Annotated in this window: 52 protein-coding genes and 1 other RNA gene (1 of these 53 cut by a window edge); 23 read left to right on the top strand and 30 right to left on the bottom strand. The window is 72.3% G+C overall.

Features of this window, described 5'->3' with window-relative positions; genetic code table 11:
• On the top strand, positions 1-791 hold the 3' portion of the coding sequence (locus tag JXZ78_RS26430) for an ABC transporter permease (protein ID WP_030019810.1). It extends 52 nt beyond the left edge of the window; the window shows 791 of its 843 coding nt (coding positions 53-843); its start codon lies off the left edge, out of view; its stop codon occupies positions 789-791.
• Positions 792-824: 33 nt separating this feature from the next.
• Here JXZ78_RS26430 and JXZ78_RS26425 read toward each other — a convergent pair whose 3' ends face one another.
• Positions 825-4,424: an AfsR/SARP family transcriptional regulator gene (locus JXZ78_RS26425; protein WP_050502413.1), complete on the bottom strand. Its 3,600-nt coding sequence runs from the start codon at positions 4,422-4,424 to the stop codon at positions 825-827.
• Between the two features lie 29 nt (positions 4,425-4,453).
• A complete protein-coding gene (locus JXZ78_RS26420) occupies positions 4,454-5,005 on the bottom strand; it encodes a DUF6578 domain-containing protein (protein ID WP_030019808.1) in 552 nt (183 codons plus the stop codon).
• Between the two features lie 156 nt (positions 5,006-5,161).
• On the opposite strand from JXZ78_RS26420, the gene JXZ78_RS26415 reads away from it, so the two are divergent.
• A complete protein-coding gene (locus JXZ78_RS26415) occupies positions 5,162-5,950 on the top strand; it encodes a site-2 protease family protein (protein WP_030019807.1) in 789 nt (262 codons plus the stop codon).
• Between the two features lie 59 nt (positions 5,951-6,009).
• Here the strand turns inward: JXZ78_RS26415 and JXZ78_RS26410 are convergent, their stop codons facing one another.
• From JXZ78_RS26410 to JXZ78_RS26400, 3 genes are all read right to left on the bottom strand, one after another.
• Positions 6,010-7,026, bottom strand: a complete 1,017-nt coding sequence (locus JXZ78_RS26410) for a methyltransferase domain-containing protein (RefSeq protein WP_308281063.1) — start codon at positions 7,024-7,026, stop codon at positions 6,010-6,012.
• A gap of 149 nt (positions 7,027-7,175) precedes the next feature.
• A complete protein-coding gene (locus tag JXZ78_RS26405; protein WP_033037592.1) occupies positions 7,176-7,490 on the bottom strand; it encodes a hypothetical protein in 315 nt (104 codons plus the stop codon).
• A gap of 94 nt (positions 7,491-7,584) precedes the next feature.
• The gene (locus tag JXZ78_RS26400; protein ID WP_030019805.1) at positions 7,585-8,826 is read right to left on the bottom strand and encodes a helix-turn-helix domain-containing protein; all 1,242 of its coding nucleotides are present in this window, start codon (positions 8,824-8,826) and stop codon (positions 7,585-7,587) included.
• A 170-nt stretch (positions 8,827-8,996) separates the two neighbouring features.
• On the opposite strand from JXZ78_RS26400, the gene JXZ78_RS26395 reads away from it, so the two are divergent.
• The gene (locus JXZ78_RS26395) at positions 8,997-9,911 is read left to right on the top strand and encodes an NsdA family TPR-like regulatory protein (protein WP_030019804.1); all 915 of its coding nucleotides are present in this window, start codon (positions 8,997-8,999) and stop codon (positions 9,909-9,911) included.
• A gap of 70 nt (positions 9,912-9,981) precedes the next feature.
• Here JXZ78_RS26395 and JXZ78_RS26390 read toward each other — a convergent pair whose 3' ends face one another.
• The 7 genes from JXZ78_RS26390 to JXZ78_RS26360 all read right to left on the bottom strand — a co-directional run bounded on the left by JXZ78_RS26390 (position 9,982) and on the right by JXZ78_RS26360 (position 16,181).
• Positions 9,982-10,179 carry a hypothetical protein gene (locus tag JXZ78_RS26390; protein ID WP_030019803.1) on the bottom strand — a complete coding sequence of 66 codons (198 nt, stop codon included), beginning with the start codon at positions 10,177-10,179 and terminating at the stop codon, positions 9,982-9,984.
• 192 nt (positions 10,180-10,371) lie between these two features.
• Positions 10,372-10,677, bottom strand: coding sequence for a hypothetical protein (locus JXZ78_RS26385; RefSeq protein ID WP_030019802.1), 306 nt, complete (start codon positions 10,675-10,677; stop codon positions 10,372-10,374).
• Positions 10,678-10,879: 202 nt separating this feature from the next.
• Positions 10,880-11,629 carry an NADPH-dependent F420 reductase gene (gene npdG, locus JXZ78_RS26380; RefSeq protein ID WP_030019801.1) on the bottom strand — a complete coding sequence of 250 codons (750 nt, stop codon included), beginning with the start codon at positions 11,627-11,629 and terminating at the stop codon, positions 10,880-10,882.
• Between the two features lie 13 nt (positions 11,630-11,642).
• Complete coding sequence (locus JXZ78_RS26375) at positions 11,643-12,620, bottom strand: carbohydrate ABC transporter permease (protein ID WP_078624206.1); 978 nt, start codon at positions 12,618-12,620, stop codon at positions 11,643-11,645.
• Positions 12,617-13,624, bottom strand: a complete 1,008-nt coding sequence (locus JXZ78_RS26370; RefSeq protein ID WP_372498445.1) for a carbohydrate ABC transporter permease — start codon at positions 13,622-13,624, stop codon at positions 12,617-12,619. The genes JXZ78_RS26375 and JXZ78_RS26370 overlap by 4 nt, the downstream gene beginning before the upstream one ends.
• Positions 13,621-15,003 (bottom strand): ABC transporter substrate-binding protein, encoded by a 1,383-nt coding sequence (locus JXZ78_RS26365; RefSeq protein WP_050502407.1) that lies wholly within the window; start codon positions 15,001-15,003, stop codon positions 13,621-13,623. The genes JXZ78_RS26370 and JXZ78_RS26365 overlap by 4 nt, the downstream gene beginning before the upstream one ends.
• On the bottom strand, positions 15,000-16,181 hold the full coding sequence (locus JXZ78_RS26360) for a sialidase family protein (protein WP_030019797.1): 1,182 nt from the start codon (positions 16,179-16,181) through the stop codon (positions 15,000-15,002). The genes JXZ78_RS26365 and JXZ78_RS26360 overlap by 4 nt, the downstream gene beginning before the upstream one ends.
• 338 nt (positions 16,182-16,519) lie before the next feature.
• Between JXZ78_RS26360 and JXZ78_RS26355 the strand changes: the two genes are divergently transcribed.
• On the top strand, positions 16,520-17,758 hold the full coding sequence (locus tag JXZ78_RS26355; RefSeq protein ID WP_238783394.1) for an MFS transporter: 1,239 nt from the start codon (positions 16,520-16,522) through the stop codon (positions 17,756-17,758).
• A 20-nt stretch (positions 17,759-17,778) separates the two neighbouring features.
• Here JXZ78_RS26355 and JXZ78_RS26350 read toward each other — a convergent pair whose 3' ends face one another.
• The gene (locus JXZ78_RS26350) at positions 17,779-18,018 is read right to left on the bottom strand and encodes a hypothetical protein (RefSeq protein WP_030019795.1); all 240 of its coding nucleotides are present in this window, start codon (positions 18,016-18,018) and stop codon (positions 17,779-17,781) included.
• 67 nt (positions 18,019-18,085) lie between these two features.
• Here JXZ78_RS26350 and map point away from each other — a divergent pair, with 67 nt between their 5' ends.
• Together map and JXZ78_RS26340 are read left to right on the top strand one after the other, a co-directional pair.
• Positions 18,086-18,943, top strand: a complete 858-nt coding sequence (gene map, locus JXZ78_RS26345) for a type I methionyl aminopeptidase (RefSeq protein WP_030019794.1) — start codon at positions 18,086-18,088, stop codon at positions 18,941-18,943.
• A 266-nt stretch (positions 18,944-19,209) separates the two neighbouring features.
• Positions 19,210-19,899, top strand: a complete 690-nt coding sequence (locus JXZ78_RS26340; RefSeq protein WP_050502406.1) for a biliverdin-producing heme oxygenase — start codon at positions 19,210-19,212, stop codon at positions 19,897-19,899.
• A 66-nt stretch (positions 19,900-19,965) separates the two neighbouring features.
• On the opposite strand, the gene JXZ78_RS26335 is transcribed toward JXZ78_RS26340, so the two are convergent.
• The 3 genes from JXZ78_RS26335 to JXZ78_RS26325 form a co-directional block, all read right to left on the bottom strand.
• Positions 19,966-20,661: a PhzF family phenazine biosynthesis protein gene (locus JXZ78_RS26335; protein ID WP_030019792.1), complete on the bottom strand. Its 696-nt coding sequence runs from the start codon at positions 20,659-20,661 to the stop codon at positions 19,966-19,968.
• 187 nt (positions 20,662-20,848) lie between these two features.
• On the bottom strand, positions 20,849-22,468 hold the full coding sequence (locus JXZ78_RS26330) for an HtaA domain-containing protein (RefSeq protein ID WP_030019791.1): 1,620 nt from the start codon (positions 22,466-22,468) through the stop codon (positions 20,849-20,851).
• Positions 22,469-22,516: 48 nt separating this feature from the next.
• Positions 22,517-23,992, bottom strand: coding sequence for an HtaA domain-containing protein (locus JXZ78_RS26325; RefSeq protein WP_030019790.1), 1,476 nt, complete (start codon positions 23,990-23,992; stop codon positions 22,517-22,519).
• A gap of 139 nt (positions 23,993-24,131) precedes the next feature.
• Here JXZ78_RS26325 and JXZ78_RS26320 point away from each other — a divergent pair, with 139 nt between their 5' ends.
• The 4 genes from JXZ78_RS26320 (at position 24,132) to JXZ78_RS26305 (ending at position 28,426) form a co-directional block, all read left to right on the top strand.
• On the top strand, positions 24,132-25,181 hold the full coding sequence (locus tag JXZ78_RS26320) for a heme/hemin ABC transporter substrate-binding protein (RefSeq protein WP_050502405.1): 1,050 nt from the start codon (positions 24,132-24,134) through the stop codon (positions 25,179-25,181).
• Between the two features lies 1 nt (position 25,182).
• Complete coding sequence (locus tag JXZ78_RS26315; protein ID WP_050502404.1) at positions 25,183-26,397, top strand: FecCD family ABC transporter permease; 1,215 nt, start codon at positions 25,183-25,185, stop codon at positions 26,395-26,397.
• Positions 26,394-27,248 carry a heme ABC transporter ATP-binding protein gene (locus JXZ78_RS26310; RefSeq protein ID WP_050502403.1) on the top strand — a complete coding sequence of 285 codons (855 nt, stop codon included), beginning with the start codon at positions 26,394-26,396 and terminating at the stop codon, positions 27,246-27,248. The genes JXZ78_RS26315 and JXZ78_RS26310 overlap by 4 nt, the downstream gene beginning before the upstream one ends.
• A 200-nt stretch (positions 27,249-27,448) precedes the next feature.
• A complete protein-coding gene (locus JXZ78_RS26305; RefSeq protein WP_238783388.1) occupies positions 27,449-28,426 on the top strand; it encodes an SCO2278 family lipoprotein in 978 nt (325 codons plus the stop codon).
• A gap of 80 nt (positions 28,427-28,506) precedes the next feature.
• On the opposite strand, the gene JXZ78_RS26300 is transcribed toward JXZ78_RS26305, so the two are convergent.
• Entirely contained in the window at positions 28,507-29,256 is a 750-nt protein-coding gene (locus JXZ78_RS26300) for a bifunctional DNA primase/polymerase (protein WP_030019785.1), read from the bottom strand.
• A gap of 207 nt (positions 29,257-29,463) precedes the next feature.
• On the bottom strand, positions 29,464-30,066 hold the full coding sequence (locus JXZ78_RS26295; protein WP_030019784.1) for a TetR/AcrR family transcriptional regulator: 603 nt from the start codon (positions 30,064-30,066) through the stop codon (positions 29,464-29,466).
• A 124-nt stretch (positions 30,067-30,190) separates the two neighbouring features.
• Here JXZ78_RS26295 and JXZ78_RS26290 point away from each other — a divergent pair, with 124 nt between their 5' ends.
• Both JXZ78_RS26290 and ddaH read left to right on the top strand, forming a co-directional pair.
• Positions 30,191-30,379 carry a DUF6243 family protein gene (locus JXZ78_RS26290; RefSeq protein WP_030019783.1) on the top strand — a complete coding sequence of 63 codons (189 nt, stop codon included), beginning with the start codon at positions 30,191-30,193 and terminating at the stop codon, positions 30,377-30,379.
• 106 nt (positions 30,380-30,485) lie between these two features.
• Positions 30,486-31,322, top strand: coding sequence for a dimethylargininase (ddaH, locus tag JXZ78_RS26285; protein ID WP_341865874.1), 837 nt, complete (start codon positions 30,486-30,488; stop codon positions 31,320-31,322).
• 28 nt (positions 31,323-31,350) lie between these two features.
• Here the strand turns inward: ddaH and JXZ78_RS26280 are convergent, their stop codons facing one another.
• From JXZ78_RS26280 to JXZ78_RS26265, 4 genes are all read right to left on the bottom strand, one after another.
• Complete coding sequence (locus JXZ78_RS26280; protein ID WP_030019781.1) at positions 31,351-32,331, bottom strand: small ribosomal subunit Rsm22 family protein; 981 nt, start codon at positions 32,329-32,331, stop codon at positions 31,351-31,353.
• Positions 32,332-32,373: 42 nt separating this feature from the next.
• Positions 32,374-33,519 carry a serine hydrolase domain-containing protein gene (locus tag JXZ78_RS26275; RefSeq protein WP_238783387.1) on the bottom strand — a complete coding sequence of 382 codons (1,146 nt, stop codon included), beginning with the start codon at positions 33,517-33,519 and terminating at the stop codon, positions 32,374-32,376.
• Positions 33,520-33,575: 56 nt separating this feature from the next.
• Positions 33,576-34,895 carry a multidrug effflux MFS transporter gene (locus tag JXZ78_RS26270; protein WP_033037590.1) on the bottom strand — a complete coding sequence of 440 codons (1,320 nt, stop codon included), beginning with the start codon at positions 34,893-34,895 and terminating at the stop codon, positions 33,576-33,578.
• Positions 34,896-35,001: 106 nt separating this feature from the next.
• A complete protein-coding gene (locus JXZ78_RS26265) occupies positions 35,002-36,606 on the bottom strand; it encodes an alkaline phosphatase D family protein (RefSeq protein WP_030019778.1) in 1,605 nt (534 codons plus the stop codon).
• Between the two features lie 332 nt (positions 36,607-36,938).
• Here JXZ78_RS26265 and JXZ78_RS26260 point away from each other — a divergent pair, with 332 nt between their 5' ends.
• The 6 genes from JXZ78_RS26260 to JXZ78_RS41155 all read left to right on the top strand — a co-directional run bounded on the left by JXZ78_RS26260 (position 36,939) and on the right by JXZ78_RS41155 (position 44,132).
• Positions 36,939-37,865 carry a DUF4429 domain-containing protein gene (locus tag JXZ78_RS26260; protein WP_030019777.1) on the top strand — a complete coding sequence of 309 codons (927 nt, stop codon included), beginning with the start codon at positions 36,939-36,941 and terminating at the stop codon, positions 37,863-37,865.
• Between the two features lie 69 nt (positions 37,866-37,934).
• Complete coding sequence (locus JXZ78_RS26255) at positions 37,935-38,738, top strand: SDR family oxidoreductase (protein WP_078624204.1); 804 nt, start codon at positions 37,935-37,937, stop codon at positions 38,736-38,738.
• A gap of 295 nt (positions 38,739-39,033) precedes the next feature.
• Complete coding sequence (locus JXZ78_RS26250) at positions 39,034-40,173, top strand: trypsin-like serine peptidase (protein ID WP_030019775.1); 1,140 nt, start codon at positions 39,034-39,036, stop codon at positions 40,171-40,173.
• 447 nt (positions 40,174-40,620) lie between these two features.
• Entirely contained in the window at positions 40,621-41,550 is a 930-nt protein-coding gene (locus JXZ78_RS26245) for an SAM-dependent methyltransferase (RefSeq protein WP_078624203.1), read from the top strand.
• Between the two features lie 57 nt (positions 41,551-41,607).
• A complete protein-coding gene (locus tag JXZ78_RS26240; RefSeq protein ID WP_238783386.1) occupies positions 41,608-43,809 on the top strand; it encodes an ArnT family glycosyltransferase in 2,202 nt (733 codons plus the stop codon).
• A gap of 245 nt (positions 43,810-44,054) precedes the next feature.
• Positions 44,055-44,132: a 50S ribosomal protein bL37 gene (locus tag JXZ78_RS41155; protein WP_370443954.1), complete on the top strand. Its 78-nt coding sequence runs from the start codon at positions 44,055-44,057 to the stop codon at positions 44,130-44,132.
• Between the two features lie 87 nt (positions 44,133-44,219).
• On the opposite strand, the gene JXZ78_RS26235 is transcribed toward JXZ78_RS41155, so the two are convergent.
• The 4 genes from JXZ78_RS26235 to JXZ78_RS26220 all read right to left on the bottom strand — a co-directional run bounded on the left by JXZ78_RS26235 (position 44,220) and on the right by JXZ78_RS26220 (position 46,257).
• The gene (locus JXZ78_RS26235) at positions 44,220-44,720 is read right to left on the bottom strand and encodes a peptidylprolyl isomerase (RefSeq protein ID WP_030022799.1); all 501 of its coding nucleotides are present in this window, start codon (positions 44,718-44,720) and stop codon (positions 44,220-44,222) included.
• A gap of 143 nt (positions 44,721-44,863) precedes the next feature.
• Positions 44,864-45,064 carry a DUF397 domain-containing protein gene (locus tag JXZ78_RS26230; protein WP_030022798.1) on the bottom strand — a complete coding sequence of 67 codons (201 nt, stop codon included), beginning with the start codon at positions 45,062-45,064 and terminating at the stop codon, positions 44,864-44,866.
• Positions 45,065-45,205: 141 nt separating this feature from the next.
• Positions 45,206-45,421: a DUF397 domain-containing protein gene (locus JXZ78_RS26225; RefSeq protein WP_030022797.1), complete on the bottom strand. Its 216-nt coding sequence runs from the start codon at positions 45,419-45,421 to the stop codon at positions 45,206-45,208.
• Positions 45,418-46,257 (bottom strand): helix-turn-helix domain-containing protein, encoded by an 840-nt coding sequence (locus JXZ78_RS26220; RefSeq protein ID WP_030022796.1) that lies wholly within the window; start codon positions 46,255-46,257, stop codon positions 45,418-45,420. Before JXZ78_RS26220 ends, JXZ78_RS26225 begins: the two co-directional genes overlap by 4 nt.
• A gap of 337 nt (positions 46,258-46,594) precedes the next feature.
• Here JXZ78_RS26220 and JXZ78_RS26215 point away from each other — a divergent pair, with 337 nt between their 5' ends.
• Both JXZ78_RS26215 and JXZ78_RS26210 read left to right on the top strand, forming a co-directional pair.
• The gene (locus JXZ78_RS26215; RefSeq protein WP_078624533.1) at positions 46,595-46,843 is read left to right on the top strand and encodes a hypothetical protein; all 249 of its coding nucleotides are present in this window, start codon (positions 46,595-46,597) and stop codon (positions 46,841-46,843) included.
• 300 nt (positions 46,844-47,143) lie between these two features.
• Positions 47,144-47,464 carry a hypothetical protein gene (locus JXZ78_RS26210; protein ID WP_030022793.1) on the top strand — a complete coding sequence of 107 codons (321 nt, stop codon included), beginning with the start codon at positions 47,144-47,146 and terminating at the stop codon, positions 47,462-47,464.
• Positions 47,465-47,528: 64 nt separating this feature from the next.
• Here the strand turns inward: JXZ78_RS26210 and rnpB are convergent.
• Positions 47,529-47,929: RNase P RNA component class A (gene rnpB, locus JXZ78_RS26205), an RNA gene on the bottom strand.
• 163 nt (positions 47,930-48,092) lie between these two features.
• Here rnpB and JXZ78_RS26200 point away from each other — a divergent pair.
• Positions 48,093-48,701 carry a hypothetical protein gene (locus JXZ78_RS26200; protein WP_050502816.1) on the top strand — a complete coding sequence of 203 codons (609 nt, stop codon included), beginning with the start codon at positions 48,093-48,095 and terminating at the stop codon, positions 48,699-48,701.
• Here JXZ78_RS26200 and JXZ78_RS26195 read toward each other — a convergent pair whose 3' ends face one another.
• Positions 48,702-50,165: an RNB domain-containing ribonuclease gene (locus JXZ78_RS26195; protein ID WP_030022790.1), complete on the bottom strand. Its 1,464-nt coding sequence runs from the start codon at positions 50,163-50,165 to the stop codon at positions 48,702-48,704.
• A gap of 215 nt (positions 50,166-50,380) precedes the next feature.
• On the opposite strand from JXZ78_RS26195, the gene yaaA reads away from it, so the two are divergent.
• Both yaaA and eda read left to right on the top strand, forming a co-directional pair.
• Positions 50,381-51,178, top strand: a complete 798-nt coding sequence (gene yaaA, locus JXZ78_RS26190; protein ID WP_238783385.1) for a peroxide stress protein YaaA — start codon at positions 50,381-50,383, stop codon at positions 51,176-51,178.
• A gap of 81 nt (positions 51,179-51,259) precedes the next feature.
• Positions 51,260-51,904, top strand: coding sequence for a bifunctional 4-hydroxy-2-oxoglutarate aldolase/2-dehydro-3-deoxy-phosphogluconate aldolase (gene eda, locus JXZ78_RS26185; RefSeq protein WP_030022786.1), 645 nt, complete (start codon positions 51,260-51,262; stop codon positions 51,902-51,904).
• A 33-nt stretch (positions 51,905-51,937) separates the two neighbouring features.
• On the opposite strand, the gene JXZ78_RS26180 is transcribed toward eda, so the two are convergent.
• Positions 51,938-53,989, bottom strand: a complete 2,052-nt coding sequence (locus tag JXZ78_RS26180; protein ID WP_030022785.1) for an alkyl/aryl-sulfatase — start codon at positions 53,987-53,989, stop codon at positions 51,938-51,940.
• Between the two features lie 316 nt (positions 53,990-54,305).
• On the bottom strand, positions 54,306-55,000 hold a 695-nt coding region (locus JXZ78_RS26175; protein WP_238783384.1), incomplete at its 5' end, for a bifunctional RNase H/acid phosphatase.

Raw genomic sequence — 55,000 nt, 5'->3', positions numbered from 1 at the left:
ACGAGGGCCGGATCGGCCCGCGGGCCCATCTGCGTCACACGGGCGCCCTGGTGCGCCGCAACGCGATGCAGATCAAGAACGACCCGGAGTCGATGTTCGACGCCCTGTTGATGCCGATCGTCTTCACGCTGCTGTTCGTGTACGTCTTCGGCGGCGCGATGGGCGGCAGCCTGGGCGGCGACCGTTCCGCGTACGTGAACTACATCATCCCCGGTCTGCTGGCGATGGGCGGTCTGAACATCGCCATGTCGGTCGGTTCCGGTGTCAACGACGACTTCAACAAGGGGGTGATGGACCGCTTCCGCACGATGCCGATCGCCCGCTCCTCGGTGCTGACGGCGAAGATGCTCGTGGAGTCGGGGCGGATGCTGGTCTCCACCGTCATCCTGCTGTCGCTGGCGTTCCTGATCGGTTTCGACCTGCGGACCGGCCCGCTGGAGCTGCTGGCGGCCGTCGCCCTGGCGCTGCTCTTCGGCTCCTCGCTGACCTGGATCTTCATGCTGCTCGGGCTGACCATGAAGACGCCGCAGGCGGTGCAGGGAGTGGGCTTCATGGTGCTGATGCCGCTGCAGTTCGGCTCCTCCATATTCGCCCCGCCCACGACGATGCCGGGCTGGATGGAGGCGTTCACCAAGATCAACCCGCTGTCGAACCTGGCGGACGCGGCCCGGGCCCTGATGAACGGCCAGGGCGCGGTCGCCCACCCCGTACTGATCACCCTGGCCTGGACCGCCGGCATCACCCTGGTCTTCGCGCCCCTCGCGGTGAACAAGTTCCGCAAGAAGACCTGAGAATCCTGACGCGTCACCTTCGCCCGGCTCGCGTCAGATGAGGGCGGTGGCCTCTTCGAGAGAGAGGCCGCCGCCTTCGGCGTACGCCCGTTCGTAGGCGGCGTCGTCGCCGAGCGCCGCGCGCGCCTCCGCCTCGGCCGCCGCCCGGTCCTTCCGGATGATCCGCTGCGGCCGGTGCGAGCGGGAGCGGAGCGCGTCGTACGCGCCGATCAGCCGGGCCGCGTCCGGGCCGCCGGCCGCCGCGCCCCGTACGCCCAGCAGCGCCCGCGCCCCGGTCAGGAGTTGGATCACCGGCAGGTCGGGCGCGACGATCTGCGTCAGTTCGTCCTGGAACAGCTCCATGGCCGACCGGATCCGGGGCAGCATGTCGGCGGCGTACTTCCCCTCCTCGATGTCCAGGGAGACCAGGGACATGGCCAGCACGCCCTTGAACATCTCCGGCCCGCGCTGGCCGAACGCCTTGCGCACCTCCTCCAGATGACCGCGCGCTTCCTGGAGCCGGCCCGCGCACGTGAGGTGCATCGCGAGCGTCAGATGGGCGAACGACACCGCGTCCCGGCCGCTGTTTCGCTCCTTCGCCCGCTCCAGCACCTCGTACAGCAGCCGCTCGCCGGCCGCTTCGTCGTCGTCCTCGATCAGCACGCTGCCCAGCCGGGTCTGGAGCAGCAGCACCTGGCTGCGCGCCCCGAGCTCCTCGGCGTAGCGGATGGCCGCCCGGTAGTCCTCGGCGGCGAGCGCGTACTCGCCGCGCCCCTCACGCGACTCGCCGCGCCCCGCGATGGCCTCCGCCGCGCCCCACGCGTCCCCGAGCCGCACGAAGATCTCCAGGGATTCGTCGGCGTCCCTGCGGGCCTGGGACAGGCCGTCCGGCCGGTCGTTGAAGATCTTGGAACGCAGCTGGAGGACGAAGGCCAGCTCCCACGCGTAGCCGTACTCCCGGCAGGCGCGTACCGCGTCCTCCGTCATCTGCGCCAGCTCGTCGAACCGGCCCGTCAGCAGCACCGCGTAGTACCACATCACGCCCGGCAGCTTGCAGGTCTGCGGCAGACCGCTGCGGTAGGCGGCCAGGATGCCGGTCAGCTCGTCCCGCAGCTCCCGCTTGCGCAGCACCTCGATGTCGCTCTCGACGCTGGCCAGCCCGACCAGCCGGGCCTCGCGGCGCGCCTCCTTCAGCTGTTCGGGGTCCATCGGCGGCGGCGCGTCGATGGGCCGGGCGTGCAGCACGGGCGCCGGTTCGACGGGCAGCGCGAAGGGGTCGGGGCCGAGGGCCGCCACGGCGGTCGACCAGGCGCGGGCGTCGGCGCGGTGGTCGCGCAACGTCCAGAACCACTGGAGCGAGAGCAGCAGGCACAGAGCCTCGTGCTCGTCGTGGGCGGCGACGGCCCGGCGCAGCGCGGTGCGCAGGTTGTCGTGTTCCAGCTCCAGCCGGTCCAGCCAGGCGCGCTGCTCGGGGCCGCGCAGCAACGGGTCCGCGTTACGGGCGAGTTCGCGGTAGGCGACCAGGTGACGCCGTTCGGTCGCGGGCCGCTCCCCCGCCTCGTCCAGGCGCTCACCGGCGTACTCCGAGACGGTCTCCAGCAGCCGGTAGCGCATCCGCCCGTCGCCGTCCTGGGCCGCGACCACCAGCGACTTGTCGATCAGCGAGCCGAGCAGGACGGCCACGTCGCGGGGCGCCACCCGGGTCCGGGAGCCCGCCATGCCACCCCGCCTGTCCGCCCCTTCCAGCCCGTCCGCCCCGTCCGGCCCGTCCGGCCCGTCCGCCCCTTCCAACCCCTTCGGCCCGTCCCCGCAGACCTCCTCCGCGATGTCCAGATCACAGCCGCCGGAGAAGACCGACAGCCGGCGCAGCACGGCTCGTTCGGTGGCGTCGAGCAGGTCCCAGGACCAGTCCACCACCGCACGCAGCGTCTGCTGCCTGGGCAGTACGGTGCGGCTCCCGCTGGTCAGCAGCCGGAACCGGTCGTCCAGCCGGTCGGCCAACTGGCGCGGGCCGAGCAACCGCAGCCGGGCGGCGGCCAGTTCGATGGCGAGCGGCAGCCCGTCGAGCCGCCGGCAGATCTCGGCACAGGCGACCGGGTCGTCCTCGACACGGAACCCGGGCCGCGCGGCGGCCCCCCGGTCGGCCAGCAGCCGCAGCGCGACCGGGTCGGGCAGCGGTTCCACCGGCCGCACCGCCTCCCCCGGCACGGCCAGCGGCTCCCGGCTGGTGGCCAGCACCGTGACGCCGGGGCACTCGGTCAGCAGCCGGTCGGCCAGGTCGGCGGCGGCGCCGATCACATGCTCGCAGTTGTCGAGGACCAGGAGCATCCGCCGGTGCTCGCAGAACTCGGCGAGCTGGGCCATCGGGTCGTGCGCCGACCGGTCGGAGGCGGCGCGCAGTTCCTCGGCGGTGGTGCCGCGCAGCACGGTCTCGCGCGCCCCGAGAGCGGTGAGCACCGCCTCCGGAACGGTCTGCGGGTCGTCCACGGGCGCCAGCTCCGCGAACCACACCCCGTCCGTCCAGGCGTCCGGCGCCGCGGCCGCAGCCGTCTCGGCGCTCTCCTGCGAGAGCCGCGTCTTACCCGCGCCGCCGGGGCCCAGCAGGGTCACCAGGCGGTGGGCGGCCAGGTCGGCGCGGATCGCGGCCAGGTCGTCCTCCCGGCCCACGAAGGAGGTCGGCCGCGACCGCAGGTTGCCAGGCCGGGCGCCGACCCCATTACGGGCTCCGGCCCCCGCTGACGGGCTCACGGCCGTCTCCATGCCCCGCCGACCGGCACGTCCACCACCGGAACCCGAAGCCGCCATGCCTGAAGCCGGTACGCCCGAAGCCGGCACGTCCAAAGCCGACGCACCCGAAGCCGGCCCGCCCGCTTCCGCCGCCTCCGCTTCCGCCACCCCTGCTCCCGCCACCTCCGCCCGCCCCGCGGAAGCACCCTCCCCCCGCAGCAACTCCCCATGCAGGCCCCGCAGTTCGAGGCCGGGCTCGACACCCAGTCGATCGACGAGGGCAGCCCGCACCGAGGCGTACGCGTCGAGCGCCTCCGCCGTGCGGCCAGCGGCTCGCAGGGCGCGCAGGCGCAGGGCCTGGAGCGGCTCGTCCAGCGGATGGTCCGCGCACAGGGACGCCAGCGCGGGCAGCGCCTGGCCGGGACGCCCGAGGGCGACCTCCGCGGCGAGCCGGTTGCGGCGGGCGTCCAGGTGGCCGCGCTCGGCGCGCGCCGCCTCGCCCGCCGCCTCCGGGAGGTCGGCCAGCGCCGGGCCGCGCCAGAGCGCGAGGGCGTCGTCGAGCAGCACGGCGGCCTTGACCGGATCGGCGCCGTCCAGGGCCTGCGCCCCTTCGGCGGCCAGCTCCTCGAAACGGTGCAGGTCCACGTCGGACGGGTCGGCGCACAGCCGGTACCCGCCGTGTACGGAGGCGATCGCGTCCCGGCCCACGGACCGGCGCAGCCGCGCGATCAGGGCCTGCAACGCGCCGTTCGCGTCGGCGGGCGGCTCCGGGCCCCAGACGTCCGCGATCAGCAGGTCGGCGGTGAGCGCGCGCCCGGGCCGCAGCGCGAGCGCCGTGAGCAGTGCGCGCAGACGCGAGCCACCGAGGGCGACGGGCGTGCCGTCGCTCCGGTGGGCCTGGGTGGTGCCGAGGATTCCGTAGCGCACCGGCCCATTGTCCTGTACGGGCGGCCGCTTCACGCGCCACGCTCCGCACACGCCACGTCGATCTCGACGACGACGCCGCGCTCGACCCGCCGATAAGCCCCCTCGCTCCGGCTCTCCCCGCCACCACCCGGCCCCGTACGCGCCCTCCCGCCGTCCAGTCCCGTATGCGCCCTCCCAGCGCCCGGCCCCGTACGCGCCCTCCCGCCCCGATCTCCCACACCATCCGGGACACGGTCGGAGAACCGCTTCGGGCACCGCTCGACCGGCCGCAGCCACCGCTCACCGGGCACCGGCTCAGCCCCCCGGTATCCCACGATCGCCACGTGGATCGACCGGACCCGCCCCGTGATCCGGGGCGCGCCGTACCTCTTGTCCGCCGCGTCGCCGTGCAACGTGACCGTCCGCAGCAGTCCCCGCTCGTCCAGGCAGTCCGCCCAGACCGCCGCGTCCGCCTCCGGAACGCTCTCGAAGACCAGCGGCCACGCGACCTCGTCCCCCACCGAGAACGCCGTGCCACAGCACTCCATCTCCCAGTCGCGGTGGAACACCCGCACCGTCCGTACCGCGTCCGTATCCGTCATGGGCCCAGACTGCCCGGAACCTCCCGCCCGCCGCCTATCGTTTTCCGTGCACGGCCGCCCCGCCCGCGGATACGGTCATGGCTGCCCGTAACGGCATCACACACCGACACGCACACCGACACCGAGCCCCACGGCAACACCCAGGAGCCCCGCACCATGACCACATCAGCCCAGCGCACCGACCGCCGCGTCAGCCCGGTCTTCCTCGCGCTCGTCGCCGTCATGGCGGTGTCGGGATGGGCCGTCTGGACGGGACGCCTCGCGGCGAGCCCCGGCTTCGCCGTCTTCCTCTTCGTGGTCTCCGGCTGGATCGTCTCGCTCTGCCTGCACGAGTACGCACACGCCCGCACGGCGCTGCACAGCGGCGACATCTCCATCGGCGCCAAGGGGTACCTCACCCTCAACCCCCTCAAGTACACCCACGCGCTGCTCAGCATCGTGCTGCCGGTGATCTTCGTGATCATGGGCGGCATCGGCCTGCCGGGCGGCGCGGTCTTCATCGAACGCGGCCGCATCCGGGGCCGCTGGCGGCACAGCCTGATCTCGGCGGCCGGTCCCCTCACGAACATCCTCTTCGCGGCCGTCGTCTCCGCCCCCTTCTGGCTGGGCGCGATGGACGGCGTCCCGCAGCAGTTCCGCTTCGCCCTCGCGTTCCTGGCCCTCCTCCAGGTCACGGCCGCCATCCTCAACTTCGTCCCGGTCCCCGGCCTGGACGGCTACGGCGTCATCGAACCCTGGCTCTCGTACAAGATCCGCCGCCAGGTCGAGCCCATCGCCCCGTTCGGCCTGCTCGCCGTCTTCGGCCTCCTGTGGATCCCCGGCGTCAACGCCGTCTTCTTCGACGCGGTCGACGCCATCCTGCGCGCCCTGGGCATCACCAACTGGGACACGTACTTCGGCCAGCAGCTGTTCCGCTTCTGGCAGGGGGAGCCGCAGGTGCCGTAGAGGGGCGGAGCCGGGTGCGGCGTGACCGTACGGGGCACGCCGCACCGGTCCGTACGCGGTCAGCCGGACACCGGCCGCTCCGGCGAGTCCAGCCACACCCGCTCGCCGTCACCGTCCACGGTCAGCCCGAAGCGCTCGAATCCCGGCCGCCCCTGCCGCTCCCACCAGCGGTACGCGACGACCACCTCGTCCCACAGTTTCCGGGGCCCGTACTGGTACACCTCGAATTCCCGGCGCCCCGGTACGTGGTCGACCGTCGCCCATGAGGTGACTGCCGTGTCCCGGAGCCACAGCGTGCAGGAACCGTCCGCGTACGGCTCTTTCCACGGAAAGGCGTCCGGCACCTGCACTCCGATGGCGAACATGACATGCCAGTCCCCGACTTCCTCCGGAGAAAGGGAAGTCGTACTGCGCGTTCCGTCCGCCGGCCACGCGCGGCCCCCGAGATATTCCCGTACGTGTTCGCGTCCGACGCGTTGGGCGCGGAGCCGCATGAACGCCGACGACCCCACGAACCGGCCCGCCGCCGTACCGTCCCCGGACACCGTGAGGCGGACCACCGCCTCACCTCCGTAAACCGGCCCCCAGGGAGCGACGATGACGCCACCCGACTTCGTCTGCGCGACCCACGGGCGGGGCACGCTGCCGATGGAGCACGTGGCGATCACCCGGTCGTACGGGCCGCTCCCGGCGCATCCCTCGGCCCCGTCCCCGACCACCGTGACCGGCTCGAACCCCGCCGCCTCCAGGCGCCGCCGCGCGTCCCGGGCGCTGCCTTCGTCCACCTCCACGGTCACGACATTCCCTGCCCCGACCCGGTGCGACAGCAGAGCCGCGTTCCAGCCCGTACCCGTGCCGATCTCCAACACCCGGTGGCCCTTTTCCACGCCCAACGCGTCCAGCATCGAAAAGACCATCGTCGGCATGGAATTGGAGCTGGACGGAACCCTGCCCTTCCCGGCGCCGGTATACGCCCCGTCATCCCACTGCGTGGTGATCGGCGCATCCCGATAAACGGCCGCCCACCACGTAACGGGCTCCTCGTCGCGGACCACCCTCTCGTCCTGCCGATTCATGCCACCCCGCCCGGGCCAGATCACCCCGGGCACGAACAGATGACGCGGCGCGGCCTCGTACGCGGGCAGCCAGTCACTCGTCAGCGTGCCCTTTTCCATGAGTACAGCGGCGAGCCTTTCCGGGCCCGCCGCCATGTCGTCGTGCACGGTCACCGGCCCTCCGCCGGGCCCTGGCCGTCATTCGTGTTGCCGCCCTCGTCGGAGCCGCCGCCACCGTGCTTGTTGCCGCTGTCGCTGTCGTCCTGCGGGTTGCCGCTCATCGCGGGCCAGTGGCGGGGGTGCCGCCGGATCTCGTGACTCGCTTCCACGGCCACGAAGACGAGCCCCGCGGCCCGCGCCCCGGTACGACGCTCACCCTCCGCGACGCAGCGGGCGCAGCCTTCCCTGGGGGCGGGGTCGATGTCCCCGGCGAAGGGGTCGAGCAGGTGGACGGGGCGGTCGAGGGTTCCTCGGTGTTCGTTCATGGGGACACCATGACGCGTGCGCACAGGCGCGGCCCAGACACTCCACGTAGCAGTCCGGCGCGGACGCTCACGCAGCCACCACGGGACGTGGTAGTCAGCCGTTGACCCCCAGGTGGGAGGCGAGAGTTCGCATGTCTGCGGTGAGTGTGCGCATCCGAGTCCTCAGCACCTTCTCGACCACGCGACGCGCCATCGGCTGATGCCGCATCCACTCCGGGTGTGACCGGTAGATGCCCATGAGTATCTCGGTGGCGTCATGGTGAGCACCGCTCCGGCTGTGGGCCTGGGCGACGTCCAGCCGGTAGCGGCCCCACACATTGCTGGTGGGAGTGCCGTGTGCCTTGAGGCTGTCGGGGTGGAGGGGCCCGGTGTCCGCTCGCCGCAGGACGCCCCGCGCGTCCCCCTTCAGTGACAGGTCTTCGATGACCTTGATCTCCGCCGTGGCCGGTCCGAACGGTCCCCAGTGGGTCCGGAAGTCGATATGTTCGCGGCCGATGGCCTGTGCGGCGGTGGCGGCCATTCTGCGGGCGTCCTTCGCCTCCGCCTTCCGGTTGTTGCGTACGGCAGCGGCGGCGACGCGGAGCAGCAGTTCGCCCCAGACGGCCAGCTCCTCCGGCGTCGCCTTCGAGATCCTGGGCTCCACCGCGTCGGCGGTGTCCGACGCCAGGTCTGCGCATTCGGCGAAGCGGTCCTGTCGCAGCAGGAGCCAGCACATGCCGATGACGCCGACGGCGGCTGTGGGCGTCGCTCCGATCTCCCGGGCGTCCCGGATGCCTGCGACCAGCGCTTGGTACGCCAGGTCGTACTGCCGGACCTGGGTCAAGTACTTGCCCGTAAGGAACAAGGCGCGGGCACGGGTCACCAGTGCCTGGCGCCGCTGATCATCTCCGTCGGCCGCGCGCACACTCCCTCCGGCAACGGAGAGGATGCCGGGCAGCCGGCGCGCGACCGAGTCGTAGCGGTCGGCTTGGTAGAGGGCGTGTGCTTCGTCGATGTCCTGGAGCAGCACGCCGCGGGCCACGCCTTCTTCGGGCGGCCCGGTCGCGTCGAAGAGCCCGACGGGCGGCATCAAGTGGCGGCGGAGATCCAGCAGCTGCTGGCGGCTGGGGCCGTCGTCACGTATGGGTTCGGGGCTGGCAGGCGGGGCGAACAGTGCCGCTGTGTCGACGTTCAGGGCTTCCGCGAGCTGCGCCAGCGTTTCGACGCGGGCCACGCCGCCCTGCTCCAGCTTGCGTACGGTGCCCGGGGAGACTCCGGCCGCCTCGGCCAGCCGCTCCTGGCTCCACCCCAGGCGACGGCGGTGTTTGCGGAGGTTGGACGAGATCTCCGGAGACATGGCATCACCTACCTCTGGCACCAGGGTAGGGGCTCTTGCCCGTGGTGGAGGACGGGTGGACCGAGGGCGCCTCGGTGTTCGTGCATGGGACAACCTGTCGCCGCCGCGCCACGCACAACGCCCGCCCCGTGTCGGCCTCTTGCCGGCCGCGTGTCGGCCACTATGGAGTCATGCCGGAAAACACCGGGGCTCGCGTCCGCCGCTTCCGGGGTGAGCATGCACAGGAACGTGAGGACGTTCCCGACCCCTTGCCGCTGCTGCGCCTGGACGCGACACGCGGGGCCGAGTACGTCCAGGCCATCCGTGAGGCGTCCCAGCGGCTGATCTTTCTGGACAACGAGTTGACGGGCATGCCCGTCGCCGAGGTGGCGGCGCGCACCTTCAAGAGCGTGCACAAGCGGCTGGGGCACGGCGACTACGACAGTACGTACGAGCGAGACATCAGGTCGGCGGCGAGCGAGCTGGCCGAGGTCGCCGGCTGGGTCCTCTTCGACGCCGAGCAGCACGACGCCGCTCGCCGCTTCAACCGTGAGGCGCTGTTCCTGGCCAGGCTGTCGGGTGGCCGGTCGATCAAGTTGCTCATTCTGCAGAACATGGCGATGCACGCAGGCTGGCTCGGAAGGCACCGCGAGGAGCTGGCCCAGGCGAGCCGGACGTTCGAGAAGGCGCACTCGCTGCTGGAGTGCGACGGCACGTCGGACGACCCCGCCTGGTCATGGTGGATCATGCCGAACGAGATCGACGGGCATCACGGGCACGCCCTCCAGACAGCGGGCGACCACGCGGGCGCCGTGCACTTCCTCCAGCTCTCCACGGAGCAGCGAGGCGGGCCCGTGGTCGGCCACCGGGGCATGGCCCCTGCCCGGCTGCTGGACTGCCTGCTGCACCTGCACGCATGGCGGGACGCCGAAGAGCTGGCACTCGGGACAGTGTCTACCGTCGGCGAGACCGCGTCCGCACGCACCCTGCGCCTCTTGGACGAAGCCGTACAGAACGGGCTCACCTCAGCGAAAGCCCCCTCGCGACTCCGCGACACCCTCAAGCATCTGAACGACGCCGTGCACGCGGACCCGTATGCGCTCTGATCCCTGTGCGCGTGTACGGCACATCGCTGCGCCGAGGGGGATCACCACCTGACGCGGCTACGGCAAACCCTCAGCCCGCCGCCGGTGCCCCTTCCCGCCGCTCCCGGTCCATCTTCGCCTTGCGTACGTAGAACCACGCCATGTTGCTGGAGATGCCCGCCATCAGGATCCACACGATGCCGAGCCAGCTGCCCTGGACGAAGGAGACGACGGCCGCGGCGACGGCGAGGGCGCAGACGACGAGGGCGAAGACGGCGAGGCGGGGCATGAGGTCGGCTCCTGTGCGAGGGGTATGGGGGTTTTCCTCCAGTGTCCAGTGTCCACCATGGGGGCGGAGGCGTGGCCTCAGGCCCCGGTGGCCGGGACGTACGGGCGGGGGCTCAAGGCCAGCGGGCCCAGGTGGGGAGGGCCTGGGGGGGTCCCGGGTGGGGCGGGGGCGGCCCGGCGGCCGCCCCCATGATCAGTCGGTCAGCTCTCCCGTGACGTAACGCCGCGCCTCGCGGCGTCCCGTGTAGCGGGTCCTGCGGTTGCCGGCCTTGACGTACTCCTGCCACTCCTTGCCGCAGCCGCGGCGATGGCAGCCCGCGCAGCAGGTGGAGCCGGACAGGATCATGCCGGAGTCCTCCCACCGGCAGCGGGTGTCCGCGGGCCTCCGCGCCGGGTGCGGCGGCAGGTCGCAGGGGCCGTGGCGGTGGTCGTGGACGGGGCGGGGGCCATGTTCCGCGTGGCGTATCCACAGGGGTTTCGTCTTGTCCGTACGGGACATCGCGTTCCTTCCGGAACCCGCCGCCCGTGCCCCCGGGCTGTCCGGGCGGGCGGCCGGGACAACCACCGCATGGATCACGCTCCTTCCCTCGCCCGCCGTACCGGGCGCACAGCCCTCCACGGAAGTGGACAGCCTTGCAGGATATCGAAGAGCGCTGAATACGGGCAAGGGAGGAGCGCCGGCAGGCCGGCCCGGCCCGTGGCTACACGTCCGTGAGCCGCAGCCCCGCGTGCGCCTTGTAGCGCCGGTTGGTGGAGATCAGGTTGGCGACCAGGGACTCCACCTGGTGCGCGTTGCGCAGGCGGCCGGCGAAGACGCCGCGCATGCCGGGGATGCGGGCGGCCAGGGCCTGGACCTGGTCGGTGTCGGCGCGGGACTCGCCCAGCACCATCACGTCGGTGTCGATCTCCTCGGTCTCCGGGTCCTGGAGGAGGACGGCGGAGAGGTGGTGGAAGGCGGCGGTGACCCGGGAGTCGGGGAGCAGGGCCGCGGCCTGTTCGGCGGCGCTGCCCTCCTCCGGCTTGAGCGCGTAGGCGCCCTTCTTGTCGAAGCCGAGCGGGTTGACGCAGTCGATGACGAGTTTGCCGGTCAGCTCTTCGCGGAGGAATTGGAGGGTCTTGGCGTGGCCTTCCCACGGGACCGCGACGATGACGATGTCGCTGCGCCGCGCGCATTCGGCGTTGTCCGCGCCCTCGACGCCGTGGCCCAGTTCGCCGGCGGCGGCCTGGGCGCGCTCCGCCGCGCGCGAGCCGATGATCACCTTCTGGCCGGCCCGGGCGAGCCGGTAGGCCAGGCCGCGCCCCTGGTCGCCGGTGCCGCCGAGGACGCCGACGACGAGGCCGGACACGTCGGGGAGGTCCCAGGGGTCCCTCTTGAGCGCCTTCTTGGCTTCGGTGGCGACATTCACGGGCTGCGCGCCGTTGCCGGTCGTCGCGTCGTCAGGAGTAGTCATGACAGCGATACTGTCACGCCTTCACGCTGCCCTCGGTGAGCCCCGTACGCCAGTACCGCTGCAGGACGGTCATCAGCACCATCAGCGGCAGTACGGACAGGAACGCGCCGCCCACCGTGTACTGGTACAGCTCCGGCCGGCGGTCCGCGTACCCGGTCCAGGAGGTCAGGCCGAGCTGGATCGGATACAGGTCGGAGTCGGCGAGCATGACCAGCGGCAGGAAGTAGTTGTTCCAGATGTGGACGAACTGGAAGAGGAAGACGGTGACCAGGGCCGGGGTCATCAGGCGCAGGCCCAGGCCGGCGAAGATACGGGCCTCGCCCGCGCCGTCGATGCGGGCCGCTTCCAGGAGCGCGTCGGGTACGGCGGCCGCCGCGTAGATCCGGCAGAGGTAGACGCCGAAGGGGCTCACGATGCTGGGGAGGAGCACGGCCCAGTAGGTGTTGGCGAGGCCCATGGTGCTGAAGAGGAAGTAGAGGGGGAGGGCGAGGGCCGTACCGGGGATCAGGACGCCTGCGAGGACGAGGTTGAAGACGGCCTCGCGGCCCGGGAACGGGAACTTGGCGAGCGCGTAGCCGGCCGCCGCGGAGAGCAGGGTGGCGGCGAGGGCGCCGACGCCCGCGTACAGGAGCGAGTTGGTGAACCAGCGTACGTAGATGCCGTGGTCGTAGGTGAGGACGTCCCGCAGGTGTTCCAGGGGGCGCGGGTGGGCGAACCAGAAGCCGAAGGTGCCGAAGAGGTCGGCGCTGTTCTTGGTGGCGGAGACGGTGAGCCAGTAGACGGGGGTGAGGAAGTAGAGCGCGGCGACGGTGAGGAGTGAGGCGGTGATGATGCGGTAGCGGAGGGGTGGGCGGGTGGCGGCGGCCCGGGTGGAGCGGCGTGCGGGGCGGGCAGGACTTCCGGACGGCCGTACGGAGGCGTCGCGAGCCGCGGAGGCGTCATGGCCGGAGGCGTCGTGGCCGGAGGCGTCGCGCCCGGCGGCCCGGCTCATCGGCCGCTCCCGTCGCCGCGCTGCCCGACCAGCCGCAGGAAGCCGAACGACAGCACGCAGGCGACCAGCGCCAGCAGCACCGCCTCGGCCGCCGCGATGTGCTGGTTGTTGCTGACGAACGCCTCGCTGTAGGCGTGCAGGTTGGGGGTGAAGCCGGAGTCGATGGTGGCGGCGAGGGGCCGTAGCACCATCGGTTCGGCGAACAGCTGGAGCGTGCCGATGATGCTGAACACGGTGGTCAGCACGAGCGCGGGCCGGATCAGCGGGATCTTGATGTGCCGGGCGAGGTGCCAGGCGTTCGCGCCGTCGATGCGCGCCGCCTCGTACAGCTCGTCCGGTACGGCTTTGAGCTGGGAGATCAGTACGAGCATGTTGTAGCCGGTGAACTGCCAGGTGACGATGTTGGCGATGGACCACAGGACGGTGTCGCGGGCGAGGAAGTCCACGTGCAGGCCGAGCGATCCGGCGATCTCCACGAGCGGGCTGATGCCCGGTACGTACAGGAAGCCCCACAGGATGGAGGCGATGACGCCGGGGACGCCGTACGGCAGGAAGAACGCGCTGCGGAAGAACGGGATGCCGCGCGCGCTCGCGCTCTCCAGGAGGAGGGCGAGAGCGGTCGCCAGGGCGATCATCAGCGGTATCTGTACGACACCGAAGAGCAGGACCCGGCCGAAGCCGGTCAGGAAACGGTCGTCGGCGAGCGCGTGCGCATAGTTGGCGAGGCCCGCGAAGACCTCGCGCTCCTGGCCGCCGAGGCCGAGCGGGCCGGTGCGCTCGGTGCGGTGCAGGCTCTGGTGGACGGCGTAGCCGATCGGGGCGACGAAGCAGAGGAGGAAGAGGGCGAGAAAGGGCAGGACGAAGGCGGCTGCGGCGCGGGCGTTGCGGGCTTCGGTACGGGTGAGCCGGGGGTTACGGGAGTTACGGAAGTTACGAGAGTTATGAGGGTGACGCGTGCGCTGTACGCGCCCGGTGGCGGGCCGGCCCCGGTCCGTTCCGCTCACCCGCCGCTCTCCACCTTCAGGCCCTTGCCCCGCAGGTCGGAGACGGTCTGCGCCTGTACGGCGCGGAGCACGGAGCGGAACGATCCGCCGCTGCCGAGCGCCTCGGTGAACGCGTCGCCGAGCCGCTGGTAGAGGGTGTCCACGCCCGGCCCCCACTGCCAGCTGGTGTCGACGTGCGCGCCCGCGTCCGCGAAGACCCTGCTGTACGCCTGCCCGCCGAAGAAGTCCTGGTGCACGTCGAGGTCGGCGGTGGCGTAGCCCTTCTTCGCACTCGGGAAGCCGTAGCCGCCGTCGATCAGCAGCGCGATGGACTTCGGGTCGCTGTTGAGCCACAGGGCGAAGTCCAGCGCGTCCTTGGGGTAGGAGGTTTTCGCGAAGATCGCGGTGGTCGAACCGCCCCAGTTGGCGTGCGCGTCGGCGCCCTTCCGCCACTGCGGGAGGGGCGCGGCCCGCCATTTCCCCTTGGTGCCGGGCGCGTTGCCCGCCAGCAGCGCGTCGCCCCAGCTGGCGCCGATCCAGGCCGGGATGGCGCCGGTCTGGATGTCCTTGTACCAGGCGTTCTGCCGGTCCGGGATCGTCTTGACGAGCTTGCGCCGGACCAGCGACTCCCAGTAGTCGGCGACCTTGCGGGTGGGTTCGTCGTCGATGTGCACGGTCCAGGTGTCGCCCTGGGCGGCGTACCACTTGGCGCCCGCCTGCCAGGCCAGCCCGGCGAAACGGTTGCCGTTGGCGGGAGCGAACGTCTCGATCCAGGCACCCTGCCGACGAACCGCCTTCGCCGCCTCCTCGTACTCGTCCCAGGTCTGCGGGAACTGGATGCTCCACCGGTCGAAGAGGTCCTGGCGCAGGAAGAGCCCCATCGGGCCGGACGCCTGCGGAACGGCGTAGACGCCCGTGCCGAACACCGACTGCTGCCACTGCCAGCCCACGAACCGGTCCTTGTAGCGGGCGACGCCGAGCGCGGACAGGTCCATCAGGGCGTTGTCGAGCAGGAAGCCGGGGACGACGGGGAACTCGATCTGGGCGAGGTCCGGCGGGTTCCCGGCTTTGACGGCGGCGTGCATCTTGGCGTACTGGCGGCCGTCCACGGCGGACACCGTCTCCACCTCGACCTGCACCTCGGGGTGCCCGCTGTTCCACAGGTCCACCGGCTTGTCGATGCCCGGCACCCAGGACCAGAACGACAGCGTGATCTTCTGGCCCTTCTTGCGCTCCTGCGGAGCCGCGTCGCCGTCGGCGCCGTCGCCGCACCCGGCCAGCGTGAACCCGGCGGCGGCCGCGGCGGCCCCGCCGAGCAGGGCCCGGCGGCGGAGGCGACCGGGCCCCCGGCCCTGTCCCCGGCCACTCTCCCGGCCGCTGTCGTACGTCCCGGTGCTCATACCAGCTCCTCCACGGGGATGCGGCGGAAGGTGATCGTCGAATAGGCGCTGAAGTCGCCCGTCTCGTAGAGCAGTCCGACGGTCGCCGCGTCGATCCGTACGAGGTCGGAGTAGGCGGCCGGGAGTCCGTCGACGGTGTGCGCGGGATGCCAGGTCAGACCGCGGTCACGGCTGGCCCGTACGGTCATCAGGGCGCGGGCGTCCGGGTCGGCGGGGCCGGAGAAGAGCAGCACGTCGGGCTCCCCCAGGTGCAGCACGCTGCCTTCGACGACGGGCCCGACCAGGCCGGCCTGCGGACGGAACGGCCTGATCAGGCGCTCGCCGGCGTCCGCGGGGGCGGAGTGGGCGTCGGCGCGGTTGCCGGGGGCCGGGGAGTCGTTGCGGGTGGTGAAGTAGAGGGTGCCGTCGGGGAGTTCGGCGGCGGTCGTCTCGTTGGCGTTGATGTAGCCGTTGGGGTTGCTGTCCGTGTAGCCGATGCGCCAGTTCGCGCCGCCGTCGTCGCTGAGCAGGACGTGGCCGCCGTTGTAGCGGCCCTCGGTGCCGTTGTCGCCGGAGACGGTGGGGGCGATGGAGTGGTTGGCCGGGACGACCAGGCGCCCGGCGTGCGGGCCGCGCCGGAGCTGGAGGGCGTGTCCGGGGGTGGTGGCGTACCAGCGCCAGTTGGCGCGCTTGACCTGCGCGGTGATCTCACGCGGCGGGCTCCAGGCGGCGCCGGTGTCGTCACTGTGCTGCACCCAGACGCGCCGCCCGTCGGCGGCGGACACCAGGCCGCGGCGGATGCGGTCCTCGGTGGCCGTGGCGGCGCTGCGTACGTGCACCAGCAGGACCCGGCCGCCGTCCAGCACGACCGGGGCCGGGTTGCCCACGGTGCCCGTGCCGTTGCGGGCGACGGTCTGGAGCGGGCCCCAGGTGCGGCCGCCGTCGGTGGAGCGTTTCAGCACGATGTCGATGTCACCGTGGTCGGCGGCGCTGTGCACCCGGCCCTCGGCGAAGGCGAGCAGGACGCCGGGGTCGGTGGCGGTGCCGGGACCGGGATCGGTGGCGGTGCCGGAACCGGATCCGGGACCGGTGGCGGTGTCGTCGAAAGCCGCGGGGCCGGTGCTGACCACGGCCGGGATGCGGAAGCTCGCGTAACCCTCGGACCCGGCACGGAACGGAACGGAAGTCTGGTGAGCCATGGGTCCTCCCCCGGCAGACCGGACGTAGGACGTCCTCTGTCAGCGTGACCATAGGGAGCCCCCAACTGGCCGTCAAGGCACGGCACACGGATGGCGCGGGCCGCCACCCGACTGCGTCGCCACGGCACGCACGGCACCGGAAAGCCGCCTTCCGGACACCTGGCGTCCACCCCGTCCGGCCGCTGTCCGCCCGGAATTCCGTTGCCCGCCGCCCCGGCGCCGCCGCACGATGGTGCGTTGTGACCGAAGAAGATTCTTCCCCTCCGCAGCGTTCCCGCCGGGCCGCCGCCCTGCTCCCCGACCTGGCGCCGTGGCGCTCCTCCGCCGACTTCCGCCGGATGTGGTGCGCGGGCGCGGTGACCGTGTTCGGGTCGTTCCTCACCCTCGTCGCCGTGCCGTTCCAGCTCAAGGAGCTGACGGGTTCGACGCTCGCGGTCGGCGCGGTGGGCGCGGTGGAGATCGTGCCGCTGATCGTCTTCGGCCTGTACGGCGGTGCGCTCGCCGACGCCATGGACCGCCGCAAGCTCATCCTGTGGACCGAGGCGGCCCTCGGGCTGCTGTCGGTGCTGCTGCTGGTCAACAGCCTGTTGCCGGACCCGCTGATCTGGCCGCTGTACGTGATCGTGGCGGCGACCAGCGCGCTGACCGGGCTCCAGCGCCCGGCCCTCGACTCGATCGTGCCGCGCATCGTCCCGCACGAGCAGCTGCCCGCCGCGTCCGCGCTGAACGCTTTGCGCTGGCAGATCGGCGCCATCGCCGGGCCGGCGCTGGCCGGTGTGCTGCTGGCGTACGCGGGGCTGCGATGGGCGTACGCGATCGACGCCGTCACATACGCGATATCCGTGCTGCTCGCGGTCGGGCTGGCGGCCTCCCCCGCCTCGCACGACGCCGAGAAGCCGTCGCTGCGCGGCATCTGGGAGGGCGCGCGCTACGCCTGGAACCGCAAGGAACTGCTCGGTACGTACGCCGTCGACCTGACCGCCATGCTCTTCGCGTTCCCGATGGCGATCTTCCCGTTCCTGGCGGACGACCTGGGCGCGCCGTGGGCGCTCGGCCTGATGTATGCGGCGCTGCCTGCTGGATCCTGCCTGGTCAGCCTGACCAGCGGCTGGACCTCACGGGTGCACCGGCACGGTCGGGCGGTGCTGTACGCGGCGGCGGCCTGGGGGCTGGCGATGACCGCGGCGGGCTGGGCGTCGAACGTCTGGCTGGTGCTGCTGAGCCTGGCCGCGGCCGGGGCGTGCGACATGGTCAGCGGCATCTTCCGGTCCGCCATGTGGAACCAGACCATCCCCGACGAGCTGCGCGGCCGGCTGGCCGGCATCGAGCTGCTGTCGTACTCGGTCGGGCCGCAGCTCGGCCAGGTCCGCTCGGGCGGTATGGCGGCCGTCACGTCCGTACGGACGTCGGTGTGGGCGGGCGGCGTGCTGTGCGTGGCCGGGGTGGTGGGGCTGGCCGCGGCGCTCCCGAAGCTGCTGGCGTACGACGCGCGGACGAACGAGCACGCGGTGCGGATGCGTGAGATCCGTACGGCGCGAGCGGAGGCGGAGCGGACGGAGCCGACCCCGGCGGCGTGACCGGGGCCGGGGCCCCGCCCCTACTCCTGGCTCTTCCCCTGCCCCGGGCCCTGCCCTTTCTCGTGCCAGCGGGGGTCCGTCTCCCACTCCACATTGCGTTCGCGGGCGGTCTCCATCGCGTGGGCCGCCTCCTCGCGCGTCGCGTACGGGCCGAAGCGGTCGGCGGCGCGGCACTCGGGGCCCTCTTCGACCGTTCCGTGCTTGAGGCAGTAGTACCACTCGCCGGCCTTGCCGGCCGTCCGCCTCTTGAACAGCGCCATCACGGCCTCCTGTCTGCGACACCTGTGCCGCCATCCTGCCCGATGGGCCACGGATACACTCGCTGGCATGTCTGGCCAGTCGCTTCTTGTCCCGGGGACGATCTCCCCCACCCGCCCCGTCCCCGCCTCCGTCCCGCGCCCCGAGTACGTGGGCAAGTCCGCGCCCACCCCCTATACGGGCCCCGAGGTGCAGGACGCGGAAACGATCGAGCGGATGCGCATCGCGGGGCGGATCGCCGCCCAGGCGATGGAGGAGGCCGCCAAGCTGATCGCTCCGGGTGTGACCACCGACGAACTGGACCGGGTCGCCCATGAGTTCATGTGCGACCACGGCGCCTACCCCTCCACCCTCGGCTACCGCGGCTTCCCGAAGTCCCTGTGCTCCTCGGTCAACGAGGTCATCTGCCACGGCATCCCGGACTCGACCGTCCTGAAGGACGGCGACATCGTGAACCTGGACGTGACCGCGTACATCAACGGCGTGCACGGCGACAACAACGCCACGTACCTGTGCGGCGACGTGGACGAGGAGTCCAAGCTCCTGGTGGAGCGGACCCGCGAGTCCCTGAACCGCGCGATCAAGGCGGTCAAGCCGGGTCGCCAGATCAACATCATCGGCCGGGTCATCGAGTCGTACGCCAAGCGCTTCGGCTACGGGGTGGTCCGTGACTTCACCGGCCACGGGATCAACTCGTCCTTCCACTCCGGACTGATCGTGCCGCACTACGACAGCCCGCACCACACCACCGACATCAAGCCCGGCATGACCTTCACCATCGAGCCGATGCTGACGCTGGGCACCCACGAGTACGACATGTGGGAGGACGGCTGGACGGTGGTGACGAAGGACCGCAGGCGCACCGCGCAGTTCGAGCACACCCTCGTCGTCACGGAGACCGGCGCGGAGATCCTCACTCTCCCGTAGCGCTCGGCGCCCGTAGCACTCGCCGCCCAGGCCCCCGCGGACCCCGCTTCCGTGCCGCGGGGGCTTTCGTCGCGGGGTTTTTACCGACATGATGTCGGGTAGGTTGCCGACAGCCCGTCGGAAACATGAGCGACGCAATGTCGGCATGTTGCCGACAGCACGTCGGAAACGTTACCGACACACCGTCGGGAACGGGTTGACTTAGGTAAGCCTAACCAACCACAATCTGTTCCCGTACGCACCCCATCGGTCCCCGGAGGTCCGCCTTGGCCGCGCCCAGCTCGACCCCGTCCGCGCACGCCGCCGCATCGGTGCCGTTCTCCACCCTGATCCGCACCGCGTCGCACGAGCAGCACACGGAGGCCGAGAACTCGTCCTTCATGGGCGACCTGCTCGGCGGCAAACTCGGCGTCACGGCCTACCGGCGCTACACCGAGCAGCTGTGGTTCGTCTACCGCGCGCTGGAAGGCGCCGCCGAGGCCCTCGCCGGGGACCCGGTCGCCGGACCGTTCCTCCGGCCGGAGCTGGCCCGTACGGCAGAGCTGGAGCGGGACCTCGCCCACCTCGGCGGCCCGTCCTGGCGTACGGGCCTGGAGCCGCTGCCGGCCACCGCCGCGTACGCCGACCGCGTCACCGAATGCGCCGTCCGCTGGCCCGCCGGTTATGTCGCGCACCACTACACCCGATACCTGGGCGACCTCTCCGGCGGCCAGATCATCCGCGGCACGGCCGAGAAGACCTGGGGCTTCGCCCGCAAGGGGGACGGCGTGCGCTTCTACGTCTTCGAAGGGATAGGCAACCCCGCCGCCTTCAAGCGGGAGTACCGCGAGCTGCTGGACGCGCTGCCGGTGGACGACCTGGAGAAGCAGCGGGTGATCGACGAGTGCAAGCGCGCCTTCGCGCTGAACACGGCGGTCTTCCGCGAGCTGGGGGCCGCGTTCCCGCTGAGCGCGTGAACGGCCGGGCGTGAGCGGGCGGGCGTGAGCGGGCGGGCGTGACCGGCTTCCCCGCTCCGGCTCCCGTCAGGGCGCCGTCCTTACGGGCAGCACCCGGCCGCCCAGCGCGATCGTGCCGTCCGCGTGCGGGCGCGTCAGGATGCGGGAGCCGGTGCCCTGGCGGACGTCCAGGGCACGCCCGAGTTCGTGGGTGAGAGTGAGCGCCGCGGCCCCCGTGGCCTCGTCCTCCACGATGCCGTCACCGCGGCGGGGGAAGTAGCGGGCGCGTACCGTCCCCGCGCCGCGGTCCCGCCACGCCCAGACGTAGAGCGGGCCGTCTCCTGGCGGCGGTCCGGGCAGCGCCTCCACGTCCGCCACCGTCGCGCACTCCCGCGTACGGCGCCCCGTGGACCACTCCGGGCGCCCGCGCACCCAGACGGCCTCCCCTTCGTACGCGACCGGCACCTCGCCGGCCGGCGGGTGCAGCGCGGCCACCGGCTGCCCGAGGTGCCGCAGCAGCCACGCCGTACCGACCAAGGGGTGTCCGGCGAAGGGCAGCCGCACGCTGGGGGTGCGGATGTCGAGCGTGCCGGACCGGCCACCGCCCGCACCGTCGAGGAAGACGGTCTCGCTGAAGCCGAGGTCGGCGGCGAGCGCCTGGCGCGCGGCACTGTCCGGTACGGCTGCTCCGTTCCGGACGACGCCCAAGGGGTTGCCGCCCCGGCCGTCCGTGCCGCAGAAGACGCGTACGACGTGCAGTTCGGGGGCCTCTGGCGCTGTCATGACCGTATTCCATCGCGCGTGCGGCGGCAGCGGATCACCGGGGGCGCGGGAACGCCGAAGTACCCGCCGCGCGGAGGCGTGCGCGGCGGGTACGGCCGGCCCCTGGGCCCGGGGCGCGCCTGTGTGGGGTGTGGGGAGGCGGCCCCTGGGGTGCGGAGCCCGGGGATGCGGGGGTCCGGAGGGCGGGTTACAGAGCGGTGCGGCGGCGTACGGCGTAGGTGGCCGCGCCGCCCGCGACGATCAGCGCACCGGCCACGCCCGCCAGCGCGCCGTTGGGCACGGTGGCGCCGGTGGCCGCGAGCGAGCCGCTGCCGGCGGCGCCGCTGCTGAAGCTCGCGGTGCCGCCGCCGGTGCTCCCGGATCCGCCGGTGACGACCGAGGAGCCGGACACGCCGCCCCCGGCGGGAAGTTGGGCCTCGGGGTCGACCGTCACGGCGGCCGTCACCGGGTCGAGGGCCTGGCCGGGCTGGTACATGGAGTCGAACGCCTTGGACCCGGCGGCGGTCAGCGTCGCGGGCACGTTCTTGAGGGTGACGACACCGTTCTTGGCGGTGAGGGCCCCGGCCGGGATCTTGAGGTCGGCCACGGCCATGCCCGGCGTGTCGGTGACCTTGCCGGTGGCGCGCGCCTTGGCCGATACGTCCGCGACCAGCGTGCCCTTGGTGCCGCTCGCCGTGACCTTGAGGTTGCTGAACTTCAGGTCCAGGACGCCGCCGTGGCCGGTGAAGCGGACCGAGCCGTTGAACTGCGCGGCGAGGGTGGTCTTGGCGGCGTCGTACGTGCCGTGGCCCTTGGGGAAGCGGTAACCGGCCGCGGAGGTGACGGCGCCGCCCGCGAGTTCGGCCTTGCCGTGCGCGATGGGGCCGGTGATGTACTCGCGGAAGGACTGCTTGACACCCCAGTCGAGGGTGCCGTCGAGCACCTTGCCGGAGGCGGGGGCGGGCGCGGCGGCACCGGAGGCGCGGCCGGCGGCCGACTTATGATCCGAGGAGCCGGAACCGGTACCGGAGCCCGAAGCCGAGTCCGGCCCCGAGCCCGCGTGCACGCCCTGCTTACCGCCGGGCTCACCGCCCGCCTGCTCCCCCTCCTTGCCGCCCTTGCCGCCCTTGCCGGTCTCGCTGCCCTTGCCGTCCTCGCCACCCTGACCGTTCCCGCCCGGCGCGGGCTGCGCCGGCTTCCCTGGCGTGCTCGCCGGGGTCACCGTCAGCGTGGCCGGGTCGAGTTCCTGGCCCTCCTTGTACATGCCGTTGAACGCCTCGGCGCCCTTGGCGGTCAGTTTCACCGGGATCTTCGCGAACGTCATCGCGCCGCCCGTACCGCTCCCCGGCCGTACCGCCGAGAGGTCGAGCGAAGCCAGGGCCACGTCGTCCTGCGTCGTGCCCGCCGCCGTGACGTCCGCGGTGATGGCACCCGACGTGCCCTGCGTGGCGACCTTCAGGTCCGCCAGCCGGATGTCGAAGCCGTGCATCTTCGAGGTGAAGCGGACGCTGCCCTGGAAGGTGGTGGCGACGGCGTGGGTGCTCAGGTCGTACGTGCCGGTGCCGTTGGTGAAGGTGAACGGGCCGTTGTCCGGGGCCTGCCGTGCGCCGTCGGCGGTGGTGATCTCGCCGTGCGCCATGCCCTTGACGTACGTGCGGAAGGATTCCTTGACGCCCCAGTCGAGCGTGCCGTTCTTCAGCTGGATCTTCGGCGCTGCCGTGCCGTTGGCGGGGGCGGCCGTGGCGACGGACGGCAGGCACAGGGCCGCGGTGGTGGCGGCGGTGGCGATGGCTGCCGCGAGGGCGAGCGGGCGGCGTATGGCGGCCATGGTCGGTGGCTCTCCTTGGGTGGGGGTGCGGTGGGGGTGTGCGGTGGGTCAGTCCTGCGGGGGCGCCGAGGGGGCCGTACGGCGGCGGCGGGCGCGCAGGACGGGGAAAGCGGCGACGGCGACGAGCAGCACGCCGGCCGCGACGAGGAGGACGACGGTGCGGGTGGAACCGGTCGAAGCGGGCGCGGTGGGCGCGGCCTGCTCGGCGGCGGCCTGCTCCACCTGCTTCCCGTCCGCCTTCCCGTCCGCGGCGGCGGCCCCGGGGTCGGTGCCGAGGTCGGGGAGGGCGGGCAGCGTGGCCTTCTTGTCGACGGCGACCGCGAGCGAGACGGGGTCCATGTCCGTGCCCTCCCGGTACAGGCCACCGAACGCCTTCGCGCCGTCGGCGGTGAGCCGTGCCGGTACTTCGGTGAGCTTGATCAGGCCTTTCTCCGGCGTGAGCCGCTTCGCCTCGAAGGTGGCCAGCGGGGTGCGCCCGGCGGTCGTACCGTCGTGGGTGACGTCGGCGGCGAGGGTGCCACGGCCGTCCCGCACCGTGACCGAGACGGCGGTGAGGGTCAGGTCCAGGTTCTCGCCGGTGAAGTGCAGCTTTCCCGTGAAATCGGCGTCGAGGGTGCCCTTTTCGGCGTCGTACGTGCCCTTGCCGCGCGGGAAGCGGAAGAGTGCGCCGCCGTCCTGGGCGCCGTCGGACAGCTGCCACCTGCCGTGGGCGATGGCGCCGGTGACGTACTCGCGGAAGGTACGGCGGACGCCCCAGTCGACGGCGGCCTCGGTGAAGGTGCCGCGCCGGGCGTCGCCGCCCTCGGCGCTGTCGCCATCGCCGGAAGGGGTGGCTTCCGGGCTGGGCTCCGGGCTCTGCCCGCGGTCCGCGCGTACGTCGGCGGACAGGCTCACCGGGTCGAGCCGCGTCCCTGCCGTGTAGTACCCGGCGAAGGCGCGCGCGCCCTGCGCGGTCAGCTTCGCCGGGACGTTCGTCAGCGCGATGGGCGTGCCGCCGCCCCGGGTGTCGACGCCGCCGAGGTCCAGGGTGGCGAGCGGCACCCGGGCAGCCGTGGTGACACGGCCGGTGCCCTTCTCCTTGCTGGTCATGTCGGCGAAGAGGGTGCCGCGGCCGTCGGCGACGGTGACCTGGGGACGGCTGATGGTCAGGTCCATCTCGTACGAGCCGTCCGGCTTGCGGTGGCCGGTGAAGTGGACGCCGCCGGAGAAGCCGGCCGTCAGGGCGCCGCTGTCCGGGTCGTAGCCGCCGGTGGCGGAGTGGAAGCGGAACCGGCTGTCGCCGACCGTGGCGGCGCCGCCGTTCACGGTCCAACTGCCCTGCGCGATGGGCCCGGTGACGTACGACTGGAAGGAGGATTTGATGCCCCAGTCCAGCCGGCCTCCCGCGACCGTGCGGGCCGCCGCCTGGGCGGGGGCCGCGGGCAGCGCGGGGAGCAGCGTGCCCAGCAGTGCCACCAGGAAGGCGGCGGCGAGCACGCGGGCGCGGCCGTGTGTACGGCCGCCGGCCGGTCTGAACGGCAGCATGGAGGACCCCTCCAAGGGCTAGCGATTAAGGTAAGGCTAACCTAAGCTAACCGCGACCGGAGCGGAACCCCGGGAGTCGACCTGACTCCCGCCCGCACCACCGGTCCCGGTCAACTCACGCACACAGAAAGGCGGGACAGTGACAGCAACCTTCCGGGAGCCGGTCCGCCGGCGCCTGTCACGCCCCGCCGCGGCCCTCGCTGCCACCCTGGCGCTGGCCCTCGCGCTCGTCGGCTGCGGCGGCGGTACGGACGCCGCCGCTCCCCCGGCGAAACCCGCCGCCCGGACCGCCGCCGACCGCGTCGAGCCGCTGTCCGGTCCCGCGCCCCGGCCCGCGCTGCCCGCGACCGTACGGTCCGCCGACGGCCACGACGTGACGGTGCGCAAGGCCGACCGGATCGTGCCGCTCACCGGCTCCCTCTCGGAGATCGTCTTCTCCCTCGGGCTCGGTGACCGGGTCGTCGCGCGTGACATCACCGCCACTTTCGAGCAGGCGGCGAAGCTGCCCGTGGTGACCCGCGCGCACGACGTCTCGGCGGAAGGCGTGCTGTCGCTCAAGCCCGACGTGGTCCTCGCCGACACCACCACCGGACCGGCGGAGGCCGTCGGCCAGATACGCGACGCCGGTGTCCCGGTCGTCACGTTCACGCCCGCGACGCAGCTCGCCGACGTGGACACCCGGATCGACGCGGTCGCGGCGGCCCTCGGTGCCCGTACGGCGGGCGACGCCCTCAAGACCCGGACCGACCAGCGGATCGAGGCCGTCCGCAAGAGCGCCCCGCACGGCGGCACGGAGGCGGCCGACCGCCCCCGGGTGGCCTTCCTCTACCTGCGCGGCTCCGCCTCCGTCTACCTCATCGGGGGCGCCCGCTCCGGTGCCGGCTCACTGATCGAAGCGGCCGGCGGCATCGACGCGGGCAAGGAGTCGGGCCTGGAGAAGGACTTCACCCCGATCACGAGCGAGGCGCTCGCCAAGGCCGCGCCGGACGTCATCCTGGTGATGACCAAGGGTCTGGAGTCCGTCGGCGGCGTCGACGGGCTGGTGAAGATCCCCGGCGTGGCGCAGACACCGGCCGGGATGGACCGGCGGGTGGCCGCCGTCGACGACGGCGTGCTGCTCAACTACGGGCCGCGCACGGACGCCGTACTGCGCTCCCTGGTCCAGCAGTTCCACGCCAAGGGGAAGTGAGATGACGGCACTCCCTCGGACGGACACGGGTACGGGCGCGGGCATCAGTACGGGCGCGGGCACCGGCACGGACGCGGGCGCGCACTCCGGCACGGACTCGCGCCCCGACGCGGGCGCGCACTCCGGCGCGGACGCACACTCCGCCACGGACCCGGCCGCTGCCGCGAGCCCCCCGCCACCCCCGCACCGCTTCCCCCGCACCACCCTCCTGACCGCCGGCCTCACCCTCGCCCTGCTGGCCGGCTGTCTGCTCTCCGCCGGGCTCGGCGCGTACCGCATCCCGCTCGGCGACGTCCTCGGCTCGCTGCTGCACCATCTGCACCTCGGCGGCGCCGAGCTGGACCGGGTGGGCGAGAGCGTGCTGTGGAACGTGCGGCTGCCGCGCGTCGTGCTGGCCCTGCTCGTCGGCTCGTCGCTCGGCTGCGCGGGCGCCCTGATGCAGGGCGTGTTCGGCAATCCGCTCGCCGAACCGGGTGTCATCGGCATCTCGTCGGGCGCCGCGGTCGGCGCCGTCGGCGCGATCGCGCTGGGCCTCGGCTTCCTGGGCATGTGGACGGTCCCGGCCTGCGCGTTCGCCACCGGCCTGCTGACCGTCCTGGTCGTCTACACGCTCTCCCGCTCGGGCGGCCGTACCGAGGTCGTCACGCTGATCCTCACCGGCATCGCGGTGAACGCCTTCGCGGGCGCGCTGATCGGCCTGTTCCTCTTCTTCGCGGACAACGCGCAGGTCTCGCAGATCACTTTCTGGCAGCTCGGTTCACTGTCCGGGGCCGTCTGGCCCAAGGTGCTGGCCGTCCTGCCGTGCGCCGTCGCCGGGCTGGCCGTCGCCCCCTGCTACGCCCGCAAGCTGGACCTCCTGGCGCTCGGCGAACGCCCCGCCCGGCACCTCGGCGTCGACGTGGAACGGCTGCGCGTCGTCCTGATCCTGGTCGTCGCGCTGCTCACCGCGGCGGCCGTGGCGGTGGCCGGTGTCATCTCCTTCGTCGGCCTGCTCGTACCGCACCTGCTGCGGATGGCGGCCGGGCCCGGGCACCGCTTCCTGATTCCGGGCAGCGCCCTGGGCGGCGCGCTGGTGCTGGTCGTCGCCGACCTCGCCGCCCGCACCGTCGCCCAGCCCGCGGAACTGCCGCTGGGTGTCCTGACCGCCCTGTTCGGCAGCCCGTTCTTCTTCTGGCTGCTGCGCAGGACCCGCCGCAAGCAAGGGGGCTGGGCATGAGCCGGGGACGGATTCCGGCGCTCGGTACGTGGTTCGCGAAGCGCGCCCGTACATTGCCCGCGCCCGTCGCCGTCGGCACGGCCTACGCGCGGGCCGACGGTCTCGGCGTACGGCTGGGCGGCCGTACGGTGCTGGACGGCATCGATCTGGAGGTGACCGCGGGCCAGGTGCTGGCGCTCGTCGGGCCGAACGGCGCGGGCAAGTCCACGCTGCTCGCCGCGCTCGCCGCCGACCTGCCCGCCACCACCGGCGGGGTACGGATCGACGGCCGCCCGGCCACCGCCTGGACCGCGCCCGAACTCGCGCTGCGCCGGGCCGTCCTGCCGCAGTCCGCCGCGCTGTCCTTCCCGTTCACGGTGGCGGACGTCGTACGGATGGGCCGCGCGCCCTGGGCGGGCACTCCGGGCGAGGACGAGGACGAGGCGGCCGTCGCGGAGGCGATGGCGGCGACCGAGGTGACCGGCTTCGCGGGCCGGCCGTTCTCCGCGCTGTCCGGCGGCGAACGGGCCCGCGTCGCACTCGCCCGTGTCCTGTCCCAGCGCGCCCCGCTGCTGCTGCTCGACGAGCCGACCGCCGCGCTGGACCTGCGCCACCAGGAACTGGTGCTGCGGCTCTGCCGGGAGCGGGCGGCGGCGGGGGCCGCGGTGGCGGTGGTCCTGCACGACCTGGGGCTGGCCGCCGCGTACGCGGACCGGGCGGCCCTGCTGCACGGCGGGCGGATCGCCGCGCAGGGCCCGCCCGGCGAGGTCTTCGGCGCGGAACTGCTGAGCCGGGTCTACCGGCAGCCGGTCGAGGTGATCGGGCACCCGCGCACCGGCGTTCCCCTGGTCATGCCTTTGCGTGAAACCTGACCGGTTCGTGTCCGGGCGCGGCCGTTGCGTCCCGTAATGGCCGGTGGGGCCGGCCGTCCGCCAGGTCACGGTGCGGGCGCTGTTGCCGGTCCCCGCGCCCGCCCGCCTCCCCTCCCCCGGTAGGGTTGCGCCGAATCTCGCCACCCCGGCGGCCGCCCAGGCCGCCCCGGCCCCGGTCGCCCCGAAGGAGCCCGAGCCCCATGACACGCAGGTCGCCGTTCCGGGTGCCCGTAGCGCTGACCGCCGCGAGCGCGGCGCTGCTGACGCTGAGCGGATGCATGACCGTGCACGGTGAACGGGAGATGCTGCCGGCGGTGTCGAAGGATGAGGCCGCCACGGCGCTCCAGCAGTTCGTCGACGGCTTCAACACGTCCAACAGCAAGCTGGACCCGAAGGTGAACCCGACCTACGAGACGGACTCGCTGCTCGCCGTCGACCAGGCGCTCACCAAGGCGGGGCACGCGGTCAGCCCGCAGGGCAACCCCGAGTTCCCGCCGCTGAAGCTGACCAACCCGACGTTCACCGTGCCCAAGCAGGCGGGCTGGCCGAAGGTGTTCCTGGCGGACGCGGTCAGCAACCGCAGCAACGCGCGGTGGTTCCTGGTGTTCACCCGGAACGCGGTGGGCGCGCAGTGGAAGGCCAGCTACCTGTCCTCGCTGACCGACGACGAGATCCCGCAGTTCAAGACGGACCAGGACGGCTTCGCCGAGGTGGTGCCGGCCGACGCGAAGGGCTCCGGGCTGAAGGTCGCGCCCGGCGAGCTGGGCGAGGCGTACGCGGCGTACCTGAACACCGGCAAGGGCGACACCTTCGCCCCGGGGCCGCACACCGACCGGTGGCGGGCGCTGCGCGAGCGGCAGGGGCGGCAGCCGGGCTCCCGTATCCAGTACGAGGACCAGGCGTCCACGTACGCGCCGGTCGCGCTGCGCACCAAGGACGGCGGCGCGCTGGTCTTCTTCTCGACCTACTACCACCAGCAGAAGACGGTCTCCGAGGGGTCGCGGATCAGCATCGGCCCGGAGCTCAAGGGGATCATGGACGGTCCGGCGAAACCGTCCAGCCGGATGACGTTCACGACCCTGTCGGAGCAGGTGGTGAAGGTTCCGGCGGCGGGCGCCGACGGGAAGGTCGGCGTCCTGCACCGGCTGGAGGCGAAGACGTCCGCGAAGTCGCTGTAGGCGGGGCGCACGGGGCCCGGGCCCGGGACGCTGGGCGCGGGTCCGGCGGTCGTACCGCGGACCCGGTCACGGTACGGGCGTCAGCGGCCGATCGGCCAGGCAGCCGCTTCGTGGTCGTGGTCGGGCTGCTGGTCCGCGTACGCGGCGCAGGCGTCGGTGAGCGATTCCAGTAGCGTCAGCGGGTCCGGCACCGGCCGCTCGGGGCCGCGCAGCCAGGACACCGCGGGCTGGTCGCCCGGCAGCCGGGAGGGCGGCAGGAGGACGTAGCTGCCGCGGCAGTGCCAGCGCAGGCCCGGATGCTCGTCCATGGTCTCCGGATGGCAGTCCAGCTCGCAGGGCCACCACTCGTCCTCGTCGTCCGGGGTGCCGCGGGTGGCGGTGAAGAACAGCATCCGGCCCTGGCCGAGCGCCGCGCCGCTCAGCGCGACCGGGCCGACCTCGATGCCGGCCGCCTCCAGCCGCTCCAGGGCGCTGCGGCCCGCCTCGACGGGGACGTCCAGCACGTCGTGGGCGATGCCGGTGGCGGTGATGAAATTGGCCTGCGGATAAGCGCGCGCCCAGCCGGCGACCTTCTCGCGGTCGGTGCTGGCGACGGTCTGCCAGCCGAAGGAGACGGGGTGCCGGCCGGGCGTGGGACAGCCGATGCGCTCGCAGGAACAGCCGTAGCCGGAGGGGTGGGCGGCCGGGGCGAGCGGGAAACCGGCGTCGGCGACCGCCAGCAGCAGGTCCTCGCGGCCTTGCGCGGCCGCCGATCCCGTGTCCGTATCGCCGCCGTCCGAACCGCTCCTCGGCCGGCGAAGCCACTGGGAGAACCTGCTCTTGCGTTCCATCTATCCCCTCACTTCGAGCGGTGGTCTGGGATCAATGCTGCCACCATCCTCCTCTTCGGGTGACCGGAGTACGGATCCGGGGTGACCAGAGAACGGGCGAATCCCACCAATACGGTCGGTTTCCACCCCACTTCGTTCACTTTCCTTTACCTTTCACGCCCCCTGGGCGATCCCGGCACCTCACCCGGGAGTGCCCCCGGGTGCCGGTCAGCCGGAGGTACGCGGCCGCAGACCGGCGAGCACCATGTCGACCAGCGTGTCCACGAACGCGTACGTCAGCTCGCCGGTGCGCATCAGCCAGCGCTGGGAGAACGGGCTCAGCACCATCTCGGCCGCCACCCGTACATCCACCTCGGGCCCGATCTCCCCCGCCTCCTGGGCGGCCCGCATCCGGTTCACGTAGACCGCGATCCCGGGCTCCAGCAGCCGCTCGACGAAGCGCGCCGACAGCTCCGCGTCGTTCGCGCCGGCCGCCGCGAGCGCGCGGTAGGGGGCCTGCCACTTCTCGTCGTTGAATTCGTCGGCGGTGGCCCGCAGGACCCACTTGAGGTCGGCGGCGAGGTCGCCGGTGTCCGGCAGCCCGGCCTCGTACCCCTCGACGTCCTGGGTGAAGGCGTCCAGCAGGACGGCGGCCTTGGAGGGCCACCAGCGGTAGATCGTCTGCTTGCCGACACCGGCACGGGCGGCGATGCCCTCGATCGTGAGCTTGTCGTAGCCGACCTCGCCGACGAGGGAGAGGGCCGCGTCGAAGATGGCGCGGCGGGAGCGTTCGCTGCGGCGGGAGGCGTCGGGCGCCGTCTTGTTGGCCATGCCCGGAGTCTACCGACAGGTGAGGCGAGACGTATCGTCTTGACAAGACGGAGCGTCTCGCCCAGACTCGGCATCGAGCGAGACGAACCGTCTCGTCCTTTCGACGGACGAAGGAGACGACCCCATGAGCAAGGGAAGCGCGGGCAACATGCTCGGCGTCGGCGGCACCCGCAGCAAGCTCTCCCGCGGCGCGCTGCGCGGCGGCCGGGGCGGCAACGGCGTGGGCGGCGGCACCGACCCGATGGCGCAGCGGCGCGCGCTGCTGCGCAGGCTCCAGGAGCAGCGCGGCGCCGGAGAAACCCGCCAGGGGTGAAAACCACCCGAACGGATCACTGCGCAACGGGCTCCTCACGGTGGACCATTTGAGCGCGTACGCACCTCGTACGCCTCCGCGTCCCACCCACCGTGAGGAGCCTTCCTTGCGTACACCTCCGCGCGTCGCCCGTCCCCGGCGCTACCTGATGTGCCCGCCGGCCCACTTCAAGGTCAGCTACTCCATCAACCCCTGGATGGACCCGGACAAACCCGTCGATCTGCCGCTGGCGCTGGCCCAGTGGGAGGTGCTGCGCGACCGCTACCGCGCGCTCGGCCACACCGTCGAGGAGCTGCGGCCGCACCCCGGCCTGCCGGACATGGTCTACACCGCGAACGGCGCCACCGTCGTGGACGGCCGGGTGCTCGGCGCGCGGTTCGCCTTCGAGGAGCGCCGCGGCGAGGCCGCCGTCCATGCCGCGTGGTACCGCGACCACGGCTTCACCGAGGTGCGCGAGCCGGAGAACGTCAACGAGGCGGAGGGCGACTTCGCGGTCACCGCGTCGTGGCTGCTGGCCGGGCGCGGCTTCCGCAGCAGTCCGCTCTCGCACGCCGAGGCGCAGGAGTACTTCGGCCGTCCGGTGATCGGCCTGGACCTGGTCGACCCGCGCTACTACCACCTCGACACGGCGCTGTGCGTGCTGGACGACGCGACGGACTCGGAGGTCATGTACTACCCGGGCGCCTTCTCGGCGGGCAGCCGGGCCGTGCTGGCCCGGCTCTTCCCCGACGCCCTGATCGCCTCGCGCGCGGACGCGGAGGCGTTCGGGCTGAACGCGGTCAGCGACGGGCGGCACGTGCTGCTGCCGCAGGCCGCGGTGGGGCTCTTCGCGCCGCTCCGCGAGCGCGGGTACGAGCCCGTCGGCATGGACCTGGCCGAACTGCTCAAGGGCGGCGGCAGCGTCAAGTGCTGCACGCAGGAGCTACGCCCGGCCCTCCCGTAGCGGGAGCGGTCAGCCCTTCGGCCGCCGGTCAGCCCGCCGGCCGCTCCCAGGCGTCGCCCCATTCGGCGTCGCGGGCGGCCTTGTAGCGGTCGCCGTGCCGTTTGGTGACCGTGTCGCGCCGCAGCCCCTCCTCCGTGCACAGGTCCAGCAGGACCTGTCCCTTACGGAGCTGGGGCTTGCGGACGATGCGCGCCGGTGCGGCCGCCGCACCGTCCGCGCCGCCCACCACGTCCGGCCGCACCGCCGCGACATAGCTGAACTTCTCGTCCTCGTACGGCAGCGAGCCGCCCTTGACCTGGCGGTGCAGCGAGGAGCGGGTCACCCGGGCGGCCATGTGGCACCAGTCCTCGCCCGGCACGATCGGGCACACACCGCTGTGCGGGCACGGCGCGACGACGCGCAGACCGGCGTCGGTCAGCTGCTCGCGGGCCTCGCGGATGCGCAGATAGCCGTCCGGGGTGCCGGGCTCGATCAGGACGACGGCCGACGCCCCGGCCGCCGCGCCGACGACCGCGCGGCGGTCCTCGGGGCGCAGCTCGCCGAGCACGTACGAGACGGTGACCAGGTCCGTGCCCTCCGGGATCGCCATGCCCGCGCCGATGACCCGGCGCTGCCAGTCCGTGTCCGGCAGCACGCCGTCGGCCAGCTCGCGGCCCAGCTCCAGCGCCGGTTCGGCCCAGTCGTACACGGTCGTGCGGTGACCGTCCCAGGTGGCCGCGACCGCCCAGGTCGCGGCGCCGGTGCCGCCGCCGATGTCCACGTGGGAGGCGGGCGCCCAGCCGGGCAGCCGCGCCGCGAAGGCGTCCAGCGCGTGCCGTACGGCCTCGAAGGTCGCGGGCATCCGGTAGGCGGCGTACGCGGCGACGTCCGCGCGGTCCCTGAGGACCGGGGCGTCGGTCGGGGTCCGGCCCCGGTAGTTGGCGATCAGACGGTTGACGGCCCGCGCGGCCTGCGTGGGCGGCAGGCCGTCGAGCAGGCCGGCCAGTGCGGCGCGCAGTTCGTCGTGCATTCCCGCCATTTTACGGGGCCGGGGCGGGCCCCCGGACCCGTCTCACGGCGGGCCGGGACGCCCGGGCCCGGCCGGCCGCCGCCCCGGCCCTCCCGTTCCGTACGCCTGCGGTCCGCCGCCGGCCCGTACCGCCCGTGCCAGCCGGGTCGCGGCCGCCGCCCGGGGCCCGCTGCCCGCCTCGCGCCGCCGCGGGTGGACGGTGTTGGCCAGCAGCACCAGGAACGTGTCGGTCGCCCGGTCCAGCACCAGGCTCGTCCCGGTGAACCCGGTGTGCCCGGCCGCGCCGCGCCCCGCCAGCTCCCCCATGAAGTACGGCTGGTCCACGCCGAAACCGAGGCCCGGCGGGTCCAGCAGCAGCGCCACCGACTCCGCGCCGAGGATGCGCTCCCGGCCGTACGCGCCGCCTCCGAGCAGCGTCCGGCACAGCACCGCCAGGTCCTGCGCCGTCGAGAACAGGCCCGCGTGCCCGGCGACGCCGCCCAGCGCCCACGCGTTCTCGTCGTGCACCGCGCCGCGCACCATGCCCCGGTCGGCCTTGGCCCACGGCCGCCGCTGGTCCTCGGTCGCGGCCACGCCCGCCGGGGCCAGCGGTCCGAACGCCGTACTGGTCATGCCCAGCGGGCCGGTGATCCCGCGCGCCACGAGGGCGTCCAGCCGCAGGCCGGTGAGGCGTTCCAGGATCAGCTGGAGGGCGATGAGGTTGAGGTCGGAGTAGCGGTACGTGCTGCCGGGCGGCGCAGCGGGCGCCGCCGCTTCCGCCCACAGCAGCTCCAGTTGGGCCGTGCGCCCGTGGCGCTCGTAGAACGGCAGCTCCGGGCGCAGTCCCGAGGTGTGGGTGAGCAGGCCGCGGACGGTGATGCCGTCGGCGAAGCCGGGCAGCCAGCGGCCGGCTTCGGCGTCCAGGTCCAGCAGGCCCCGCTCGGCCTGCTGGACCGCCACGATCGCGGTGCACAGCTTGGTCAGCGAGGCCAGGTCGAAGACGGTGCCGACGCGCATCGGCTCCCGGTGCTCCCGGGGCAGCTCCACACCGCGGTCGCACTCGGGGTCGTACCCCGCGTAGCGCAGCGCCCAGCCCGCCGCCTCCTCGGCGGCGACCACCGGGCCGCGCCCGGCGAGCACCACGGCGCCCGCGCACCAGGGCGCGGGTCCCTCGGTCGCCTCCCGCACCCCGTGGACCAGGCGCCGCATCCAGGCGGGGTCCAGCCCCGCGGCGGCGGGGGTGCCGTGTCGCAGTCCCGTTGCGTTCAGAGCCTGGTCCTCTCGCCGGTCCCGGTGGCGGTCTCCTCCCTACGCTGCCACGGGCGGCACATTCCCAGGAAGCTCAGCAGCGCCAGTACGCCGCAGGAGAGCTGGACCACGGCCATCGGTACGGCGGTGTGCTCGCCCGCGATGCCGACCAGCGGCGAGGCCACGGAGCCCAGGAGGAAGGTGGAGGTGCCCAGCAGCGCCGAGGCGGAGCCCGCCGCGTGCCCCGAGCGCAGCAGCGCCTTGGTGTTGGCCGACGCCATGACCAGGCCCATCGCGGACATCAGGACGAACAGCCCGGCGGCCATTGGCCACAGCCCGACCTCGCCGAAGACGCCGCCGGCCATCAGCAGCAGCGCCGCCGCGGCGGCGGTGACCAGGCCCAGGCCGATGCCCAGCACCATGTCCAGGCTGACCCGGCCGACCAGCACCTTGCCGTTGATCTGGCCGACCAGGACCAGGCCCACGGAGTTGACGCCGAACAGCAGGCTGAAGGTCTGCGGAGAGGCGCCGTAGATCTCCTGGATCACGAACGGCGAGGCGGAGATGTAGGCGAACAGCGCGGCGAAGGCGAACGCGCCGACGATCAGGTAGCCGGAGAAGGCGCGGTCGGCGAGCAGGGTGCGCATGGTGTGCAGGGCCTCGCCGAGGCCCCCGGAGTGCCGCCGCTCGGGCGGCAGCGTCTCGTGCAGGCGGCGCCAGACCAGCAGGGTGAGCAGCACACCGACGACGGTGAGCACGACGAAGACGCCGCGCCAGTCGGTGACCTGGAGGATCTGCCCGCCGATCAGCGGCGCGACGACGGGGGCGACACCGGAGATCAGCATCAGGGTGGAGAAGAAGCGGGCCATCGCCACGCCGTCGTACAGGTCGCGCACCACCGCCCGGGCGATGACGATGCCGGCCGCGCCCGCCAGGCCCTGGAGCAGGCGGAAGGCGATGAGCAGCTCGGCGTTGGTGGCCAGGGCGCACAGCGCGGTGGCGATGACGTAGATCACCATGCCGGCGAGCAGCGGCCGGCGGCGGCCCCACTTGTCGCTCATCGGACCGACGACCATCTGCCCCAGGGCCATGCCCGCGAGGCAGGTGGTCAGGGTGAGCTGGACGGTGGCGGCCGGGCTGTGCAGCGCGTCGGTGACCTCCGGCAGGGCCGGGAGGTACATGTCCATGGAGAGCGGCGGCACCGCGGTCAGGCCGCCGAGAATCAGGGTGACGAGCAGGCTGGTGCGGCGGGACGCGGCAGGCGCCGCCGCCACGTCCCGCTCGGCTATCGGAACGCTGTCCTGGGGCTCCGTCGTTCCGGTGCCGGGGTCCGTCATGAGTGTCTCCATGGATGATTGATGGCTTGACCATGGTGTCATGCACGGAGAGACCCCCGGCGCGCTTTCGGCCAGGGCCCCAGGGCCCGACTTCCGCCCTCGTGTGTCAGGCCGGTTCGAGCCCCGGGCTGCCCGCCTCGGACACGAACGACCCGGCCGTGATCACCGGGGCCCCCGGCTTCGTCACCTTCGCCACCGTACGGAAGTCGGCCCGCGCCTTCTCCCGGTCCAGCGTGACGGTCACATATCCGCGCCGGGCGTTGTAGAACTTCAGGTGCGGGTTGGCCGCCATGTAGGTGCCCCAGTTGGCCGGCTTGTCCGCCCCGTCCTCGCCGCTGGCGATCGAGGTGGTCACGAACTCCACGCCCGCGGTACGCGACTTCTCGTCCCGGAAGTCCCGCTTGATGTCGAACGCGTAGTGCACGTGCACGTCGCCGGTCAGTACGACGAGGTTGTCCACGCCCGCCGCCTCGGCGCCCTTCAGCACTCGCTCCCGGGAGGCCGGGTAGCCGTCCCAGGAGTCCATGCTGAGCTTGTAGCCGGGGCCGGTGGCGTTGCGCCGCTCGGCGAAGGTGACCTGCTGCGGCAGCACGTTCCACAGCGCCGAGGAGGAGCGCCACCCGTCGACGAGCCAGCGCTCCTGCTTGCTGCCGGTCAGGGTGCGGGCGGCGTTCGTGGACTCCGGGCCCGGCGCGTGCCAGCCGTCACCGTACGCCTGGTCGGAGCGGTACTGGCGGGTGTCCAGCACGTCGAACTGGGCGAGCTGCCCGAAGTGCACGCGACGGTAGAGCTGGGCGTCCGGGCCGTTCGGGCGCTGCGGGCGGCGCAGCGGCTGGTTCTCCCAGTACGCACGGTAGGCGGCGGCCCGGCGCAGCAGGAACTCGCCCTTGGGGGCGTTGTTCTCGCTGACGTCGTCCGCGTAGTTGTTCTCCACCTCGTGGTCGTCCCAGGCGACGATGAACGGATGGGCGGCGTGCGCGGCCTGGAGGTCGGGGTCGGACTTGTAGAGCGCGTACCGCAGCCGGTAGTCCTCCAGCGTCACCGTCTCGCGGTTGAAGCGCGCGGGGAGCTTGCGGTCGGTGTACTTGCGGGCGCCGCCGACGGCGTTCACCGGGTACTCGTACAGGTAGTCGCCGAGGTGGAAGACCACGTCCAGGTCCTCTGCGGCCAGGTGCCGGTGGGCGGTGTAGTAGCCGTCGTGGTACGCCTGGCAGGAGACGAGACCCAGGCGCAGCTCCTTGTTCTGCGCCCCGCGCGCGGGCGCGGTGCGGGTGCGGCCGACCGGGCTGATCCAGTTGCCGGCGCGGAAGCGGTAGTAGTAGACGCGGTCCGGCGCGAGGCCGGTGGCTTCGATGTGCACCGCGTGGTTGAACTCCGGGTGCGCCTCACCCCGTCCGCGCCCTGCCGGCCGCCGGAACTTCTCGTCGTACGCGACCTCCCAGCGCACCGTCACCCGGGCCTTGGGCATGCCGCTGCCCGGCTCGTACGGCTTCGGGGCGAGCCGGGTCCACAGCACGACGGAGCCGGGCAGCGGGTCGCCGGAGGCCACCCCGAGCGTGAAGGGGTTCTCGGTGATCTTGCGGGCGTCGGCCTCGGCGGCGGCGTACGCGACGCCGGTGCCCGGCAGGTTGGCCGCGAAGGCCAGCGCCGCGGCGGCCCCGGTGCCGGTGAGGAAGCGGCGCCGGGCGAGGTGCGCGGCGGCGGCCCGCATCTCCTGGGTGTACGGGGCGCCCTGGGCACCCTGTGCGGGCCGCGCGTCCTGCTCGTACTGACCTTGACGGGCCATCTGCCCCTCCCTGGGCTGGTGTTGTCACCAGCGATTGGAGGGGCGGACGACGGCGATCCGCTGTCCCGGGTTCGACGCACACATGACAACCGGATGAGGACTGCGCCCGTATCGGACGGTCCCGGACAATCGCGGCGGACGGGCCGGCGGGCGGCCCGGAGCGCCGACAGGGCCGACAGCGCCGACAGGGCCGACAGCGCCTGAAGTGTCGGGCTCGCCCTCCGCCGCCGGATCGGCGTTTCCGTAGGATTCGGGACATGGCTGAACTGATGGTGCGCGACGGCACGTGGTCCTTCGACGGTGACCGGGTGTGGATCGTGCCGGGGCAGGAACGGGGCGTGCACCGGCTGCGGCAGGACCTCGGCGAGACCTCCGTACCGCTGGAGGCGCTGGCGGGCATCGCGTACGAACCGGCCCGCAAGGGCGGACGGTTGCGCCTGCGGCTGCGGGACGGCGCCGACCCGCTGCTGTACGTCACCGGCGGCAGTCTGCCGGACGACGCCAACCCCTACCAGGTGAGCGTGGACGCGGACCGTACCGGCGTCGCCGAGTACTTCGCCGACGAGGTGCGCCAGTCCCTGCTCCTCGACCAGGTGGTGACCGGGCCCACCGACCGCTACCTGCTGCCGGGCCCCGCCGTGCCGCTGTCCGCCGCGGGCGTGGACGGCGTGGCGACCTTCGACGGGGAGCAGGTGCACATCGACTGGCGCTGGTCCACCAGCGAGAGCAAGAAGCACGCGGGCGCGCGGGACTTCGCCCTCGCCGACCTGGCCGGGGTCGACTGGCGCCCCGCCTCCGGGCTGGAGTCCGGCTACCTGCGCTTCCGCCCGAAGGGCGTCACCGCGAAGCTCAGGCCGGAGCACGACCCGAACGCCATCGAGCTGTGGGGCTTCAAGAAGGAGAGCGGCCGCACCGCGCTGCTCGCGGCCGCGGTCGCGGCACGGCTGCCGCACCCGTCCGGCGGATCCGCGCCGACGGCGGCTGCCCCGGTGGCCGCGGCGCAGCCCGTACCGACCCTGGAGGCGGCGGCGGAACGGGGCTCCCAGGGCGGCGGCCAGGACCCCGACGTCCTGCTCCGCCGACTGCGTGAACTCGGCGAACTGCACCGGGACGGCATCCTGACCGCCGAGGAGTTCGCCGCGGCCAAGGCGGCGGTGCTCAAGGGGTTTCACGGGGCGGGGTGAACGGTTCGTCCACAGCGGCTCCGCGAGCCCGCCCCCGCGGGCGTGCGGGCCGCGCCTTACTCTGCCGCCATGACGTCACCCGAGACCCGCCCCGGCACCACTCCCCCGCCCGCGCCGACCGCCCTGATCACCGGTGCCGGTTCCGGCATCGGCCGGGCCGTCGCCCTGGCCCTCGCCGGGGCCGGCTGGTCGCTGGTGCTCGCCGGGCGGCGCGCCGACGCCCTTGCGGAGACCGCCCGCCAGGCGGAGCGGAACGCCGACGGCCCCGAGAGCCCCGCCGTGCTGTGCGTCCCGGCCGACGTGACCCGCCCCGACCAGGTGGACGCCCTCTTCGCCGCCGCTCGCGACCGGTTCGGCCGGCTGGACCTGCTGTTCAACAACGCCGGAACGTTCGGCCCGCCCGTACCGCTGGAGGAACTGGCGTACGACGACTGGCGCGCGGTCGTCGACACCAACCTCACCGGCGCCTTCCTCTGCGCCCAGGCCGCCTTCCGCGCCATGAAGGACCAGGACCCGCGCGGCGGCCGCATCATCAACAACGGCTCGGTCTCCGCGCACGCACCGCGCCCGCATTCCGTCGCGTACACCGCCACCAAGCACGCCATGACCGGCCTGACCAAGTCGCTCTCGCTGGACGGGCGTCCGTACGGCATCGCCTGCGGGCAGCTCGACATCGGCAACGCGGCCACCGAGATGACCGGGCGGATGCGGACCGGCATCCTTCAGGCCGACGGCCGTACGGCGGTCGAGCCGGTGATGGACGCGGCGGACGTGGCCCGTACAGTCCTGCACATGGCGCAGCTGCCGCTGGGCGCGAACGTGCAGTTCGCGACGGTGATGGCGACGGCCATGCCGTACATCGGCCGCGGCTGACCGGCACCCGGCCGCCGTCACCAACTCCCCACCCGCCGCCGCCAACCCCCCGACCGCCGCCGCCAACTCCCCACCCGCCGTCGCCAACCCCCCGCCCGCCGTAGCCAACTTTCCTCCCGCCGCCCAGTAGTTCCCGACTTCGGCGCGACGCGCTCCTGACAGACGGCGCGTCCGGTGGGACTCTTCCTGACGCACGTCCATCCGCACCGCTCATCTGCCGGGCCGCGGGACCCGCGGCCACGTAGTCGACGGCCGCGCGGTTCGCCATCGTGCGGCCTTGCAGAAGGAGTCACGCGTGAGACGAAACGTCAGCACCTCCCCCGGCACCCGTCGGCGCGGCGCGTCCCGTGCCGTCGCCTGCGCCCTGGCCGCCGCCGGCGCCCTGCTCGTCTCGGCTCTGCAGACCGGTGCGGCGGGCGCGGCCGGTCCGACGGGCGCGGCCGGTCCGGTCGGCGCGGACGCGACCTCGGCCCGTACGGGTACGGATACGGGTACGGGTACACCCTCCTCCGTGGCCGACTTCTGGACGGCGGAGCGGATGCGCAAGGCCACCCCGCTGGACCTGCTGTCGGCCGGGAACGACGGTCCGGCGCAACGGTCCGCCGCTGAGAAGAATCGATCCGCCGCAGCGGAGAAACGATCCGGCAGCACAGCGCACCCGACCGCCCCACCCGTCCAGCGCGGCACCGAGCGCACCGTACGCCCCACCCTCCCCGCCACCACCACGTCCACCCCCTCCCAGGCCCCCAAGGCCTTCCCGCAGGCGGGCGCCCCGTGGACCGGTGACGGCGCCGTGACCAACACCGCGGGACGGGTGTTCTTCACATACCAGGGCCGTACCGCCTCCTGCTCCGGCAACGCCGTCACCAGCGCGAACAAGAGCACGGTGCTCACCGCCGGGCACTGCGTGAAGCTCAACGGCACCTGGCACGGCGACTGGGTCTTCGTGCCCGGTTACCACGACGGCCAGGCCCCGTACGGCAAGTGGGCCGCCTCGAAGACCCTCAGCACGCCGCAGTGGACAGCGAGCGAGAACATCAACTACGACATCGGCGCCGCGGTCGTCGCCCCGGTCGGCGGGCAGCGGCTGACCGATGTCGTCGGCGGTCAGGGTCTCGCCTTCAACACCGGCTACAACAAGCCGATGTACGCGTTCGGCTACCCCGCCGCGGCGCCGTACGACGGCAGCGAACTCGTCTACTGCAGCGGCAACACCATCAAGGACCCGCTGTTCTCCACGGACCACGGCCTGTCCTGCAACATGACCGGCGGCTCCAGCGGCGGCCCCTGGTTCACCTCGTTCGACGAGGCCGGCGGCGCCGGCCTACAGGCCTCGGTGAACAGCTTCGGCTACACCTTCCTGCCGAACACCATGTTCGGCCCGTACTTCGGTGCCGATGCCGAGAACCTCTACGACGAGGCGCAGTCGAGCTGACCGGACCCCCGCGTACGGTACGTCCGGCCCGCGACCGGAACCCGAACCGGGCCGTCACACACGCCGTCCGGAGGGGCGCGCCCAGCGGCGCCCCTCCGGACGGCAGGTACCGCATCACGGGGTTGTTCCCCGGAGCTCTCATTTCCGGGGCTGCTCGACAATTCACGCACACGTTATGCCGAAAAAGGTATGCCCGCGGCGCCATTCTCACGCTTTTCATGCCCTTCTCATCGAAAACTCATCATCAACACCCCTCCGCCGGCCGCCATTACGCCGGAGCGGCACCCCCGAACCGATCATGCATTCCCCACCCACCACTGTCCGAATTTTTCCCTTGCGGAATGGAAGCCCCCCACTCCACGCAATTCGGTGCTAGCGTCCACCGAGCAGAAGTGCACTCCCTGCTCACTGATTCCTTGCCCGACCATCCGTCGCGAGGGGACTTCCATGACAGTGGCCGACAACAGTGCGAACAGCGGCCCGGCGCCCGCTTCCTCTTCCGCTCCCGCTCCCGCTCCCGCTCCCGCTCCCGCTCCCGAAGAAGTCGGCGCGATGTACGACCGGTTCGGCGACCTGCTCGCCATGGTGCTCGGCCGCAGCGCCCTGCACGTCGGCATGTTCGTCCCGCACGGCGAACGGACCGCGGCCGCCTCCCTCCTCGACCTGTCCGACCTCGCCCAGGACCGGCAGACCGCGTACCTCGCGGACATCCTGGCCGACGGCCTCCCGCCGGACCCCCGCCTGCTCGACATCGGCTGCGGCACCGGCGGCCCCGCCCTCCACCTGGCCCGGCGCACCGGCGGCCGGGTCACCGGCATCACCGTCAGCCAGGAACAACTGGCCCGCTGCGGGGAACGGCTGAACGCCGCCGCCGGTCTCGAAGGACGCGTCGACTTCACGTACGGCAACGTGATGCGGCTCGACCACGCGGACGACACGTACGACGCGGCCTGGTCCATCGACTGCTTCCCGCACCTCTCCGACCGGCCCGCCGGACTGCGCGAGGCCCGGCGCGTCCTGCGGCCCGGCGGCCGTCTGCTGATGACGGAGTTCGCCCGGCGCGGCACCGCCGTCCCCCCGGAGACCGAGGCGTTCACCCGGCTGTGGGCGTCCCCGCCGCCCACCCCCTTCGCCGCGCTTCTCGAAGAGGTCGAAGAAGCCGGATTCCGTATCGCCCGGATACAGAACATGACAGCGAACATCGCACTGTGCGGCGAGCTGATGCACGTGCTCTACCAGGAACAGCGAGACGCCATCGAGCAGCGTTTCGGAAAAGAGGCCGTCGCGCACACCGATCCGCTGATGGAACCGTTCCGTACATTCTGCCGGGACCACGTGGACTATTACCTGCTGCTGCTCGGCAAGCCGGAGAACTGACCGGCCCGCCCGGCCCCGGCAGCCCGTCCGCACCGATTCGAGAGCTGACTTCCCCCTATGGCCGCCAAACCGCCCTTCGGCCTGCCCGTTTCCCCGCCGTCCCCGCCTTCCGCCGCCTCCCCCACCCGGCCCGCGCCGATTTCGCCGCCCGCCCAGCGCACGCCCTCCCCCCAGGACATCACGCCGCGCCGACGGCCGCGCCGCCGCTGGGAGGTGTGGCGCTCACCCGAAGGCCAGCCCCGCTGGGCGCGCCCCGCCCTGCTCGGCGTCGCGGCCCTGGCCGCACTCCTGTACGCGTGGAACATCACCACCAGCGGCCTGGCCCCGTACTACTCCGTCGCCGCCCGCAGCATGACCGAAAGCTGGAAGGCCTTCCTCTTCACCGCCTACGACCCGTCCGCCACCATCACCCTCGACAAGATCGGCGGCTTCCTCTGGCCGCAGGCCCTCTCCGCCCGCCTCTTCGGCTTCCACGACTGGGCCCTGACCCTGCCGCAGTGCGTCGAGGGCGTCGTCTCCGTCCTCGTGCTCTACCGGGTCGTACGCCGCTGGCAGGGCCCCGCCACCGGCCTCCTGGCCGCCGGGCTGCTCACCCTCACCCCCGTCGCTGCCTCCCTGTTCGGCCACCCGATCCCCGACGCGGCCCTGATCATGTGCCTGGTCCTGGCCGTCGACCGCTACCAGCTCGCCGCCCGCGGCGCCCGCCTGCGCTCGCTGGTCTGGGCCGGCGTGTGGGTGGGCCTGGCGTTCCAGGCCAAGATGATGCAGGCCTGGCTCGTCGTCCCCGCGCTGGCCGTCGGCTACCTCGTCACCGCACCCGTCACGGCGCGCGCCCGGATCGGCCATCTGCTGACCGCCGGGGCCGTGCTGTTCGCGGTGTCGTTCTCGTGGGTACTGATGATGACCTTCACTCCGAAGGACGTACGCCCGTACGCGGACGGCTCGACGAACAACAGCGCGCTGTCGATGGTCTTCCAGTACAACGGCTTCAGCCGCCCGGCGGACAGCGGACCGGGCGGGCCGGGCGGGGCAGGCGGACCAGGCGGACCAGGCGGCTCCGCCATTCAGCCCGCGGGCCCCACCCACCACACCCACCACACCCACCCACCCGCCGCAGGCACACAGCCACACCCCCGACCGGCCGCCGGCGAAAAGCCCTCCGGCGCCTCCCGCAAAATGGTCAGCCTGGGCAGTGAGAAGAACACCTGGTACAAGCTCCTCACCTCCCGCTTCACCCCACAGATCGGCTGGCTGTACCCCCTCGCCCTGATCGGCCTGGTCCACGGCCTGGTGCGGCGCGGCAGGCGCCCCCGTACGGACCGGCTGCGCGGCGGCTACCTGATGTGGGGCGGCTGGCTGCTGACCACGGCCGTCGTTCTGAGCGTGGTCGACATCCCGCACACCGCGTACGTGGCGGGCCTGGCTCCCGCGCTGGCCGCACTGGCCGCCGCCGGAGCCGTCACCCTGTGGCGCGCCCACCGCACCGCCACCAGCGCCCCTGCACGCGTGCTCCTCCCCCTGACCGTCACCGTCCAGGCCGCCTGGACCTCCTCCCTCGCCGCCGACCACACCGACTTCGCCCCCTGGCTGATCCCGGCGATCATCACAGCAGCGCTCATCAGCATCGTGACCCTTCTCTCGTACGGCCGCGCCACCGGCCGCCGTCTGCGCCCCGTGGCCCTCACGGCCCTGGCCACCACCTGTGTCGCCCTGTTCGCCGCCCCGGCGGCCTGGTCACTGTCCGTACTGGACCAGCGGTACGCGGGCTCGTCCTTCGAGGCGCACGCCGGCCCCGGTGGCCAGAACGCCACGGCCGGCGCACCGGGCAGCGCGGTCTACGGGGGTGCGGGCGGCGCCTCGTACGACATGTCACCGGCCCCGCTGACCGCCGCCCAGAAGCGCCTGCTGGACTACGTACAGCGGCACAACGGCAACGCCACGTACACCCTCTCCGCCGACGGCGGCTGGGCCCGTTCCCGTGCCATCACCCACACCGGTCTGCCGATCCTGCCGCTGGGCGGCTTCGCCGGAATGGCCACCTCCGTCACCCTCACCGAGTACCGGCACCTGATCGCCTCCGGCCGGCTGCGCTTCGCCCTCCTCAACCCCACCACCCCCGCGTCCGGCAACGCCTCCGAGACATCCAAGATCAACGCCTGGGTCCGCACCACCTGCGCCAAGGTCGACCCGAAGACGTACGCGGCCTCCGCCGACCCATCACTCCCCGAACCCCTCTACGACTGCACCCACCCCCACTGACCCCTCTCGCCCCTCTCGCCCTTCTCACCCCTGCCACCCCTGCCACCCCTGTCACCCCTCTCCCCCTTCCCTCCCACCTCCCCGCACCCTCCCGCCCCTCCCCTCGTTGCCCGTGATGTGTCTCACGAGACGTGTGAGGCTTCCCGAGTCGGGTATCCGGCCCCGGGATCGCAGGACAGGCCACCGCTGTGAAATGGTAGAAATGCGGAGGAAAGCCCTGCAAACCCCTGCGGAGAGGAGACGCCATGTCGTCGAAGCGACGCCGTAAGAAGAAGGCCCGCCGGAAGAACGGCGCCAACCACGGCAGCCGTCCCCAGTCCTGAGCGGTCCGCCCGCCGGACTCCGGACATGCGAAGACCCCCGGGACACCGTCCCGGGGGTCTTCGCTGTCTCAGGGCGCTGCGTACCCGTTACGCGGCGTCCACGACGCCCGAATCCGCCACCTCGATCGTCGCGGAAGTGGCACCGGAACGGGAGCCCAGGCCCTCGATCTTCTTGACCAGGTCCGAGCCCTCGACGACCTCGCCGAAGACCACGTGCGCGCCGTCCAGCCACGGGGTGGCCACCGTCGTGATGAAGAACTGCGAACCGTTGGTGTTCTTGCCGGCGTTCGCCATGGAGAGCAGGAACGGCCGGTCGTGCTTCAGCTGGAAGTTCTCGTCCTCGAAGCGGTCGCCGTAGATGCTCTTGCCGCCGGTACCGTTACGGCGGGTGAAGTCGCCACCCTGGAGCATGAACTCCGGGATGACCCGGTGGAAGGGCGAACCGGCGTAACCGAAGCCGTGCTGGCCGGTGGCCAGCTCACGGAAGTTGCGCGCGGTCTTGGGCACGACCTCGTCGTACAGCTTGAAAATGATGCGGCCGGCCTTGTCGCCGTTGATGGTGATGTCGAAAAATACGTTGGAACTCATAGAGCCCATCCTTCCACTTCCCCGACCCGCCCTGACGCCCCAGGTCGACGCCGGCCGCCGGCCGCCCCACGTCGCGGGCACAAGAGAGCCCCGCCGCTCCGGTGAGGGAGTGGCGGGACGCATGAGCAGCCTGGCCGCGTAGGTCAGAGCGCGGCTCTCCGGGCAAACTCGACCAGCCCGGCGAAGGCGGCGGGGTACAGCATCAGGACCGGACCGTCCGGGTCCTTCGAATCACGGACCGGCACCATGCCGGTGACTGCGGCCTGCGACGGGGCCCACTCAAGGCAGGTCCCGCCATTGCCGCTGTAGGAAGACTTGAACCAACGGGGGGATTCGGTGGTCACGGAGTGTCCTTTCGTACCTGCTTGATCATGGCCACTGATACCGCAGCCTCGTCGCAGGAATCACGGAACGTAGGACATGAGCCCCGCCGCTCTCACGAGGGATCGGCGGGGCTCAGGGCTGGATGGGGCAGTAGCGCCACATCACGCAGCGGAGAACGCGCCGCCCTTGACGCCCTCGATGAACTCCGCGAACGAACGCGAGGGGACGGAGAGGACGGGGCCGTTCGGGTCCTTGGAGTCACGGACGGGAACTATGCCGGTGACTATGACCTGTGCGGGGGCCCACTCGACGCAGGAGCCACCGTTTCCGCTGTAGGAGGACTTGAACCAGACGAGAGTTTGAGGATCTGCCGTCACGAGATGCCCTTTCGTGCCTTCTGGATCATGGCTACTGATTCTGCTTGAGAGAGCGCTTCGACCTGTAGCTGATGGTAGGCCCTCACCAGCGGCAGCACTGAGGTGAGTTCCCTGTCCAAACGGCCGTGGGTCTCTGATTCGACGTAGGAAACCACGGAACGGTCAGGCATGGTCAACAGATTGACCAGTCGGTTGAACGGGCGGCGCTCACCTATGGCGTAGGGAGCCACCTGAAGAGCGGTGGACGGCTCGTCAGCGAACTCGGCCAGCCGATCCAACTGGGCCCCCATGACAGCGGGGTCACCGATCGACCGTCGAATGCAGCTCTCATCCAAGACCACGATCACCATGGGAGCCACGCGCCGCACCAGAGAAGCCTGCCGCTCCGCCAGGGACTCGACTCGCTCACATGCCTGTTCGGTGCTGATCGTGCCACGCCGCACGTTGCCGTCTTCCAGAGCTCTTGCATACTCCGGCACCTGAAGCAGTCCGGGGATCACCCCGACTTCGAACAGCCTGATCTCTGCCGCCCGGGCCTCCTGCCCCAGGTACTCCGGGAAGCCTTCCAGCAAGCTGCCGTTACGGATTTCCGCCCACGCGCGCTCGAATGACTCTGTGGTCCCCGCGAACCCAAAGGTGGCATCTACAGCGCGCGAAAAGCGCAGAGTTGGCGGTTTACAACCTGTTTCGACGGCCGAAACGTGTCTCCCCGAGTAACCCATCCGCTCTGCCAACTCGTCCTGCTTCCAGCCGCGCGCCTCCCGCGCGCCGCGCAAGCGCGCACCGTAGGCCGCTCGGGGAGACGCGTCCGGGTTCAACTGCTTCAGGTTTACCAATGTTCTCCCCGTTTTCAGAACGTTGAAGACAGGGCGACTGTAGGCCAACCTGGCCCCGTCGGTAGCGGTGCGGCTACGGAGAGGGATGAACCTCTCCCAAAATCGCACCCAGCCGCCCCCGGTACTCCACAATGACGGCCCGCTTGTCCGGCCGTACCTCCTCGCTGCGGAACGCCCCCAGGAACGGTGACCACAAGTGATCGACCCCGGCCCCACCCCCCACCGGGAAGACTTCGCCCGGCTCATGCGCTCGCGCGGACACGACGGCATGCTCCTCTCGCGCACCAGTGGCGGCAGTGACGCAGCCCTCAACACCCCCCGATCCGAAGGCGAGCACATGACGTCTCCCGCCCCCGTACCCACCCGCAAGGAAATCCAGATCACCGGCATCCGGAGGCACGTCGCCGAGTGCGTCACGTCCGTCAAGGACGGTTCGTGCGGAGCCTGTTCGAATACTTGGGACACCGCCGTGCACCTGGACGTGTGGATTCGCGCCCATGCGGACGAGTACGAGCACAAGAGGTTCGTGAAGCGTACGGAAGAGCCGGTCAACGTCTACACCAAGCCCGCCAAGGGGCAGCCGTGAGAGAGAACAGCGGCGCGTCAGTCACCCGTCGCTGAGCCGCCGATCACCCGCCCCCTGCCACAAGGGCCCATGGCTCCCCCAGGATCATGGAGGGCAGGGGACGGGACCAAGCCTTCGGCGATGCCCGTGAACGTGCCGGCCGGGAGGCCGCGCTCACGGATCCCGGTGAAGGAGCGCCGATGAACACGACCGCATCACCGGCCGCTCCGGTCCAGGTGCGCGCCGTCGGCCGGGCCAGGCCGCCGGGCCAGGCCCCGTCACGGCGAAGAGATCAGCACCGGCCGGTACCCGGTCCTCGACGTGGACGAGGCGTGGGAGGTGCGGTCCATGCTGGAGTTGCGGGCACCCGGGACGGAGTGCGCTTACCGCGAGGACGAGGACGGCCGGCGTACGGCGTGGCTGGTCCATCCGGACGGCTCGTGGGCGCGTGCCACCGGAAGCAAGGGGGAGCCCCCTACTGTCCACCAGAGCGGGCCCCGACGCCTGTGGGACGTCTTGGAGCGGATTCGCAACCGCCTCAACACCAGAGGCGGCCTGCCTGTTTACGGCGTGCCGCTGACCATCACGCCCGAAGGCGCCATCCATCTGTCCAGGGGGCGGTGGAACGCCACCATTTCCTGAAAAGCCGGAAGGCCCTCCGGCCTGGCAGCGAGCCAGGCCGGAGGGCCTTGTGACGGCTTGGCGGCGGACGAGTCGGCCTGTACGCCGGGTTTTGTCACCGAAGGGCCTTGCGGCCCGTCGGGAGACGGCCATCCATCTAGGGCTGCCGTTGCCGGCAGCCTCGTGCGGTCTACCCGCGGACTCGGGCGGGCCGCCCTCGGTCGTCCGCGCAGAAACACCGGGGTGTTTCCTCTTGACCTTGCTCCGGGTGGGGTTTACCTAGCCCTCCGAGTCACCTCGGAGGCTGGTGGTCTCTTACACCACCGTTTCACCCTTACCGGCGCCTTGCGGCACCGGCGGTCTGCTTTCTGTGGCACTGTCCCGCGGGTCACCCCGGGTGGGTGTTACCCACCACCCTGCCCTGTGGAGCCCGGACGTTCCTCGGGAGGATGCGGTGCATCCCCACGCGGCCGTCCGGCCGGCTCGTCCGCCGTGCGGACCATGGTACCTCCCGGCCGACGAGGGCTTGACCTTGTCGTGACGACAACGTTTTTACTGGGTGCAGGAACGTATCGGGAGGGGGCGTTACGTGGACGAGGGACGCGGTGGAAGCACCGGGCGGCGGTTACTGGCGTACGAGAAGCGGTGGATGGCCAGTCTGGGTCTGTGGGTGACGCGGCGGCGGGACGGTGTGGGCGCCGGGGAGCGTGCGCTCGGGTATGCGCGGGCGCAGGCGGCGATGTGGTACGGGCTGTTGTTCGTGTGCGTGGTGGAGACGGTCGGCGCGACGGTGCTGCTCGCGAAGCTTCCGGTCGCGCACTGGGTCATGCTGGTGCTGGACGTCTACACCCTGGCCGTGGTGCTGGGCCTCCAGGCTGCCGCCGTGACCCGGCCGCACGTCGTGGGGCCCGCCGGGCTGCGCGTCCGCAACGGCGCGCTGCTGGATGTGTGGATACCGCTGGAGCGGATCGTGTCGGTCCGCTACGACCTGCGGTTTCCGAAGACGGAGACGGCCGGGCGGGGGTCGCGGGGGCAGGACGAGGCACGGGTACTGGAGATGGCGGTGGGGTCGCAGACCTGTGTGACGGTCGAGCTGAGCGAGCCGGTCACCGCCGTGAAGCTGCTGGGGCAGCGGGTGGAGGCCCGTACCGTGCGCTTCCACGCGGACGAGGGGCGGGCCGCGGTCGCCGCCGTGCGGGAGGCGCTGGCCCGGCGGGAGGAAGAGCGGGAAGCGCGGCCGGCGGGGGCCGGGGCCTGATCACGCCGGTGTGAAGCGGACCGGGGCGCGGCCCGGGTCGGCTTCGGTGAGGCGGACGCGCAGGCGCCGGCCCAGCGGCAGCCGCGGGACCTGCTCGCCGCCCTCGATTCGGCCGATCACGGCCGGGTCGTCCAGGTGCACCGTGCCCCGGTCCGGCCGGCCGTCCTGGACGTCGACCACGTAGCCGTCGAAGGTCTCGCCCAGCCGGTCCCGCATCAGGGCCGCCTCGACGAGGTCGACGCACTCCCGCTCGACCCGGGCGGCCCGGCGGCCGCCCTCCGTCATCTCGGCGGGCAGGGCGGGCAGCGCCGTACGGACCCAGTCGGGCGGTTCCCTGCCGGCCGCCGCGGCCAGGCACAGTTCGGCGCCGTAGCGGTCGGCGAGGCGTCGCAGCGGCGCGGTGACGTGCGCATACGGGGCGGCGACGGCGGCGTGCCGGGCGTGTTCCGGGGTCGGCGGGTCGCCGTCGAAGACGGTGTAGCCGGCGCCGCGCAACAGGGCCGTGCAGTCCTGGAGGAAGGCGGCGTGGGTGGTGCGTGCGGGGTCGAGGGTGCGGACGAGGGCGGCGTACGAGGTGTGGTGCGGCCAGTCGACGCCGAGGGCGTGGGCGGTACGGCGCAGGCGGGCGACGGCGCCGTCCGGGGCGGTGGGGAGCGTCCGCAGGACGCCGGTGCCGGAGGCGAGCATCAGCTCGGCCGCTGCCATGCCGGTGAGCAGGGATATCTGGGCGTTCCAGGCGTCGGCGGGGCGCGGGGCGCGGTAGGTGAGGGCGTAGCCGTCCGGGTGCTCGACGGTCTCCTGCTCGGGGACGTTGAGGGAGATGCCGCCGCGGGCGGCCTCCCGTTCCTCGCGGAGGCGGCCGATCGTGCGGAGAAGGGAGAGGGGCTCCTCGGCGGCGCCGGAGTCGATGGCGTGCTGCACGCCTTCGTAGTCCAGGCGGGCCCGGGAACGGACGAGGGCACGGCGTACGTCCGTCGACCGCAGCGCGCCGTCCGCGTCGAGGTCGAGCCGCCACAGGACGGCGGGGCGGTCCTCGTCGGGGAGCAGGCTGGCGGCGCCCTCGCCGAGGACGGGCGGGTGCAGCGGGACGTGTCCGTCGGGGAAGTAGAGGGTCGTCACACGGCGGTGCGCCTCGGCGTCCAGCGCGCCGCCGGGGGTGACGAAGGAGGCCACATCGGCGATGGCGTAGTCGACGCGGTAGCCGCCGCCGGGGCGCCGGGACAGGTACATCGCCTGGTCGAGGTCCATCGAGCCCGGTGGGTCGACAGTGAACAGCGGGATGTCGGTCGCGTCGGTGGCGGCGGTGTCGGCGGGCGGGTGCGGCCAGCGCGCGGCACTGTCCGCCTCGGCCTGCGCGGAGGGCGGGAACGTCTGGGGGATGTCCAGCCGCGCCCGCAGTTCCCGTAGCGCGGCACGTACGGGCGCCTCGGCTGCGGCGGTCACGCGGAGGTGGCGGCGGGGCATGCTCTTGAGCGTAGGGCGGTTGGGGGGCGGGGGCACGTCAGGGTGGGGAGGGCTGAGGGGGGAGGGGGTGTTCGGAGGCGGCGGGAGGGCTGCGGCGGGAGTTCTGGGGAGGTAGCGGGAGGGGCGTCGGGGCGGGGCCCCCTCGGGCGGCGGTTCGTGCGTGCGGCGAACCGTAAAGTGGCGGGGCCAGTGCACAGAAGGCTAAGGAGAAGCGCGTGCTCGTGTTGTTGCCGCCGTCCGAAGGGAAGGCCGCGTCCGGGGGCGGGAAGCCGTTGGACCTGGGGGCGCTGTCGCTGCCCGGGCTGGGCCCGGCGCGGGAGGCGGTCCTCGAAGAGCTGGTGGGGCTGTGCGCGGCGGACGAGACGAAGGCGCAGGAGGTTCTGGGGCTGAGTGACGGCCTCAAGGGCGAGATCGCCAAGAACGCCGGGCTGCGCGAGGCCGGGACACGGCCGGCCGGGGAGATCTACACGGGCGTGCTGTACGACGCGCTGGGGCTCGCCACGCTGGACGCGGCGGCACGGCGCCTGGCCGGGTCGTCGCTGCTGGTGTTCTCGGGGCTGTGGGGCGCGGTACGGGTGGGCGACCGAATCCCGTCGTACCGCTGTTCGATGGGGGTCAAGCTGCCGGGCCTGGGCGCGCTGGGCGCGTACTGGCGGGCACCGATGGCCGAGGTGCTGCCCGCGGCCGCCGGGGACGGACTGGTCCTCGACCTGCGGTCGGCGGCGTACGCGACGGCCTGGAAACCGAAGGGCGAGGTGGCGGGCCGTACGGCGACGGTGCGGGTGCTTCAGTCGAAGATCGTGGGCGGGGTGGAGAAGCGGTCGGTGGTGAGCCACTTCAACAAGGCGACGAAGGGGCGGATGGTGCGCGATCTGCTGACGGCAGGGCGGACGCCGGACAGTCCGGCGGAGCTGGTCGAGGCGCTGGGCGATCTCGGGTACGTGGTGGAGGCCGAGGCGCCGGCGAAGGCGGGCAAGGCGTGGGCGATCGACGTGGTGGTGAAGGAGCTGTAGGGGCACGGTTCGGGCACCCCCTCCGTTGCAACATCCGCAACGATCGTTGCGGATGTTGTGTCACGGGCGCACTATGGGCCCGTGACTGACGCTGCCCCCTCCCCCGCCGCCCCGCCCTCCGTACTGGGCCTCGCCCCCGTGATCCCGGTCGTGGTCCTCGACGACGCGGCCGACGCCGTCCCGCTCGCCCGCGCGCTCGTGGCGGGCGGGCTGCCCGCCATCGAGGTGACGCTGCGTACGGCGGCCGCGCCGCAGGCGATACGGGCCATCGCCGACGCGGTCCCGGAGGCGGTCGTCGGCGCCGGTACGGTCCTGGCCCCCGGGCACGTGGAGACGGCCGTCGCGGCGGGTGCCCGCTTCCTGGTCAGCCCGGGCTGGTCACCGCGGCTGCTGGCCGCGATGAAGGCCAGTGGCCTGCCGTTCCTGCCGGGTGTCTCGACGGCGTCGGAAGTGGTGACGCTGCTGGACGAGGGCGTGACCGAGATGAAGTTCTTCCCGGCGGAGGCCGCGGGCGGCACCGCGTACCTGAAGTCGCTCGCCTCGCCGCTCCCCCGGGCCCGGTTCTGCCCGACCGGCGGCATCGGCCTGGCCTCGGCGCCCGACTACCTGGCGCTGCCGAACGTGGGCTGCGTGGGCGGTACGTGGATGCTGCCGGCCGACGCGCTGCGCGCCAAGGACTGGGGCCGGGTGGAGCGGCTGGCCCGCGAGGCCGCGTCGTTGCGCTGAGGGCGACGACGCGGCGGGGCGGGCCCGTGGGTGCTACGGCGTGACGATCGGGAACGACGGGTCCGGCACCGTCAGGTAGCCGAAGACGGTGTCCGCCGCCGGCTGGTCGTCGACGCGGACGCTGCCCGCCTTGACCGCCGCGTCGAAGTTCCGCCGGAACAGCGGGCCTTCGAGGATCAGCGAGTCGAACGCCGTCCGGGTCAGGGAGATGGTGGCCTGCGGCTTGCCCGCATACAGGTCCTTGCCGTCCACGTACACCAGAACGCCGTTGCGCAGCGTGGTGGTGCACTCCTGCCCGGTGTCCGTGAACTGCCACTGGAGGACGATCGCGGCGCGCTGTTCCTGTGCCGCCTTCGGCCCGTCCACGCTGCGGGCCATCGCCGCGAAGACCTGTTCCAGGGTCATGCTGCGGACCAGGTCGGGGGCGCCCTTGCTGGTGGGCTCCTGCGGACCGTGGCGCAGTTCGTCCGCGCCGGTCAGGTAGAAGTTGCGCCACGGCCCGTTCTCGGCGCCGTAGCCGAGCTGTGCGAAGGTCTTGATCTGGAGCGCCTTGGCGTCCTGGACCGCCTTCTCGGAGACGGTGGCGGGGTCGGCGAAGATGACGTGGTTGAGCAGTTCCACGACCCAGCGGTACGCGTCCTGGTCGCTCTCGTGCCCGTCGTACACCTCCTGTGCCTTCCGCACGACGGCCTCGGCGCCGCCCATCGCCGCCACGTACCGCGTGCCGGACTCCGTCGGCGGCAGGTTCCACAGATGGGCGGGATTTCCGTCGAACCAGCCCATGTACCGCTGGTACACGGCCTTGAAGTTGTGGCTGAGCGAGCCGTAGTAGCCCTGGTTGTACCAGTGCTCGGCGAGACCGGCCGGGAGGTGCTGGAGTTCCTCGGCGATCTCGACGCCCGTGTATCCGCGGTTGACGAGCCGCAGCGTCTGGTCGTTGAGGTACGCGTACATGTCCCGCTGATTGCTGAGGAATTCGAGAATGCTTTCCTTGCCCCAGCGCGGCCAGTGGTGCGAGGCGAATTCCACTTCGGTGTGCTCACCGAAGGTCTGGATCGCGTCGGTGAGGTATTTCGCCCAGGCGTGCGCGTCCCGTACCTGGGCGCCGCGCAGGCTGAGGATGTTGTGCAGGTTGTGGGTGGCGTTCTCGGCCATGCACAGGGTCCGCAGCTCGGGGAGGTAGATGTTCATCTCCGCGGGCGCCTCGGTGCCGGGCGTGAGCTGGAAGATCAGCCGTACGCCGTCGATGACGCGGCGGTGCAGCCCCGCCCGCCACGGGATGACGTCGGCGGGCGACCAGTCGTCGCCGGTGACGGCCTGGGCGCTGCCGATGTAGTCGGTCGGCGGCAGCAGGGTGACCTCGCCGGTGGAGACGGTCAGGCCCAGGCCCGAACCGATCTGCGCGTACGGGCTCTTGTCCAGCCCCGCCGCGTACATGTACTCGGCGCGGCGCTGCATCGCCGGACCCGCGTAGACGTTCTCGCTGACGGCGTGCTCCAGGAACCCGTCGGGCGCGATGACCGCGAGGTCGGCGGGGATCTCGTCGTTCCGCTCGGCGAACAGGCCGCGGGCGCCGCCGAAGTGGTCGACATGGCTGTGGGTGTAGATCAGCGCGCGGACCGGGTTCCGGTTCCCGGTGGTGTCGCGGTACAGCTTCAGGGCGGCCTGTGCGGTCTCGTAACAGGCCAGCGGGTCGATGACGATGATCCCGCGATCGCCCTCGATGATCGTCATGTTGGACAGGTCGTAGCCGCGCACCTGGTGGACGGCGCCCCGGGCACCGGAGGTGACCTGGAACAGCCCGGCCACCGCGGTGAGCCGGCCCTGGCGCCACAGGCTCGGGTCGACCGTCGGGGGCGCCTGCTCGTCGCCGTCGGTCAGGAAGTCGTACGCCGTGAAGCTCCACACCACCTTCTCGCTGTCCGTCCGGGAAGTGATCGCCGGTACGTCCGGCTGCGCCAGCAGCCCCCGCTGTGCGTCCTCGAAGTCCTGCGAACCGCTCTCCCGAAGGCGCTCCGCGGCCTTCCGGTTGGCCGCCGCGACGGACGGGGAAACCTCGACGGGCTCGGTGTACTCGCTGGGCATACCAACCTCCGTACAGGCATGCGGAATGCACGCATGGGGTGGGGGAAAAGGCGCTATCGCGCCGTGGCGTGCGAGCGACGTTATGAAACCGGTGTGCGGGTTACAAGGAACCAATCAAGCCAGCAGCGGGAACCGGTCCCGCACCGGAGAAAAGCGCAGGAATCACGCCAGACAAAAGGGGCTGGAAAAGACGGGCGGCAGACCGGCAACGGCCCGGAAAAACGGCCGTCGATACGGAAACCCGCCCGCGGCCCTTCTGGGGCGCGCGGGCGGGGAGACTCCTCGGGGACGCCTCAGGGGCGTACGGACCGCTGCGTCAGCGAAGATGCGCCGTCTCGTTCAACAACCGTACCGACGCGTTCCCGTCGGCGTAGTACGCGACGGCCGACAGGGACGCGGCGGAGAGTTCCATCCGGAACAGGGCCTCCGGCGGGGCGCCGAGGGCCAGCCGTACCAGCGTCTTGACCGGGGTGACGTGGGTGACCAGCAGCACCGTGCGGCCCGCGTACCGGGCCAGCAGCTTGTCGCGGGAGAGGGCGACGCGGCGCGCGACCGAGGCGAAGGACTCGCCGCCGGTGGGCGCGGCCTTGGCGGAGCCCAGCCAGGCGGCCAGGTCCTCAGGGTGGCGCTCCTGGACCTCGGCGAAGGTCAGGCCCTCCCAGGCGCCGAAGTCGGTCTCGCGCAGCCCCTCGTCGACACGTACGTCCAGGCCGAGGCGGGCCGCGACGGTCTCGGCCGTCTGCCGGCAGCGCTTGAGGGGCGAGCTGACGACGGCCTGGACGGTGCCGCGGGCGGCGAGCGCGGCGGCGACCGCTTCGGCCTGCCGGTGGCCGGCCTCGGACAGCTCCGGGTCGGAGCCGCCGCTGCCGGAGAACCGCTTCTGCGGTGTCAGCGCGGTCTCGCCGTGCCGCAGCAGGACGAGGGTGGTCGGCGCGCCCAGGTCGGCGGGCGCCCAGCCGGCCGGCGGCGCCTCGGGCCCGGCGGCCGCCTCGGTCTCCGCGGCCTCCGCCG

This window comes from Streptomyces monomycini (genome assembly GCF_022271435.1).
In the GTDB taxonomy this organism is placed as follows: Bacteria; Actinomycetota; Actinomycetes; order Streptomycetales; family Streptomycetaceae; genus Streptomyces; species Streptomyces monomycini.
Note: the sequence above shows the minus strand (reverse complement) of the source record. Positions and strands in the feature narration are given on the sequence as shown.

What these genes read in the sequence shown, in the direction of transcription:
- JXZ78_RS26420 (WP_030019808.1), bottom strand. Translation starts at nt 5,005, where the DNA reads ATGACGGATACGGACGCGGTACGGACGGTGCGGGTGTTCCACCGCGAC.
- JXZ78_RS26415 (WP_030019807.1), top strand. Translation starts at nt 5,162, where the DNA reads ATGACCACATCAGCCCAGCGCACCGACCGCCGCGTCAGCCCGGTCTTC.
- JXZ78_RS26410 (WP_308281063.1), bottom strand. Translation starts at nt 7,026, where the DNA reads ATGAATCGGCAGGACGAGAGGGTGGTCCGCGACGAGGAGCCCGTTACG.
- JXZ78_RS26405 (WP_033037592.1), bottom strand. Translation starts at nt 7,490, where the DNA reads ATGAACGAACACCGAGGAACCCTCGACCGCCCCGTCCACCTGCTCGAC.
- JXZ78_RS26400 (WP_030019805.1), bottom strand. Translation starts at nt 8,826, where the DNA reads ATGTCTCCGGAGATCTCGTCCAACCTCCGCAAACACCGCCGTCGCCTG.
- JXZ78_RS26395 (WP_030019804.1), top strand. Translation starts at nt 8,997, where the DNA reads ATGCCGGAAAACACCGGGGCTCGCGTCCGCCGCTTCCGGGGTGAGCAT.
- JXZ78_RS26390 (WP_030019803.1), bottom strand. Translation starts at nt 10,179, where the DNA reads ATGCCCCGCCTCGCCGTCTTCGCCCTCGTCGTCTGCGCCCTCGCCGTC.
- JXZ78_RS26385 (WP_030019802.1), bottom strand. Translation starts at nt 10,677, where the DNA reads ATGTCCCGTACGGACAAGACGAAACCCCTGTGGATACGCCACGCGGAA.
- npdG (WP_030019801.1), bottom strand. Translation starts at nt 11,629, where the DNA reads ATGACTACTCCTGACGACGCGACGACCGGCAACGGCGCGCAGCCCGTG.
- JXZ78_RS26375 (WP_078624206.1), bottom strand. Translation starts at nt 12,620, where the DNA reads ATGAGCCGGGCCGCCGGGCGCGACGCCTCCGGCCACGACGCCTCCGGC.
- JXZ78_RS26365 (WP_050502407.1), bottom strand. Translation starts at nt 15,003, where the DNA reads ATGAGCACCGGGACGTACGACAGCGGCCGGGAGAGTGGCCGGGGACAG.
- JXZ78_RS26360 (WP_030019797.1), bottom strand. Translation starts at nt 16,181, where the DNA reads ATGGCTCACCAGACTTCCGTTCCGTTCCGTGCCGGGTCCGAGGGTTAC.
- JXZ78_RS26355 (WP_238783394.1), top strand. Translation starts at nt 16,520, where the DNA reads ATGTGGTGCGCGGGCGCGGTGACCGTGTTCGGGTCGTTCCTCACCCTC.
- JXZ78_RS26350 (WP_030019795.1), bottom strand. Translation starts at nt 18,018, where the DNA reads ATGGCGCTGTTCAAGAGGCGGACGGCCGGCAAGGCCGGCGAGTGGTAC.
- map (WP_030019794.1), top strand. Translation starts at nt 18,086, where the DNA reads ATGTCTGGCCAGTCGCTTCTTGTCCCGGGGACGATCTCCCCCACCCGC.
- JXZ78_RS26335 (WP_030019792.1), bottom strand. Translation starts at nt 20,661, where the DNA reads ATGACAGCGCCAGAGGCCCCCGAACTGCACGTCGTACGCGTCTTCTGC.
- JXZ78_RS26330 (WP_030019791.1), bottom strand. Translation starts at nt 22,468, where the DNA reads ATGGCCGCCATACGCCGCCCGCTCGCCCTCGCGGCAGCCATCGCCACC.
- JXZ78_RS26325 (WP_030019790.1), bottom strand. Translation starts at nt 23,992, where the DNA reads ATGCTGCCGTTCAGACCGGCCGGCGGCCGTACACACGGCCGCGCCCGC.
- JXZ78_RS26315 (WP_050502404.1), top strand. Translation starts at nt 25,183, where the DNA reads ATGACGGCACTCCCTCGGACGGACACGGGTACGGGCGCGGGCATCAGT.
- JXZ78_RS26310 (WP_050502403.1), top strand. Translation starts at nt 26,394, where the DNA reads ATGAGCCGGGGACGGATTCCGGCGCTCGGTACGTGGTTCGCGAAGCGC.
- JXZ78_RS26305 (WP_238783388.1), top strand. Translation starts at nt 27,449, where the DNA reads ATGACACGCAGGTCGCCGTTCCGGGTGCCCGTAGCGCTGACCGCCGCG.
- JXZ78_RS26300 (WP_030019785.1), bottom strand. Translation starts at nt 29,256, where the DNA reads ATGGAACGCAAGAGCAGGTTCTCCCAGTGGCTTCGCCGGCCGAGGAGC.
- JXZ78_RS26295 (WP_030019784.1), bottom strand. Translation starts at nt 30,066, where the DNA reads ATGGCCAACAAGACGGCGCCCGACGCCTCCCGCCGCAGCGAACGCTCC.
- JXZ78_RS26290 (WP_030019783.1), top strand. Translation starts at nt 30,191, where the DNA reads ATGAGCAAGGGAAGCGCGGGCAACATGCTCGGCGTCGGCGGCACCCGC.
- JXZ78_RS26280 (WP_030019781.1), bottom strand. Translation starts at nt 32,331, where the DNA reads ATGCACGACGAACTGCGCGCCGCACTGGCCGGCCTGCTCGACGGCCTG.
- JXZ78_RS26275 (WP_238783387.1), bottom strand. Translation starts at nt 33,519, where the DNA reads ATGCGGCGCCTGGTCCACGGGGTGCGGGAGGCGACCGAGGGACCCGCG.
- JXZ78_RS26270 (WP_033037590.1), bottom strand. Translation starts at nt 34,895, where the DNA reads ATGACGGACCCCGGCACCGGAACGACGGAGCCCCAGGACAGCGTTCCG.
- JXZ78_RS26265 (WP_030019778.1), bottom strand. Translation starts at nt 36,606, where the DNA reads ATGCGGGCCGCCGCCGCGCACCTCGCCCGGCGCCGCTTCCTCACCGGC.
- JXZ78_RS26260 (WP_030019777.1), top strand. Translation starts at nt 36,939, where the DNA reads ATGGCTGAACTGATGGTGCGCGACGGCACGTGGTCCTTCGACGGTGAC.
- JXZ78_RS26255 (WP_078624204.1), top strand. Translation starts at nt 37,935, where the DNA reads ATGACGTCACCCGAGACCCGCCCCGGCACCACTCCCCCGCCCGCGCCG.
- JXZ78_RS26245 (WP_078624203.1), top strand. Translation starts at nt 40,621, where the DNA reads ATGACAGTGGCCGACAACAGTGCGAACAGCGGCCCGGCGCCCGCTTCC.
- JXZ78_RS26240 (WP_238783386.1), top strand. Translation starts at nt 41,608, where the DNA reads ATGGCCGCCAAACCGCCCTTCGGCCTGCCCGTTTCCCCGCCGTCCCCG.
- JXZ78_RS41155 (WP_370443954.1), top strand. Translation starts at nt 44,055, where the DNA reads ATGTCGTCGAAGCGACGCCGTAAGAAGAAGGCCCGCCGGAAGAACGGC.
- JXZ78_RS26235 (WP_030022799.1), bottom strand. Translation starts at nt 44,720, where the DNA reads ATGAGTTCCAACGTATTTTTCGACATCACCATCAACGGCGACAAGGCC.
- JXZ78_RS26215 (WP_078624533.1), top strand. Translation starts at nt 46,595, where the DNA reads ATGACGTCTCCCGCCCCCGTACCCACCCGCAAGGAAATCCAGATCACC.
- JXZ78_RS26200 (WP_050502816.1), top strand. Translation starts at nt 48,093, where the DNA reads ATGGCCAGTCTGGGTCTGTGGGTGACGCGGCGGCGGGACGGTGTGGGC.
- JXZ78_RS26195 (WP_030022790.1), bottom strand. Translation starts at nt 50,165, where the DNA reads ATGCCCCGCCGCCACCTCCGCGTGACCGCCGCAGCCGAGGCGCCCGTA.
- JXZ78_RS26180 (WP_030022785.1), bottom strand. Translation starts at nt 53,989, where the DNA reads ATGCCCAGCGAGTACACCGAGCCCGTCGAGGTTTCCCCGTCCGTCGCG.